Source organism: Algoriphagus sp. Y33 (assembly GCF_014838715.1).
Classification (GTDB): Bacteria; Bacteroidota; Bacteroidia; order Cytophagales; family Cyclobacteriaceae; genus Algoriphagus.
Genome location: NZ_CP061947.1, coordinates 5,887,126 through 5,944,796, shown reverse-complemented (window position 1 = coordinate 5,944,796; position 57,671 = coordinate 5,887,126). Strand labels below are relative to the sequence as shown.

Sequence of the window (57,671 nt, the reverse complement as noted above, 5' to 3'; positions counted from 1 at the left end):
ATCTCTTCGTATCCCTGAGCTAAAGCTTCATCCAAAAAGAAATTAATCAACGCCCGCTGCAGCCTTGCTCCCTTTCCTTTATACACAGGGAAACCGGCCCCCGTGATTTTCGCTCCTAGTTCAAAGTCAATAATGTCATATTTTTTGATCAAGTCCCAATGGGGAAGTTTATCCGCATGTAGTGAGGGGACCATCCCATTCTCCAACACCACTTCATTGTCTTCAGCAGATTTACCGGCAGGCACAGAAATATGGGGAACATTGGGGATCGTATAAAGCAAAGCCTTCAACTCTTCTTCAGCTTTAGAGTTTTGATCTTCCAGATCCTTGATCTGAAGCTTTAGCTCCGCTGTTTTCTCCCTAATCAGAACCGCTTCTTCTGCTTTTCCATCACGCATCAATACTCCAATCTGTTTCGAAATAGTATTGGATTCACTTTGTATCTGATCGCGCTCTGCCTGAGTGGATTTTCTCCGTTCATCCAGCTCAACTGCCTGATTTAGGACAGCTTCTGCATTTGCAAAATTTCTCTTTTGAAGGCCGGCAAGTACACTTGCGTAGTTTTCTCGAATTTGATTGACTAAAAGCATCTTAAAATCTTTGAAATTGAAGTTTCAAAGATAAGCATGTTAGCGGACAATGATGTCTCTACTCACACTTGAAAATGGCCCATCCAGCTCTTTTCCGTCCGTGCCAAGCAATCGCACTTTTACCATGTAGGTTCCCACGGGAAGATTTTCTATCCTGACCGGAGCCATGTGATCAACTTCATAGCTTAGATCATTTACCTCTATCGCCACCTTCAGTCCATCCAGTTTCATATCCCCTCCTATCACTAAAAAATCGACAGTAACCACTTCCCCAGCCTCATAGACCTGATCAGAATGGGGAAAATTCAGAGCAAGGTAAGGTTCCGCTGAGTAAGGGAAAGGCCGTGACTCACCAACCTGAAAGTCTCTATCCACATAATTTCCAAAGTTTTTTAGGGCAAGACCTTCCTCATCCACTAAGTACGCGACTACCCGATAACTCCCCACGGTTAGATCCCTTTGAAAAATTGGAGAATAAAATCCCACAGGATCACCGCCATTTAAAATATTGAAGAGCTTGAATTCTTTCGTTTCGTTCAAGTCAAAAGGGAAATTCTTCACATTGAATTCGAAGGGTACTTTTCCTGGCTTGAATACCTGGTTTCCCAAGGGTGTGTACAATTCAAGGATGGCATCGGGATATGCTGCCTGATCCTCATACTGGTAGAATTTGACTTTCGGGGCATCTGCCAAGGTGGTATCGATGGCGGGAGGCATTTCGATCACCTCCTCATTCAAGCGCTGTTTTTCGGAAGAACAAGCTGAGAAAACACAAATTAAAAAGAGTAATGTCAGGATTTTATTCATACAGCACGTAAATTGAGATTAAAGATATTCATTTTTAATGATTATCAGCAATGATGCCAGTAGTCCTAATTTCTTTGCTCACCAGGTCGGATGACCCGCCACAGCGAGGCAGGCCAAAGCGGAGTCAATGCTATTGTTGACCAAATCTAAGATGCTTTAGTCTCTTTAACTGGCAAAAAGCGGCTATATAAATTCAATTTTATGACTAACAGCAGGGGGGCAACACCCCAAAACTCCATGATTCCTATATCGCTCATCCTCTCAAGGCGAATTCTAATTAGTTTTACCTCTATAGTGACATAAAAGCGGATATACCTATTAATTTTAAAATTAAATTAGACCCCAAACTATAATACATCCAACCATGGAAATCCTATTTGATGAGATCCCAAGTTTAGATTTAGCAGATTTCATTTCCGGCACTCCCCCGAAAAAGGCAGCATTCGTACAGAAGCTGGGAGAAGCCTACCAAAACATTGGCTTTGTAGCCATCAAAAATCATGGTTTGTCACAAGATCTCCAAGATAGATTGTATGGGTCCATCAAGGATTTTTTCTCCTTATCTGACGATATCAAGACAAAGTACGAAAAACCTGAAATCGGATTTCAACGGGGATACACAGGAAAAGGGAAAGAACATGCCAAAGGCAGAAACACCGGTGATCTAAAGGAATTTTATCATGTAGGGCAGGAACTCAGCAGAATTCCCGATGCAGATCCCATCAAAAGTGAATACCCGCCAAACATCTGGCCTTCGGAGCTTCCTGAATTCCAAAACGATGCAAATGAAGCTTACCGTACGCTGGAAAGTGCAGGCAAGGCCATGCTTCAGGCTATTGCACTTTCCCTGGGGCTGGATGAATATTATTTCGAAGACAAAGTAGCACATGGCAACTCCATTCTAAGACAAATTCATTATTTCCCAATCGAAAATCCTGACCAAGTACCGGCTGATGCAGTAAGAGCTGCAGAGCATGGCGACATCAATTTGATTACTTTGTTGATGGGAGCCAGCGCAGACGGTCTTCAGGTCTTGAGAAAAGACGGGAAATGGATTCCGATCACCGCACTTCCTGACCAGCTGGTTGTAAACGTAGGCGATATGCTGGAGAGATTGACAAATAAAAAATTGAAGTCCACGATCCACCGCGTAGTGAACCCTCCTCGGGAGAAAATGAACACAAGCAGATACTCTATTCCCTTCTTTATGCATCCCCGTTCTGAAATGGATCTCACATGCTTGGAAAGCTGTATAGATGCCGATCATCCAAAACAATTTGAAGATGCTACTGCCGGAGAATTTCTGGAAGAGCGGCTCCGTGAACTAGGATTGAGAAAATAGGCGATGTCGGTAAAGCAAGTCCGATACTATCTATTTTTGAAAGACATTATTACGCTTTCCCTTACCGCATTTGGTGGTCCACAGGCATTCCTTGCCATGCTACTTGAGCGAATGGTGAAGAGAAGAGCCTATATTCAGGAAGATGAGCTCTGGGAGCTAAATGCACTTTGCAATATGCTTCCCGGCCCATCCTCCACCCAGTTAGTATGCGCGATTGCTTATCGGGCAGGAGGACCTAACCTCGCCTACCTTGCCCTTCTCGTCTGGATTTTGCCTGCTACACTCTTTATGATTTTGGCGGCCATGCTGATTCATTTTCTTCAGGAAAGTACCCCGGGAGCACTGGATTTTGCACGGTTTATTCAGCCAATGGCCATTGGGTTTATCATTTTTGCTGCACAAAAAATTATCGGTAAAACCATCAAAACTACCGAAGCTATGGTTCTGGTTTTGATTTCTGCATTTGTTTCATTTTTCTATAGTTCGCCCTACATCTTTCCTGTATTATTGATTATAGGAGGGTTAAGCACCTCTATCAAATACAAGCAACAACCTGAGCTGGAGAAGGATGCTCCGCTGAAAATCGAATGGGCCAACTTCTATCTTTGGGGTGGCGTGCTGGTGGGGGCAGCAGTGCTGGGTGGCATCACAAAGTACCAGCCGATCATTCTTTTCGAGAATTTCTATCGAAATGGGAGCTTGATTTTCGGTGGAGGACAAGTGCTTGTTCCCTATCTCTATACTGAGTTTGTAGACTTCAAACACTTCCTGAGTTCAGAAGAATTCCTTACCGGATATGCGATTTCCCAAGGTATTCCCGGTCCCACTTTCAGCATTTCGTCCTATGTGGGAGCCTTATCCATGAAAGAATTTGGGACTGCAGGTTTTTTCATAGGTGGATTTATAGCTGCGGCAGGAATTTTCCTTCCGGGAATTTTTCTCATCTTCTTCGTGATCAGATTTTGGGACCAGCTGAAGAAATATCGACCTGTAAGAGCTGCTTTGGAAGGGATTAACGCAGTATCCTGCGGAATGCTAATCGCAGCAGCGTATTTGCTCTTTGAACCCCTAGAGGCAAACGGAATGAATATTCTATTTATTCTAGCGACCTATGTATTACTCCAGTTTACCAAGATCTCTTCGCCTGTAATCATCGCCGGAGGTGTGATTCTAGGTATTATTTACAATAATTTGTTTTTATAAGACCTGGGAACATCTGTTTATTTCCCCAAAAGGAACAAGAATAGGCGTTTCTACGTTTTAAAATCTAAATTCATTCCCTATCTTTCATTCATGCACGCCTACGAATACATCAACAACCTGATTCCCCCACTGAAGCTTTCTGATAAGACAGGAATGGCATTGTCGTGGATGGAAGAAATCAGAACTGATGTACTTCCTGTTATAGACAAGGGGAATTTCCTGGGACTGATAAAGGAAGAGCAGATTTTCGAGCTAAACAACCCGGAAAGGTTGGTTGCAGACATAGAACTCGAGAATTCGGACTGCTGGGTGTTTTCGGACAAGCATATTTATGATGTACTGCGGGTGAGTTCAGAGCAAAACTCGAATATTGTAGCGGTTTTGGACAGAGAGTTAAACTACTTAGGCATAGTGACAATGGAGGATTCCATTGCTGCTTTTGCAGACAGTCTCTCAATCAAATCACAAGGAAGTGTGCTGATCCTTTCGCTTAGTATGACAGACTACAGTTTGGCAGAAATTTCCAGAATCATCGAATCTGAAAACACCAAAGTACTCAGCTCATTTATTACTACAGATCCTCTTGATGACAATAAGATCAAACTAACTTTGAAGTTGGATCAACCTGAACTCAGGCATATCAAGGCCACCCTGGAGCGGTTTGGTTATAAAATAATAGATCATTATCAGGAAGAAAGCGGAGTGAGTAGCGAGGAGGACAGAATCGGTAACTTGCTGAGATTTTTAGATATTTAGAACATGAAAGTCGCTCTTCATGGCTTGGCGCTGAAAGCAGAATTGTTTCCGGATGTTCAGTCACTATTCAACGAACTCACCAAACATCAATTCGAAATATTTGCCACCGAGCAATTTGACAGGCAATTGCGAATGCATCGCAATAAAGCGCTGAACTATTGGGTTCTGGAAAACAGGGAAGAAATGGCTTCTATGGATTTTGTCATATCCATAGGGGGAGACGGTACCTTGCTCGATGCGGTTTGCCAAGTGGGCGACCTCGAAGTCCCGATTCTGGGACTCAATACAGGAAGGCTTGGTTTTCTGGCTACGGTGGCTACGGAGAAAATATCCGAAGCTGTGGCAGACTTGGCCAACAATAATTACCAAGTAGAAACAAGGTCCCTAATCTCTGTTCTGAGTCAGCGCAAGCTTTTCAATGGACTGAATTTCGGATTAAATGAATTCACTATACACAAGCGTGACACATCATCGATGATCACTGTCCATACCTACATAGATGGAAAATACCTCAACAGCTATTGGGCAGATGGACTTATTGTCTCTACTCCCACCGGGAGTACGGGTTATTCACTGAGCTGCGGCGGGCCATTGATTTCTCCAGAGGCCAAAAGCCTGGTGATCACCCCCGTAAGCCCCCACAATCTAAACGTACGCCCCATCATTGTTTCGGATGAAAGCGAGATCAGTTTTGAAATAGAGGGACGGGCAGAAAAATTCTTAATATCTTTGGACTCTCGATCAACGTCAATTTCCTCGGAGGTGAAGCTTAGTGTGAAGAAAGAAAACTTTTCTGCAAAATTGGTAAAGTTGCCTCATTATCATTTCTTTGATACATTAAGACAAAAGCTCAACTGGGGTTTCGACATGAGAAACTGAACAAAAGCACCTAAGACTTTGCCAATTTGAGCTTAACAATTATTAACCCGCTAAATACTGTGATGCGTTTTTTAAACGTTAGGTACTTCATATCTTGCATCGTCTTGAAAAAGGTCAATTTTCAGATTTTCAACTACTTACTTTTGTGTTTACTGCTTTTCTTCGGAATTTCGGGAGAAATCCAAGCGCAAAAGTATGAGATAGGAGGGGGCTTAGGAGCTGCCGCCTATTCAGGCGATATAATCAGAAAAATAGATCCAGGCCAGTTAGGCCTTCAAGCTACGTTGTTTGGCAAGAGAAATTTTGACAATGTGTGGTCGCTAAGAGGAAGCGTGACCGGAGCATTTCTATATGGAGCAGATAGCATCAAGCCTATCGACAAAGTGGCACAGCTTAGAGATGCACGGTTTAGAGCCGGAGTATTGGAATTATCAGCGGTTATGGAATTTAATTTCCTAGACTACTTGGCCCCCAACTCCGAATTCCGATTTTCACCTTATGCATTCTTTGGTTTGGGCTACTCCTTAATTTTCGCAAAAGGGAATACGTTTCAATACAATGTTTCCTCAAAATATAATTTAGGGACTGTTGTTATTCCTTTCGGTGGAGGAATCAAATACCAACTGGATGAACGGTGGACATTGGCAGCTGAATTGGGTTTCAGGCCGACCTTTACAGACTACTTGGATAAAGTAGACAGTAAAGAGCCGTCGATCCCAAGGCATCAGGATCCAAACAACCCTGATGCGCCCTATGGAATTAACTATGGGAATGCCTATGACAAGGACTGGTACTACTTCCTAGGAGTTACGATTAGCTATACCCTGATGACTACCAAATGCTACGCATATTAATAAATCGAGCCCTTGGGCTAATATTCGGAAAAGAAATGGCATTTTTGTACCTCCAAAAAAACAAGAAACCAGAGACGGCTGGAATGAAGGAAGTATCTGACAACAATAACATCCCTAAGCATATTGCAATTATCATGGACGGCAACGGACGCTGGGCTACGAAAAAAGGTGCTATGCGGATATTTGGACACAAGAATGCCACGAAGGCAGTTCGGGAAGCCATTGAGGGCGCAGACAGTCTAGGCGTTAAATACCTTACTTTATTCTCGTTCTCAACAGAGAATTGGTCAAGGCCGAAAGCTGAAGTTGACGGACTAATGGAACTACTCGTGAAGACTATGTCGGATGAGATTCCCATGCTGATGAACGGCAACTTCAAATTGGAAAGTATAGGAGATGTGGAAAGCCTCCCTCCCTCAGCATATAATACACTGAAGAGAGTGAAGGAAATAACATCTAAAAATACCGGTCTCAAAGTGATCTTGGCATTAAGCTACAGCGGTCACTGGGAGCTCACTCAAGCAGCTAAGCACATTGCTCAAAAAGTCTCAGAAGGAAAATTGAACGTGGACGATATTACAGAAAAAGTAATGGCCGCGCATCTTGAAACAACCGACTATCCTGATCCAGAACTTATGGTCAGAACTAGCGGCGAATACAGGATTAGCAATTTTCTACTTTGGCAACTGGCCTATACGGAGATGTATTTCACCCCCGTATTATGGCCGGATTTTAGAAGAGAGCACCTCTTTGCTGCAGTTTCCGACTACCAATCACGGGAAAGGAGATTTGGCAAGACGGGTGAGCAAGTTAAATCTTAAGTAATTAATGAAAAAAAGTTTATTGATTCTGTTTTGTCTAGTTTGGGCAAGTTCAGCAATGGCGCAAATACGTTTGGGTCAAAGTCGCTATGCCGCAAGCAAGCCAATCGATATTTTGGAGCTGAATTACGCTAAGCCCCAAACCTATAGAATCGCAGAAATAAAAGCGGTGGGTCTTACTACGTTGGATGAAATCGCCATACTTTCCCTGTCGGGATTGAAGGTGGATGATAAAATCGAAGTGCCCGGAGATGCGATCTCCAATGCTCTGAAAAAATTATGGGGGCAAGGGATCATAGGAGATGTTAAAATCCTGGTGACCAAAATCGAGGGTGAAGATATTTCCCTGCTCTTGGATTTGACAGAGAGGCCAAGATTCTCCCGGGTGGAATTTACCGGAATGAACAAAACCCAGGAAGGGGAACTGCGCGACAAAGTAAATATCAGAGGGCGTGTGGTACGGGATGATGTGCTGAATAATGCCAAAAGAAATATCGAGAAATATTACTTGGACAAAGGATTCATGAATGCTGATGTGAAAATCAAGCAGGAAAGAGATACCACGTTACCCAATTCGGTCAAATTGATATTCGACGTAGAACAAAATTCAAAGGTCAAAATCAATGCCATTGAATTCTACGGCAACGAGGAACTCAACGACACCAAGCTTAAGAAGAAGCTTAAAAAAACCAAAGAGCATGCCAGAGTAAGCGTATTCAAGGACGTCTACTCCAGATTAACCGATGCAACAGCTGAAGATGTCAAAAACACAATCCTGTACACTGACTCAGCATCGAATGAAGACCTGCAATACTACATCAACAGGAATTTCAAACTGAACTTCTTCAACGGCTCCAAGTACATTCCAAAAGAATACAGGAATGACAAAGACAATGTGATTAACTTCTACCAAAGTAGAGGGTTCCGTGATGCAAAAATCGTTGCCGACTCCGTCTACAACTTTGCTCAGGATAAAATCAACATAGATATAGCACTGGAGGAAGGACGAAAGTACTATTACAGAAACATCACCTTCAGTGGAAACTATATACACCCTGACGAAGTCTTGCAAGCTTTGCTTGGCATTGAAAAAGGGGATGTATATGACAGAGAAAAGCTTGGCAAAAGACTAAACTACGATCCTGCAAAGGGTGATGATGTCAGTTCTTTGTATCAGAATAACGGTTACCTTTTCTTTGACATTGATCCTGTGGAAGTAAATGTGGCAGGAGATTCCATTGACTTGGAGATGAGGATATTTGAAGGCCCGCAAGTGACCGTAAACAGTGTCAATATCAAGGGAAACGAACGGACTTCAGACCACGTAGTTATGCGTGAAATCCGTATCCTTCCCGGGCAAAAATTCAACCGGGAACTTCTGGTACGGACAATCCGTGAACTTTCCACGTTGGGCTATTTCGACCCAGAAAAAATTGAGCCTGATTTGAGACCAAACTTTGAGGCCGCTACGGTAGATATCACTTTCAATCTAGAAGAAAGACCAAACGATCAGATCGAACTGTCAGGAGGTTGGGGTGGATTCTATGGTTTCGTAGGAACAGTAGGGCTTTCCTTCAACAACTTCTCGATCAAAAACATCAAGGATTTCTCCAAGTGGGATCCGCTGCCTGTGGGAGATGGACAGAAGCTTTCGCTAAGAGTACAGGCTAACGGCCGTTCCTTCCAGAACTATTCCGTATCTTTAACAGAGCCTTGGTTTGGTGGCAAAAAGCCAAATGCATTGAGTTTCTCGTTTAACCATTCTGTACAGCGTCAGGTGGATTTCTACAATCAGGCGAGTTTCGGAGATGAATTGGGATTCTTCAAAATCACAGGTTTAACTTTAGGCCTTGCCAAGCGTGTAACCTGGCCGGATGACAACTTTAGCATCAGTAACTCTCTTCAGTTTCAGATCTATGAATTTGATCGCTTTGGCACTTCATTTGGGCTAAGCTATCCTACAGGAACTTCAAACAGCCTTACCTGGAATACAACGATTGCCAGATACAATATTGACAATCCCACCTATCCAAGACGGGGTTCCAATATTATTTTATCCACAGCTTTCACTCCTCCCTATACCTCTTTAAACAAAAATATTGATTCAGAGTCTAGTGATCAAGACAAGTATAAGTGGCTGGAATACCACAAGTGGATGTTTGATGCATCTGTCTATACACCACTGTTTGGCTCTAACAAATTGGTAGCCAGTGCTAGGGCACACATGGGCTTTCTGGGTTCTTATGGCTCTAAACTAGGGCTTATTCCTCTGGAAAGATTTGTGTTGGGTGGTGACGGTATGACTATGAATAACTTTGCCTTGGGTCAGGAGATCATCGGTTTGCGTGGATATGAAAATCAATCCATTACACCAGGAGCTGCTACAAGAGGTCAAGAAGGCGCAGATCCTTATGGTGGGGTTGTCTATAATAAATATGTAATGGAAGTGAGGTACCTTGTATCACCAAATCCATCGGCGACAATCTTTCTACTGGGTTTTGCTGAAGCGGGTAACAACTGGGGCTCTTACAGCGACTTCAATCCTTATGATCTGAAAAAATCAGCAGGTATGGGGGCAAGGATTTTTATGCCTGCATTTGGTCTACTGGGAATTGACTGGGGTTATGGATTTGACGCTGTCCCCGGCTCCACACAGCGAAGTGGCTCACAATTCCACTTTACCATAGGGCAGCAGATAAGATAACTATGGATATGGCGCGGGGAATGGTTAATTTATGCAAAAATTAACATACGATGAATGTTGAAAAATCAACCCAATCTTAACTTCCCTAATTCATGAATAAATCACTGAAAATTGTATTTTTGCTACTCTTTGCGCTTCAATTGAGGCCTTTGATGGCTCAGAAGATCGGTTACATTGATTCAGAATATATTCTCAACAAGCATCCCGATTACAAAATCATACAGCAAGAGCTGGAAAACATCAGTGCTGAATGGAAGAAAGAGGCACAAAATTTGGATAAAAAGATCAAAGATCTTACTGTTCAGTTGAAGGCAGAGGAAGTACTTCTTACAGAAGAAATGTACCAGCAACGGCTGGAAGCAATTAAGTTGAAACAAAAAGAATCCCAAGAATTCAATAGCAGAATTTTTGGAATAGAGGGGCAATACTTCCAAAAACAAGCGGAATTGATGCAACCTCTGCAATCCAAGATCTATGATGCGATTGAAATTGTGACTCGAAGAAACAACCTGGGTATGCTATTTGATAAAGCAGCAGAACCATCAGCAATTATCTATACAGACCCCCGGCACGATTATTCGGAGTTTGTCTTGGAAGAATTGGGAATAGAAGAAAACAAATAAATAGAAACACAGAAATGATGAAAGTTAAAGTTATCCTTTCCGCAATAGCCTTGCTTTGCGTAGGATTCGCAGCTCAGGCGCAAGAAGTTAAGATTGGTTATACCAATGTGGAATTTATCATGGATTTGATGCCCGAGATGGAGCAGATAGCTGCCGACATTAAGGATTATGAAACACAGCTTCAGACTACCTTACAAATAAAAGGCGAGGACTTCCAGCGTCAGGTTCAAACGTTTGAGCAGGCATCCCAGACCATGACTGAAGAAGCGAGAGCAGCTAAGGTACAAGAATTGACGGCTCTTAGAGATAATCTTCAAAAAATGGAATCTGATACACAAATCAGCTATCAAAGGAAATTGGGAGAACTTCTTTCGCCGGTTCAGACTAAGGTGGTGAATGCCATCAATGCTGTAGCAGCAGAGAATAACTACACACATATCTTTGCTGAATCAGCCGGTCAGGCACCTATCTTACTTTACACCAAGGAAGAAGATAAATTCACTGAGCTGGTATTGGCAAAGCTGGGTTTAGAGATGCCGGCTGCGCCTGCAGGAAATTAATTAACCTCATAAATAAGAAAGCCGCTAGTTCACTATGATGGAATTAGCGGCTTTTTTTTCTCCCTTTACCGCCGAATACACAGAGGGTGGCACGGAAGTCGCAGTTTTTTTTTAATGACTTGGTTAAGAGGATCCCCCCTTTTAAAACAGGCACCGAACTCCTTATACTGACAATTCTACTTTCATTTGTTAGCCAGCTACTCCAGAAGCTGGATCTAGTTCGAACTTTCATCCGGAGTAGATACTTTATACTGTTAGGTTTTCTATTTTCAGTACCATGCCTAGGCGTAACCCCAAAGATGTAATCGTTAAAAGCCAAGAGGCTATCTTGGTGGATTTCCATGCAGACTGGTGTGGCCCCTGTCAGACGATGGATCCCATTATTGATGAGGTACTCAGGGAATTGGGGGGCAAAATCAAGTTACTAAAAATCAATATTGACAAAAGCCCTCAGCTTGCCCAACAATTTGCCGTACGTTCCATTCCCAATTACATCCTTTTCAAAAAAGGTAAAATTCTCTGGAGAAAAGGCGGTTTGATTACCAAGCGGGATCTGATGCATGGATTGAAAGGGTTTATTTAGAAACCATAAGATAGAAAGAGTTGACTTCTTTTTTAGAAACAGCTCTTTATGAAGTTAAAAGCACTGTAAATTAATATGATTATCCGCAATGATGCCAGTAGCATTATTTTCCTTGGTTTACTTACTGGAAGGTCCCTGCCCTGACGTCAGGCGGGGATGACGGGTGCCCCGACACAGCGAGACAGGCCCAAGTCACCTCAATGCTAAAGTTTACCCAATCCTATATCGCTTTTGTTTCTTTACTGGCAGAAAAGCGAATAGACATAAAATTAAATGTCCTAGAGGTTAGCAGGGACAGCCCTGCGTATTATCCTTTTATTAACTTTTTCTGATGGCGAATTCCAGTATCATGTCATCAAGTAAATTAGAGCTAAAAATAGCAAAAATGGAATTTAGCCCTTATAATTTCTTAAGTGTCCACAATCCCGAAGCTATAGGAAATTATGTGAACACAGTAGAATTTGAAAAGGGAGAGCTACTTTATCAGCCACCCCAGCGAATTACTCCAATCTACGAGATAGTAAAAGGAGTGGTGAAAATAGGCACCTATTCACCTATGGGAATGGAAGTTTGTTATGATATTCTCAGACCAGGTGAGTTCTTCGGGAACCTTAGATACTTGAATGGACAGTTTTCTGAATTTGCCAAATCCCTTTCCTCTATGATTGTCCGTGAATACGACAGTGAATTCTTTAAACGAATCACTGTATTTGAGCCTGAAATTTCGGAGTGGTTTAATATACAGGTAGTAAAAAGATGGAGCAGGGCAGAAGATAGATTGTGTGCTGTAAGAAGTCTCGATGCAGCAGCCAAAGTCAGGAGAATTTTACTTGATTTTCAAAACCATCTTGAAGATGCCTCGGGCAGATTAATCAATCTGCAGAAAATCATAACCCTACAGGATATTGCAGATCTCACCGGTCTCACCCGACAGACAGTAAGCAGAGTTCTAAAGGAAGAAGTGCTAGTGTAAGATTTTGTGGCTTACATCTCCCTTCGTTCTCTTTCACGGCAATCACAAAAAAACAGCACGGTGAATCTTGGGCGCACCCAAGATTCACCGTGCCATGACTTGTTATTTCGAGCATATTACTTTTTAATCCCTGGGTAAAGTGTACTTTCAGGTAGTTCTATAGATAGATTCAGTAGGTATTTCACCACAGCCGCTACATCTACCAATCCCATTTCCTGTATTTCAACATTTTCCCGGATTCCTGCTCCCCAAGCGATAAATCCCGTCTCTATTTCATCGAAATCAGGAAAATATCCGTGCGTTCCTCCCTTGGCCGCTTTCAGCACATCTCCGCTTGTAGCACCTGAAAAAGAAATCCCCTGAATAGGTGCCAATGCCAGAACGGCATTTGGGTCTGCACCGATTTTGTCCAATCCTTCACGATCTACTACTCTAAAGAGTCTTTTGATGTTTTCCGGCAGGTCAGCAAGTAGCTGATGCACTTTAGCTACTGTTTCTTGATCGTCTTTGTTCTTCAAGTGCAGAAAAGCCGAAGCTCCGCTGGTGTGAAACGCTGCCTTCCACTCTCCCCTATCATCTTTGGCTTCCATTAGTCCGGCATTGACCAACCAGATGTTTGGACTTAATGAGCTGTGTATATTTACAAAACCGTGGTCACCTGTGACGATAAAGGTGGTTTTATCTAATATCCCTGCTCTTTCTGCTGCTTCCAATATCTTGCCTATTGCTCTATCTGTGGCTGCAATAGACTTATAAACCATCGGCCCATCCCTTCCTTCACTATGCTGAAAATGATCTGTGGCAATTAAGTGCAAGGTAATCAGATTAGGCTTGTACGTCTCCAATACATAACCTGCCATATCACCGATGCGGTCTTCGCGGTTCAGATAGTCGCCGTTAAAAGTTTTTTCATTTAATTTTCCAAGGACATTGCGTTCCATTTCAGCCATCAATCCTTTTGGCGTCTCCATCTCACGCATGGGTTCTATCCTTCCATACCCCTCTAAGCTCCAATATTCAGGAATATTGTAGTCAATCGGCGCATTGACAGAAACCGGCCAAAGAAAACTTGCACTGCTCATTCCATCCTTGCGAACCGCATCCCATAGCGTAGGCACCTGAATCAGTTCGTATTCCCAATACCATCTTCCAGTCTGACCCTCAGGTTCGAAGGGAGCATTGTAATATATACCATGCTTGCCCGGTGTATGGCCTGTAATCACAGTAGTATGTGAAGGGTAAGTCACTGAAGGAAAAACTCCTGTGACCCCCAGTGATCTGGCACCTTCTTCAGCCATGGTTTTCAAGTTTGGTGCAGGCCATTTTTCTTCTAGATAAAAATCCGGTCTGAAGCCATCAATTGATATAAGCACCACATGCTCTGCAGGCTTTGAAGTTTGGGCTGTAGCCAGAAACTGACACGCTAAGATGAGCAAGAGGATAAGTGGGAAATCTATCCTTTTTGATAAAGTTGATTTATTCATATTTTCTGATTTTGTAGAAATAGCCCGCTAGCCTTGTAGTACAGCGGGCTATTGGGTGTTTTAGAAAAAGATTTTACCTGAAATCTGCATTTGGAAAGGAGTTCCTCCGGGAGCGGTCACTCCTACATTGGGATTCACTTCATATACATATGCTTTCTTTTCCGAGTCGAAATTCCTAATGGTCAATAAGTTTTGGTTGCCCAAAGTTTCGGTGGTTCCCCATTCTTTGTTCAACAGGTTGGCCACATTGAAAATATCCAGACCAACTTCCACTCCTGACTTTCGCCCTCCCGTAAAGTAAATTTTCTTGGCAGCACGTAGATCCCAATTACCGAAGTACCCATTTTCCCCTCCATTTCTTACGGCTACTTTCCCGAGGCTTTCCCGGATATAATCCTTCGCCAAATTATCCGGATTGGCCAGTACACTATTCATTCCCTCCACTATAGTCTCCGATAATCCCGAAGTAGATGGGTCAAATACAAAAGCAAGGTCATTGGAGTTGACAAAATCACCGTTTACGTTTCCGTTTACGCGTAGGGAATAACGTGTCCCGCCGATGCCGGAATAGCGGACACCCACCGTAAATCCTTTGAAAGTAGGCAGTGTACCATAAACAACGATTTTGGTTCTATACTGACCATTGGAATAGCTCATTGTCGATAAGTCCCTAGGATCATCTACTACCATCTGGCTAAGAGTAGCACTGTTTGCCACATTACCATTATAGGACGTATTGTCTTTACTGTCATTCCAAGTGTAGCTTGCAGTAATCTGTCCATCTTTGAAATAGCGATAAGTGCCATCCACTACTAGCGTGTAGGTATTGTTTTTCCCTTCACTGTTCAATTCCAATACACGACCAATCCGATCTGTTTTTCTTCCCTGAGTCCAGTCAGCATTACCATTTGACGTACTGATAGTTTCGGCAGGCACATATACCCCCCGGTTTCCTTCTTCCTCAAGCCGGAAGTAAGGTAGATCCGCCATGTTTCTATCCACATACATGTAGTTATTTCTGGCAATAGATGCAATGAAATTCACCCCTAAGCGCAATCGGTTATTGAAAACCCTATTGTACATCACATTCCCTTTATAAACTGTTGGAACCTTTAGGTCTTCGCTGTTCATATTGATGGTGGTCACAGTGGTGATCCCAGGCTGATTTAGCAAATCCACTCCGGGGGCCGTACCGGGATCATTTCTATACGACACAAAATCAGGCGTTGGGACATTTTCTCCTGTAATATCCACAGCAAAGATCTTCGTACCGTCAAATTGCAGGTTGTTGACATCCGAATAGTTGTTCAGTGCCGAACCAAAGACACCTGCTCCAAATCTTAAGATATCCTGTTGTTTTTCATTTATGTCCCAGGTAAACTGGAATCTTGGCTGGATCTGAAATCCTCCGGTTTTGACATCAGTTCTTAGTCCTAGCTCATCAAAAACAGTCTGATTGAAAGTAGGACTGTTTTTGTAGGTAGTGTAATCGCCTCTCAAGCCGACGATCAAGTTCATCCCCCTTCCCAGATCCGTATCAGCCTGAGCATAAATACCGCCACCAAAGATGCTTTGCTCCACAGTGGGATCTTCAGTTGCTACCTCACGGGCATACCTGTAAGGCTGCAGATTTTCAAAAGCATCCAGTCCGGTAAAATAAAACCTTCCATTAAATTCACTTGTAGCCAGTGAGTTTAGATTATTCAGAAGCAAGTCCGCTCCAAATGTATAGTTTGTCTTCCCTTTGTTAAAGTATAGGTTGTTGACAAGCTGGTAGACATTTGATTCAAATCGCTCAGGAAGATAACGCTGTCCTCCGAGCTGAATAGTGGTGTTTACATTTCTTCCATCAACAATTGATTCTACCCGCTGCACTATTGCTCTGGGTATATTGCTACTTGGTAATTGCCCGTTTGGCCTGCCATCATCCAAGGTATATAGGTATTGAAGTTTCAACTCATTTGTCAGCCTGTCATTTATTTCAGTTCTCAGGGAAGCCATCAAGCTATTTGCTGTAGAAAGGTGATCCCCGTAGACTTCATACAAGTTGACAGAACTGTTGTCTGACACCCCCTGACTATTCAGATCCCTGGAAAAATTGTTCCGGATAGTGAGCAAGTTGGCTTTGTTGATTTGGTAATCCAGTCGGGCAAATGCCGTGTGTGAATATCTTTTTTTATTGAAACTTCCGGTTTGCGGGGATTCCGCCACGCCATATTCGTCACGCGCTATCTGAAGGTATCGGTCCAATGATTCTTGGGAGAGATTGTATCGATTCTCATCCTCAGCAGTCCGGATATCGGCAATGTATAGCGGACGTGCATCCCGCTGACCATCATATGCAAGGAAAAAATGAAGCTTGTCCTTGATGATAGGCCCTCCCAAAGTAAAACCATACTGTTGGATTGAGAACTCGTCCTCTCTTTCATTTCCACGGGTATCATACTTGCTTGCAAGCCAATCAGCCCTATTAAAGAGAAAAGCAGACCCCTGTACTGTATTTGTACCGGTTTTGGTCACGGCACTTATGATACCCCCACCACTTCGCCCATTCGTCACATCATAATCATTGGTGACTACTTCAAATTCCCTGATGGCCTCCATGGAAATTGAGAAAGGGCCCCGGTTGGTAGAGCCGCTGGAAAGCGGGCTTCTGTTGGTCATCCCGTCAATGGTGTAGTTGGTAGATGAATACAGCTGCCCCAGAAGATTACTCCCATTGGAAACAGGCGACAAATCCACCAGAGAGTTGAAATTTCTTCCGTTCACAGGCAAAGTCGCCATATCCTTGGCCGTCACGGCGGTGGAGCTTCCAAACCTATTGATGCTATTGCTTAGTGAATTGGCAACTACACTTACTTCATTCAGGGATTGTGCTTCTTCACTCAGCTTTATATCAAGTCTGATATGTTCTCCCTGGCTGATTGCATATCCTGTGAATACTTTGGTGCCAAATCCCAAATAGGTACATGTCACTGAGTAGTCCGTGCCCAGAGGAAGTTGATTTACGATATAGTTTCCGGTCAGATTGGTAACTGCAGATGAGGTGAATCCTGTCAGTTCGTTTTTAATTAAAAGTGCGGCACCGATTAAGGGCTCACCACTTGTATCAGTTACTCTTCCCGAAATTGACGCATTGGTAGCCTGGGAATAACCTTGGGTGCTGAGTCCCAAAATCAGGAGCAGGAGAACTATTCCTGCTGATAAACGGGTAAAACTTTTTGAACTCATAGTATTTGGATAATGGTTTAATTTTATCCAAAACTAGATTTCAGCACCTGCATGAAATGTTAATATTTAACATCCGGAGAAGCGGTAACATAAAAATAAAGCAGGAAATATTGAGCTAATATTGGATACAGAGATGCTGGAGGTTAAAGGTTAACCTGTAGTGCAGGGAGAATTTAAATTGATTTGTCTCTAAAATTCTGTAGAAACAAAGCAATGCCGTAGGCATGGTGGATTAGTAGCCTAGGGTTTCATTTCAACCTAGGTTGAATAAGAAAACAAGCCCATTACCTCCTGCCTACAAATCCGGTGGGAAGCGAGAGCTAATGCAGGAGAATGGAAACCCTATAAAACTGACTACCGGTTCATCTTCTCCCTGTGGAAGAGCCAGCCGGAAATTCCCGTAGGGAAGAAGGAATAGGCAATCAATCCTGAAATAGGGTTGGTGATAAAGTTCTCAAAGGACCTACGCTTTGAGTGTTCTGTCTGGCAGATGTTTTTGAGTTCGTTCCCGAAGCAAGTTCGGGGCAGGCTGTTGACAGTCTCTATAACTGACCTTTTCTGGGCAGGATTTTATCCTTGCGTTCCATTAGCACTTTCTTCATCTTGTTGCAGATGCCGGTAATCAAATGAAGTCCGTCCGGAAACAACACTTGTGTTAATTGGCTTGAAATATAGCCCTCGTCTGCGTAGCGTTTTCCTTTTAAGGCTTTGATAAACGACTTGTTTTTCAAAGCCTCCCTCTCGTCAGTATTGCCTGGGGTAATGACGAGGTTGAGCAACTCTCTGTAAGTGATCACTTTATGTAGCTTAAAACCAAAGAAATACCCCATGGTGGACTTACCTACTTGCCCCAAGCCTTCAACTACTTTGTCCCTTTTTATGCGTTTGTTTTTGCATACGCATATCAGGAATCAACAGCGGATATACATATAAATTTAAGCGCGTAACTCACCCTACAATTTAAAGCTTGTCGGGGAGCAAATGTCTGTTAAAATGTAAGCTCGCTACTTCTTCCCTTTCGGCCTTAAAGGCCTACATTCTACATCTGCAACGAAGTAATTTGGATGGGTTTCTAATGTTTGGACAATCGTCTGAGCCACATCTTGGGGACGCATCATATGTTCATTGGCATTGGAACCTTCAATCTCATCGAAGAAATTGGTTTGGGTGGACCCTGGATAAATCGTAGAAACTTTAATCCCAAAATCACGAAGCTCCATATACATAGAATGGGAAATCCCGCGTACCGCATGCTTTGTCCCTACATACCCGGCAAAATTAGCCACTCCATTCAGTCCTGCGATAGATGCAACATTCAAAATATGGCCTTCATCAGCGGCTTTCATAGCCGGAACCAGTCTCTTACTCACGTAGAAAATCCCGTGTACATTGGTGTCAAACATTGCTTTCCAATCTTGGGAGGACATTTCTTCGAATTTGCCCGCAATTCCAAACCCCGCATTATTGACAAGTATTCTGATATCAGTTCCCAGTTTGCCCGTCGTTTCCAGAAATGCTTTCTCCACCGAATCTTCATCAGCAACATCACAGACGAAAAAATGGAAGTTTTCATGCTCAAAATCCGGAGCATTCCTCCCCCATCCTGCAACGACCGTTCCTTTTTCAAGTAACAATTTGACGACTTCCAGTCCTATTCCTTTACTGACACCGGTGACTACTGCCAGTTGATTATCGAGTTGCATAGCTTCTTGCTTGTTAGTTTTACTGTACAAAAGTTTTTTAGCCGAAATAGTTCTTTTATAAAAAGAGTTTGCTTCCAAATCCCTCCAAAAAGCTTGAGCATTGGCACATTTTTATAAATTTGGATTACATAATATAAACCACCGACTATGAAAAAACTTTTATTCCCCCTACTGCTGTGCCCCATGATCATGGGCACCGGAAATCTTTCAGCCCAAACAGAACTCCACAAGGCTATCGACACCAAGGCAAATTCCATTGAATCCAAAGTGATTGAATGGCGACGGGATATCCACATGCATCCTGAACTGGGAAACCAAGAGTTTCGTACGGCAAAGAAAGTCGCAGATCATCTGCGCTCCCTTGGCATAGAAGTCACCGAGCAGGTAGCGGTGACCGGTGTAATTGGTGTGTTGAAGGGCGGAAAACCCGGGCCGACCGTAGCACTCAGAGCTGATATGGATGCACTTCCTGTGACAGAGCGGAATGATTTGCCGTTCAAATCTGTAAATACTGCTACCTACAACGGTCAAGAAACAGGGGTAATGCACGCCTGTGGTCACGATTCACATGTAGCTATCCTCATGGGGGCGGCCGAAGTTCTCGCCGGGATGAAAGATGACTTGGAAGGAACTGTGAAATTTATTTTCCAACCGGCCGAAGAAGGAGTCTATGATGCAGAGATAGCAGGGGCGGAACTTATGGTGAAAGAAGGCATTATGGAGGATGTGGACGCTGTTTTTGGCTTGCATATCAATTCCCAAACAGAAGTAGGGAAGATTGGCTACAGATCCGGTCCCGTAATGGCAGCTGTGGATAACCTGGAAATAACCGTAAAAGGCGTACAAGCCCATGGTGCGTATCCGTGGTCGAGTGTGGATCCGATTGTGGCTAGTTCGCAAATCATCATGGGACTGCAAACTATTCTCTCTAGAAGTGTAAATGTCACGCAAAATCCTGCCGTGGTGACTATAGGAGCCATACATGGAGGAATCCGCCACAACATTATACCTGAAGAAGTCAAGTTGATCGGTACCGTGCGAACTTTTGGAGATGAGCAGCAGGAATTAGTACACAAGCGCATCACGGAGATCGTGACCAATATTGCCGAAAGTGCCGGAGCTACAGTAGATCTGAAGATCGAGAAACTATATCCATCCACTGTAAACCATCCCGATCTGACAAAAGAAATGCTGCCATCATTGGAAGCCGCAGCGGGCGCAGAAAACCTTATCTATCTCAACCCAGTGACTGGAGCAGAAGATTTCAGCTTTTTCCAGCGGGAAAAACCCGGTGTGTTCATTTTTCTCGGGGGAATGAAAAAAGGCGGTGACCCACTCACCACTCCTTCCCATCACACACCGGGCTTCTACATAGACGAAGGTGGGTTTGTACTTGGAATGCGAACCTTGAGCTACTTTGTGGTGGATTATATGGAACATAATAAGTAGCGAGTAGATAGATAGAAGTAGCTAGAAATTAAAAAACCCGATTCGTAATGAATCGGGTTTTTGCAATACTTATTGTTCCGGTTTAGGCTTACTTCCCCTTATTCTTCTGGTGCTTTGTCTTCAGTTGATTTCTATTGGTTTTGGCCTTGGAGTTTTTATTTCCACGCTTTTTCTCTTTCTCTTGCTGCTCTAAATGAGGATTTGGCTTTTTATGCTCCTTTTTCTCATGAAAAGCTCCCTTATAATCAGGATTGTCCCGTTGTAGCAGGCGATCAAGCTCACGCGCATAAGCTTGCTTTTCTTCATAAGGAGTAGCAGTCACATCCACCTCACCGGGTATTTCCGCCTCTTCTACTTTCATCCGGATGATCTCTTCGATCTTTTCGAAATGATAGGTTTCCGCAGGATTGACAAAACTGATTGCCTTGCCTTCTTGCTCCGCCCTACCCGTTCTACCTATCCTATGTACATAGTCCTCATAGATCAAAGGCACATCGAAGTTGATCACATGAGATACCATAGTCACATCCAATCCTCTGGATGCAACATCGGTGGCTACCAAAATACGTACATCCCCGCCTTTGAAATCCTCAATAGAATTAATACGGGTATTTTGTCCCTTATTCGCGTGAATCACACGCACCTCACCATAGCTACGATGACTTAGAAAGGCAAACACCTCTTCCGCATTTTTTCTTGATCGGGTAAAAATTATGGCTCTACTGAATTCCTCATTCTTAAATAAATGAGCCAGTAGACTCAGTTTCGTTTTGATATTTGGCACCAAATACTTCACCTGCCCGATCGTCTCAGCCGTGGTGGCTTGTGGAGTTACTTCCACCCGCTCCGGAAACTCCAGAAACTCTGCTGCAAATCTGTCTATACGCTCACCAAAAGTTGCGGAGAACAGCAAGTTTTGCCTCTTGATAGGGATGATTTCTAAAATAGATCTGATCTGTGGCATAAAGCCCATATCCATCATTTTGTCCGCTTCATCCAAAACCAAGGTTTTGATTTCCTTGGTCAATATTTTCCCTTTCCTATAGATATCAAGAAATCTTCCGGGTGTAGAAACGATAATATCAACTCCTTTTTCCAAAATTTCAATCTGAGTCTTTGGCCCCAAACCACCGTAGAGCGCCACCATTCTCAGATCGGTATGAGTTGCCATCTGCAGCACTACCTCTTCTATCTGCATCACCAGTTCACGAGTGGGCGCCAAAATCACAGCTCTGGCGTGGTCACCTTGCGCATATTTCACCTTCATTAGAAGCGGCAGTACATAGGCAGCAGTCTTCCCTGTGCCTGTCTGAGCAATTCCCAGCACATCGTGTCCGGCAAGCGCAAGTGGGATCGCCTTTTCCTGAATAGGCGTAGGATGAGTGTAACCCGCATCCGCCACTGCATTCAATAGCTGTCTATTTAGCTTAAATGCTTCAAAAGTTGAGGCCTCATTGCTCATGATTCGTTAATTTTGGTTGAACTAGTAAAATCCTAAAAGGAGTAAAGATGAAAAGTATTCTGATCACCGGTGCAAATATAGTCAATGAAGGCCGGATAAGTCCGGGCGATGTGTTGGTAGAAAATGGAAGAATCTCAAAATTAGGAGAAGATCTCAGTATGGAGAAGGCTGACATTCATATCGACGCTAAGGGAAAACATCTTTTCCCCGGAGTAATTGATGATCAGGTACATTTCAGAGAGCCTGGACTCACCCATAAAGCCGAGATATATACAGAAGCAAAAGCCGGGGTCGCTGGCGGTACCACATCCTATATGGAAATGCCTAACACAGTACCTCAAGCAACAACTGTGGAGCTCTTGGAACAAAAATATTCCAGAGCTTCTGAGGTTTCTTTGGCCAACTATTCTTTCTTCATGGGGGCTACAAACAGCAATCTGGACGAGATTATGAAAGTTGATTTCGATGAAGTATGCGGACTAAAGATTTTTCAGGGATCTTCCACAGGAAACATGGTAGTAGACAACATCGAATCCTTAGAAGAAATATTTAAACAGTGCAAAGCCATCATCGCCATCCACAGCGAAAATGACAACATCATCAAAGCGAATCTCGATGAGTTCAAATCTATCTATGGTGATCATATTCCTGTAAAATTCCATCCGAAAATCAGATCCGAAGAAGCCTGCTACGATGCATCCAGCCGAGCTGTGGCCATGGCAAAAAAACATGGCGCACGTCTTCATATTCTTCATATCAGTACGGCAAAAGAACTGGAACTTTTCACCAATACCATTCCGCTGGAAGAGAAAAAAGTAACTGCTGAAGCCTGCATCCACCACATGTGGTTTGCCGAGGAGGATTATGACACCAAAGGAAATCTTATCAAATGGAACCCTGCTGTAAAAACAGCTAAAGACAGGGAAGCAATTTTCAATGCAATGCTGGACGGCACCATCGATGTAGTCGCCACAGATCATGCCCCACATACGCTGGAGGAAAAAGACCAGGTTTACACCAAAGCCCCTTCCGGCGGGCCGCTTAATCAGCATAGTTTAGTCGCCATGCTTGACTTCTATCATCAGGGCAAAATCAGTTTGGAGAAAATTGCATTGAAAATGAGTCATAATGTAGCCATACTATTTAACATTAAGGACAGGGGATTTATCCGAGCCGGCTATTATGCAGATTTGGTATTGGTGGATCTAAATAATCCATGGAAAGTCTCCAAGGAAAATATTTTATCCAAATGTGGCTGGTCTCCTTTCGAGGGCCATGTCTTTAAGTCAAAAGTCACACACACAGTCGTTTCTGGACATCTAGCGTACGAAAACGGAGCATTCCACGAAGACAAGAAAGGTAAGCGCCTAAATTTTTCAAGAAAAATTTAGAAATCATCTTGCGCCAATTCAGCATAATTATTACTTTTGCAGACCATTTGGAAGAAACCTATCCAGATGACTAAATGGTGATTGTAGCTCAGCTGGTTAGAGCGCTGGTTTGTGGATCCAGAGGTCGCCGGTTCGAACCCGGTCTTTCACCCATCATCAGCCCCTCAATTCGAGGGGCTTTCTTATTTATAAAAGCCTCTATTGGCACAGCATTTGATAAAACCTGCCAGAACTAAACCAACTTCAGATGTTTACTTTGTTCAAAACTTCGCCAAAATTCCCTCAAGTGAAACCTATCAATATAAGGATGGCAAAAAACTACTTGATGAAATTTGAAGAATCGCTTAGAAATTTCGAAGAAATCCAAAAAGAAGCGATTCATTCCTGATTATTTCTACAAAATCAAAAGGTTATGGAAACATAACCTTTATTTTTTTCCATTTCATTTTTCTTGTCGGCGCAAAACTCTATTTTTAACGACATAGAATTTTTCCCGCATGAGTTATATCCATTTCGATAAAACACAACTAATCAATCTGAATTATTCTCTTGAAAGAGAGATCATCAGAACCAACCGTTCGGGTGCCTACACCAGCACTTCGATCATTTGTTGTAATACCCGCAAATACCATGGACTGCTGGTGGTCCCTCAACCACAAATTGACTCCCAAAGCCACGTCATGCTGTCTACCGTCCACGAAACGGTAATCCAACGTGGGGCAAGTTTTAATTTGGGCATCAGCAAATTCCCGGGTAATTATTCTCCAAGAGGGCATAAATATCTTGAAGATTTTGATTCTGAGCCCATTCCAAAATTAACATACCGTGTAGGAGGGGTTCTTTTGCAAAAAGAATTGATCTTGGATACCAACAGAGATCGTCTGATGATTAGATACACCTTATTAGACGCACACTCTCCTACTAAAATAAGGGTTCAGCCGTTCTTGGCATTCAGAGGGTATCACGACCTTTCTAAGGCAAATAACTATATAAACAAGAAATACAAAAAAGCTCCTAATGGAGCAGTCTTTCATCTTTACGAAGCTTACGACCCACTTTACCTGCAAGTCTCAAAAAAAGCAGATTTTGTACCTGCCCCTGATTGGTACTATAAGATTGAATACATCTTAGAGCGAGAGCGGGGATATGATTATCAGGAAGATTTGTACGTTCCCGGATATTTCGAATTTGACATTGAAAAGGGCGAGTCTGTCATATTTTCGGCAGGATTGACAGAAGCAGATCCGAAAACACGCCAAAGTGCCTTCGAGAAAGAGATCGCAAGAAGAATTCCCAGAAGCAATTTTGTGAACTGTCTCAAAAACTCAGCAGGACAATTTTTAAGGAAGCGTGACGGTGACACTAGAGTTATCGCAGGGTATCCATGGTTTGGCTGGTGGGGAAGAGACACTTTTGTAGCAGCTCCCGGCCTTACGCTTACCATGGGAGATTCCAAAACATTTCTCGACATCATGGACACTATGTCCAGGGATCTGAAAGGACCTCTATTCCCTAATGTCGGGAGTGGTGTGACCACCAATATGAATTCAATAGATGCCCCGCTTTGGTACTTCTGGGCGCTGCAACAATACATCATATATACCGGAGACAGCAAAACCATCAAAGAGCGATACCTCGAAAAAATGAAAGGGATCATCGATGGCTATCTCGAGGGGACAGCCTTCAACATCCATATTTTGGAGAATGGGCTGGTGTATGGCGGAGAAGACGGAAAAGCCCTTACCTGGATGGATGCGGTGACGCCTGACGGCCCCGTCACCCAGCGTAAAGGATGCCCTGTGGAAATACAGGCACTTTGGTATAATGCGTTATGCTTTTACCATGAGCTGACAGGCGATGAAGATGCCATAAAACATGCTTCAAAAATCAAAGAAACATTTGAGGCAGTGTTTTGGTCAGATGAATATGGCCATCTGGCAGATTACGTAGATGGTGAAGAGAAAAATTGGGCAATACGGCCAAACATGATTTTTGCGACTTCGTTACCATACGTAATGCTCAGCGACGACAAATGCGACCAGGTACTAGAGACTGCAAAATCAAAACTTCTAACTCCCCGTGGAATGCGCTCACTTTCCCCTGATGAACCCGGATATAAAGGCTACTATTTCGGAGATCAAATCAGCAGAGATGAAGCCTATCACAACGGTACTGTATGGGTTTGGCCATTGGGGCATTTTGTAGAAGGCTATATTAAACTCCATGGTAAGTCCGGAGAGAATTTTATCCAAAAAATCGTAAAGGGTTTTGACGGAGTAATGACACAATATGGAGTGGGGGCAGTGGCGGAAATATACGATGGAGATCCTCCCCATCGTCCTAAAGGAGCCATTTCTCAGGCTTGGAGTGTATCAGAATTGCTTAGAATGATGGATTTGGTCAAGAAGATATAAAAGACTTTTTATGAAGGTGCTAATGTTTGGGTGGGAATTTCCGCCACATATTTCAGGAGGTCTAGGAACGGCATGCTACGGCTTGGTCAAGGGTCTGGCTCATCACCATCAAGACATCATATTTGTGGTGCCTAAACTATGGGGCGATGAAGAACCGCTGGCAGATTTTGTCAATGCGAGCGACATCACTATAGATTACCGCGAAAAACGATTTAAGAAATTCTGGAAAAACCTTACTTACTTAGAAGTAAGTAGTTTTCTGGTTCCGTATCTGGGGCCGGAAGAATTTAGGAAATATACCGATTACGCTATTCATGACAGGACTGACGTAGATGAAAGCGTGTTCTCCACCAAATTTGAATTCAGCGGCAAATACGGAAAGGACCTGATGATGGAAGTTTCCCGCTATGCCCTCGTTGCAGCACACATTTCCAAAGCGAAAGAACATGACATTATCCATGCCCACGACTGGCTATCTTTCCCTGCGGGCATTGCAGCAAAGGAAATCAGCGGCAAGCCTATGATAGCTCATGTGCATGCTACTGAATTTGACCGCTCGGGCGAATCCGTCAATCAAGTAGTGTACGATATTGAAAGAGCGGGAATGCATGCCGCCGACCATATAGTGGCGGTAAGTCAACTGACCAAGAATATAATTGTCAAAAAATATGGTGTTCCTGCGGGGAAGATAACAGTACTGCACAACGCTGTTTTGGATGCAAGCATTATCAAATCCAGCTACCAAAAGAAAGTGCCGGAAAAGATCGTGACTTTCTTGGGAAGAATAACTTTTCAAAAAGGACCGGAATACTTTGTAGAAGCAGCTAAAAAAGTCATAGAAAGAGACCCCAATGTCCGTTTTGTAATGGCTGGAAACGGAGATTTATTAAATAGGATGATTGACCGGGTAGCAGAGCTACGGATGGGTACTAAGTTTCATTTCACAGGTTTTCTCAAAGGCGATGATGTGGATCACATGTATGCCATCTCAGATGTCTATGTGATGCCGTCTGTATCTGAGCCATTTGGCATTTCACCTCTAGAAGCTGTACGTCACAACACCCCTGTGATTATTTCCAAACAATCCGGAGTAGCAGAAGTCCTCAATAATGCGATCAAAATTGATTTTTGGGATATAGACTCAATGGCTGATGCGATTTTTGCATTGCTTCATTATGACGGTATTTCCAGGATGTTCAAAGAACTTGGAACTGAAGAATTAAAAAAATTAAAATGGGAGCATGTGGCTGAAAAGCTTGTCACTGTGTACCAACAAACATTACCACAGAAACCATGAGAACCATATGCTTTTACTTTCAGGTTCATCAGCCATACCGCCTGAAACCTTATCGTTTTTTTGATATCGGGGACGATCATCACTATTGGGACGATTTTTCCAATCGTAGCATCATGAGAAAAGTAGCACAAAAATGCTACCTCCCAATGAATGCCTTGCTACTGGAAATGATACATAAGTATAACGGAGCTTTTAAAGTGAGCTTTTCTATGTCGGGTGTTTTTCTCGACCAGCTAGAAGCCTACGCTCCCGATGTTCTGGAGAGTTTTCAAAAGCTAGTGGCAACAGGTCATTGTGAATTACTAAACGAAACCTATGCACATACGCTTGCAGCATTGAAGAGTAAGGAAGAATTTCAGAGCATGGTCAAAAAGCATCAGGAAAAAATAAAGAAACTCTTCAATGGCTACCAGCCTAAAGTGTTTAGAAATACCGAGTTAATCTATTCAGATCAGATCGGTGCTACAGTGGCAGAAATGGGTTTTGAGGCCATACTCACTGAAGGAGCAAAGCACATACTCGGATGGAAAAGCCCCAACTATGTGTACTGCAACAGCATTAACCCCAATCTAAAAGTATTACTGAAGAATTTCCAGCTTTCTGATGATATCGCTTTCCGATTTGGAAATAAAAGCTGGGATGACTATCCGCTTACTACGGATAAGTTCGTCAAATGGATCAACAACGTCCCCAAAGAAGAAGAAACTATAAATCTCTTTATGGATTATGAAACTTTCGGTGAGCACCAATGGGCAGAAACCGGTATTTTCGAATTTATGAAGTCACTCCCTGATGCGGTTTTCAGCCACACCAACTTCACATTCTCTACTCCTTCAGAAATTGCTTCCAAAATCTCGCCGGTAGGAAAAATCCATGTACCCATTCCCATCTCGTGGGCTGATGAAGAGCGGGATCTGACAGCTTGGCTAGGCAACGATCTGCAAGACGAGGCTTTTGATAGGTTGTATGAAATGGAAAAACTGGTGAAAGATATAGACGATGAAGATATTCAGCGGGACTGGACATATCTGCAAACAAGTGATCACTTTTACTATATGTGTACCAAATTCTTTTCTGATGGAGATATTCACGCTTATTTCAGTCCATACGAGTCCCCATATGAAGCATTTATTAACTACATGAATGTACTCAGTGACTTTATGATCAGGGTGAAGGAAAAATCCGTGATTCCTAAAGCTTAACTTACATCTCCATATTTTAATTTTAAGCAGAAAGACCGACGATTGTCGGTCTTTCTGCTTAAATAGCCCTATTTCCAGCTTAGAACATGTAACCGTGAACCTCCTTCTTGGACGGTTTGTAAAATATCATTCCATTTTCAGGGTCTGAATCGAACAGTGGCTCTTTATCATTCAATTCTATTTTTCCCGTGGCTTTACCACTCGCTTTGTCCACTCGAACCAGACCATTCCCCCCGCCCACATCTGTCAAAATAAAAGTATTTACTCCTCTGGATTTGGTTGCCTTGAATCTTTTTCCTGCCGCTTGAGCCATCCCATTCGCTAAGTTTGCATAAAAATCTGCCTGTCGCTTATAATCTTCTCCATACTTGTTGTAGCTCACATTGGAGTAGGTATTGTGATTTGCTCCCGCTGCTGCTGAAGATGCGGCAGTCATCGCCAATGCTGCCACCTGAATCGTACGCAAAGCTATCCTGCCTGCAAGTGATATTTTCGGAGAAGGCCAGTGATTTTGGTAGAGTACCCGGCCAGTTTCATCGAACCCCATCATATTTTGACTGGAAGAAAGAACAAAATTTGCCCCAGTATGCTCCAGATTATCAGGAGATTCTTTCTCTTGGAATTTGATATCATCTATAATGACTTTTTTACTTCCGCTGATCAAATCTACATGATATATTTTCCCGTCTGCGTAGAAAATCTCTCGGTCCATCCCAGGCTTGGCTCTTAAAATCGTCTCTCCTTTGATCATATTCTTGCCATCCCAGAGCGGTTTTCCATCAAAACCAAAAAGTCCGATAGACCCATCTCCATTCCGATACATAATTCCCGTTCCGGTCAATTGATCAATTTCAATTCCCTTGATTTTTTCAGACCACTTCTCTTCGCCCGTGTTCTTATCCAATACAGTGAGGTATTTGTCTTTTTCTCCCACAGCAATTCCGTGATTCCCGCCCATATCCACCACTACTCCATCTAATTTTTTGGCGGTCCACTTTACTTCTCCTGATTCCGCATCAAACAGCGTAAAGTTCTTCTCATCTGCCGCTATTACTCCATAGTACTCAGCATTGAGTATGGGAATGTCTTTAGAAGAAAGCTCCTTTTCCCATTTTACATTTCCTAAATTGAGATCCAGAGCAGTAAGCAATCCTCTACCTCCTTTTTTCTGGTAGATATAGCCTTCAGTCAGATCCAAATTCGCCCCAAAAGACTGGAATGAGTTCTTCTTATCCGCAACAGAGTAAGACCACAGGACTGTCCCCGTTTTCGCATCGATTTTTGACGCAATATCATCTGCCAGCAAAAAGAGATTACCATCCTGCGTGACCGTAGGCTCAAAATTAGAGCTCACCTGATCATTGCCCCACAGTTCATCTCCGGACTTCAGGTCAATCAATTTTGTCAATTGATGCGCCGGAGTACCTTGAGCCTTAATGTCGATCCAGTTTCCCGTGATCATCACAGCTTTTAGCTCAGGGATGTAGGCTGTCCCCCCATAATTAAATGTGGCTGTCTCCGAACCTAATGCTCTAAGTGAAGTGAGCACTTTTTGGGTTGGCATGCCTGCTTTGGCCGGTGACGTGACGACCTCTCCAGTGCGTATATTTAGTACAACGAAGTTTTTGACCAGCGCAAAGTCAGAATATTTCACCACCGCAAAATCCGATACAGTGGGATCTGAATCATCCGTTAACACGTGTATAAGCGCTTCAGTGTATTTCTGATTTTTGCCATCAGCACCTTTAATGGCTTTGGCGGAATTATACAGATCTTCGTTGGACCACAACAACTTGCCTGTGTTAGCGTCGACACCGTGCAGCCCCCAATCGGAACTTCCAATCAAGAGAATCTTATTAGGTGTGTACCTTGTCCACTCCACCCCTTTGTCCAGCGTCACTTTCCAAGCTGGTTCTTGTGCAAAACTTGAAGTCAAAGCAGTTAAAATCAGGACGAGGCTCAAGCAGGTTATTTTTTTTAATGAGTAGGGCTTTTTCATAATTAAAGAGATTTTACCCAAAATTATGAGATGGTCATGCCGTACACCATACGGCATCTGCCCTACATATTGGCAAAAAAAGGCTGTCTCTCCTATGAGACAGCCTCTATGCTTAGCTCATCGATTCTCAATAGCTCTCCTGCTCATTTGGAAAGTCCTTATTCTTCACATCTTTGATATATTGGCCAAAGGCATCCATCATAATTCCCTGTAGATCGGCATATTGCCTCAAAAATCTCGGCTTGAATTCCTGAGTGATTCCCAGCATATCATGCACGACCAGCACCTGACCATCCACACCGCCTCCTGCACCTATTCCGATAATTGGTATGGACACTGATTCGGCTACTTTCTTCGCCAGGTCCGCAGGAATTTTTTCCACCACTATTGCGAAGCATCCCAACTCTTCCAAAAGCTTTGCATCCTCCAAAAGCTTGGATGCTTCAGTATCTTCTTTAGCTCTCACAGTGTAAGTCCCAAACTTATAAATCGACTGGGGAGTCAATCCCAAGTGCCCCATTACAGGTACTCCAGCACTTAGTATCCTCGCTACGGATTCTTTGATCTCAGACCCACCCTCCACTTTTATAGCATGGGCGCCTGATTCTTTCATGATCCGGATAGTTGACCGCAAAGCCTCAGAGCTATTCCCCTGATAGCTACCAAAAGGGATATCAACTACCACGAAAGCTCTGCTCACCGCTCTTACTACAGAAGAGGCATGATAAATCATCTGATCCAACGTAATAGGCAAGGTAGTCTCATGACCCGCCATAACATTGGAAGCAGAATCTCCCACGAGAATAATATCGATCCCCGCTGCATCCACGATTTTGGCCATGGAATAATCATAGGCTGTGAGCATTGAGATCTTCTCACCACGGTCCTTCATCTCCTGAAGAATGTGCGTAGTGATTCTTTTTACGTTTGCAGAGGAATGTACTGACATAGTAATTAGTGTAGATAAACGAAGTAATTGTCTCCTGAGAAATCTACCTTGATATGTTCATTGAGCGTAGTGGAAAGTTCGAAACCCGTGTAATCCGGCCGAATCGGAAAAAGACCATGGCTGCGATTGACCAGCACTGCTATTTCCATTTTATATAGTTCTTCTTCCAAAAAAGGCTTCATCGCATACACCAACGTTTTTCCGGTGTTTAGCACATCGTCCACCAAAATCAGGGTTTTTCCCTGCAAATCTATTGCAGCGGAAAGCTGTACTTGCTCCGAAGCAACATGGACTTTATCCAAAATAACTTCGGTCAGCTCAATTGTAAGTGGAGAGATTGCTTTTAGCTCTGCAGCAAGAAGTTGGGCCAGGGTTCCTCCCATTCCGGAAATCCCCGCAAACACAACGCCTTTAGAGTTGAGATTTCTTTCGTAAATCTCATAAGCCATCCGGGTTATTTTCTTCTTTATCTGCTGGTGATTGAGTACTTCGCTCATGGTATTTTTCAAAAATGAAAATTAGGCCAATTCTACTTGGATTCAAAATCAAACAAACAGCTTATCTGTAGTCATCCTCCTCATTGAGGATATTCAAATAACTTTCGTAGCGATAAGGATGAATGAATCCTGCCTCTACCTTGTCGATCACTACACAGCCGGGTTCGTTCACATGCTGACAATTATTGTATTTGCACTGTCCCAGGTATTTTCTCATTTCCGGAAAATAATGGGAAAGTTCGTTATCCTCTATATCCAAAATCCCAAACTCCTTGATCCCCGGAGTATCGATGAGATCACCGCCGTTCTCTAAGGCAAAAAGTTCGGCGAAAGTAGTGGTATGCACCCCTTTGGAAGTAAATCCGGAAACCTCTTTGGTATGCTGAGCTGCTTCGGGAACCAGTGCATTGAGCAAGGTAGACTTCCCCACTCCAGAATGTCCCGAGATTAAAGTTGACTTACCGGCTAAGACCGAATTGAATTTATCCTTCAGATTCTCTTCTTTGAGGGCAGACACTTCAATTACCTGATATCCCAGAGGCTCATAGATCTTGTGAATATCCAATAGCCAATCCTCCGCCTTCTCTCCTGACATTTGATCCATTTTATTCACAACCAAGATTGCCGGAATCCGAAAGCTCTCTGTGCTGACCAAAAATCTATCTATAAATCCCAAGGATGTCCTCGGACTTTTCATTGTAATGACAAGAATCGCCTGATCGAGATTGCTGGCAATGATATGGGAAAAATGCTGCTTTCGGGTTGACTTTCGGATCACATAATTCTCTCTGGGTAAAATATCCGAAATCACTGCAGTCTCCTGATTTTCTTCTTTTGCCAATAACACCCAGTCCCCCACAGCAATTGGATTGGTCAACTTAAGGTCGTCCTGCTTAAACTTCCCCTTCAATCTTGAAGCAACGACTTCTCCGTCGGACTGCACCAAATACCAGCTCCCAGTGGATTTAATCACTCTTCCTTTCATATGCTTCTAATTTCTTTCAATGGCCATAAACTGTCCTGCGACGTAGGAAACGGGATGCCCGCCTGCACTACAGACAGGGAGTGTTGCATAGTTAAAAACCAAACCTCTTTATTGCACCTAATCATGCTCGATTTCATGCCTTAGAAGTCAACTTTTCCACCTTATTAATAATTTTCGCCGCTGCGCCTATATTCATTTTTACCCATTTTTGAGCCGAATCAGTACTTTGCCCATAAAAATCAGGCTGTTCCAATCTCTCAAAAACCACCCTCAAACTTTCTACATCACTGACCTCAAATCCACATCCATTCTCCTGACTTTCAGCTGATTCAGGGAATTTAGTTAATCTTCTTAATTTGCCAAAAATCACCGGGACACCGAAACCCAAGGGCTCCAAAATATTATGAAGTCCTTTGCCAAAAGCACCGCCCACATAGGCCACTCTGGCAAATTGATACAATGAACTTAGCATCCCAATATTATCAATAAAAAGTACATCTGGACAAAATTCCGGATCCCATTGAGAATACTTGGAAGTTTTCAGCGACAAATGTTCAGACCAACGGTTCATTGGCTCAGGATTCAAATCATGCGGCGCAATAATCCACCGGTAATCCCGATTGGCATTCATCAAGGGGATCAAGAGATCCATGTCCTCTTGCCATACAGATCCCGCTACTATAGTCGGCCTATCCCCTACCCATTTAACCAGTTCTGGAAACTCTTTATAGTTCTTTGCAGTTTCAGCCACTCGGTCAAAACGCGTGTCACCGGCAACACTCGCATTCGGATAGTCAACTGATTTCAGTAAGTCCAATGTAGCCTGATTTTGGGAAAAAATATAGTCGAATTGAAACAGAATGTTTCTAAAAAACCCATCTCTCCGGAAATAGATTTGATCCGGTCGGAAAGCCGCTGAAAAAAGGAAAAGCGGTATTTCTCTGGCTTTGACAGCCATTATATGGTGATACCAAAGATCATACTTGATAAAAAAAGTAAGGCTGGGGTTCAAAACAGTAACGAATTTTTCTGCTTGTTTTTTGCTGTCCAGAGGCATATAGGTGATAAAATCAACATTGGGTTGCGGCTTCTTGACCACGTTGTCAAAGCCTGATGGACTAAAAAAACTTACTGCAATTAAATAACTGGGACTCACCTGCTTCAATTCAGCAATGACAGGTTTTGCCTGCTCATATTCTCCTAAAGAAGCCACATGAAACCACGCCAACTCACCTGGGCTTTTGGATCTGAAACCTTCTAGTCTCTGAAATAGATTTTTTCTCCCAGCTAAGAAATGCCTAATTTTGGGGATAAACAGTCCTGCCAGGGGCAAAAGTATCCTGGCAAAAAATATCCCGATTCTATAAATCCATTTCATTCGTCAAAAGTAGCCATTTGACTGGAAATAGTTTTATTCACAATAATTTACACCTTGAAGGATTATTAGTAGTCAGTTTTATGCTTTTTGACAAAAAAAACACCAACTGTACCGTGCATTTCCCCATAGAATTTGCTACTTTACAAAGCCCTCGTTTTTTCAAGAAGCTAGTTAAGTTCAGAGTTAACGCAATATGATTAGAGTTTTATTTGTTTGTCTTGGCAATATCTGCAGGTCTCCCTTAGCTGAAGCTATTTTCAATAGCAAAGTAAAGCTAGCAGGCATGGAGTCACAATTCAAATGTGATAGTGCCGGGACTTCTGATTTTCACATTGGTGAACTGCCTGATGAACGGACAATAAAATGTGCTTCCAAATACAATCTCCCACTCTATCATCGAAGCAGGCAAGTAAACCGCACGGATTTTAGAGATTTTGAGTACATCTTGGCAATGGATGACAATAACCTACGAAATCTAAACAATCTAAAAGTACGATACGGCTTTGCTGACAAAGAAATCCACCTGATGCGGAATTTTGTGGCTGAGACTCAGGGGATGTCTGTTCCTGACCCGTACTATGGTGGAGAAGAAGGATTTGAGGAAATATATCAGATTTTGGATGAAGCTATCGATAGTTTTCTTACCCAGGTAAAAGCCACTCACCAGCTCTACGCCTAACCATAACAACCTCACATACAGTTATTTATACTGAATGGATTTTTAAAATCAGCAAGGTTTCTACGCCCATTTCCGTTACTTGTATATCTGAATCTTGTTGGAACGGCCTATCTTCCCTTAATTAAATGAATCTATCAATTGGTAAAATAGGCCGATTGCCAATATGCCTTAACTTAAGTTTAAAGCCACCTTCTCACCCGTTTTCACAGCCTCGAAAATTGCATCTATAATTTTCATATCTTTTACGCCCTCTTCACCATTTACAGGGACTTCAGGTTGTTTCCCCTCAAAAATAATTGCAGCCATCTCATCCATCTGTACAGTCTGATGAGTAACAATGGGTTCTGTCAGGGGACCGGCATGAGTCTGCCCCTCAATAGGCCCGTAGCCAGTGGAAGGCTGCATTTCTACCCAGCCATTACTGCCATTGAGATAAAATCTATCCAGATTATTCATGTTATAGGTGGAAAGACATGAAGCAATCACCCCATTAGGAAAGCCAAGTTGGAAGGTAATCGTCTCGTCTATTCCTTCTTTAAATTTTTCAGAATCGGTTTTCACCTCTTGAGCGGTCACCCATATCGGCTCTTCGCCTATCATATATCTTGCTCCGTTAATAGCATAAATCCCAATATCCATCATCGCTCCTCCACCTGAAAGTATCCGATCCAAGCGCCACTGAGTTGGGTCGCCGATCACAAAACCACATAAGCCCTGGAAGAATCGAATTTCTCCCAATTCTCCATCTTTACGCATCCTGATCACTTCCAGTGTATTCGGCTCAAAGTGCATACGATAACCTATCAGTAGATGAACGCCGGCTGTTTTACAAGCATCTACCATGGCCTGCCCATCTTCTGCACTGATAGCCATAGGCTTTTCACAGATAGCATGCTTCCCAGCTTTTGCCACCCGGATTACCTGATCTTTGTGCAAGGCATTGGGAGTGATTACGTATACGGCATCGATATCAGGATTATCTTTTATCGCATCGAAATTATCGTAATCGTAACAGTTCTTAGCAGGGATATTATAGGTTGATTTCCAATCTTCCACTTTGGAAGGAGTGCCGCTGATCACTCCAACAAGTTTTACACGATTACAATCTTGAATCGCTTCCGCGACTCTTGTACCATAGCTTCCCAAGCCCATAATGGCAACTCGAAGTACTTCGGAATCTTTGGAAACAATATTCATAGAATTTGTCATAGCTGAAAGAGGGTTAAAAGCAGGTACAGCCAATGCCATAGCTGACAGACTGGCCTTTTGCAAAAATAATCTTCTGGTTTTCATGATTTAGGTTTTTGAGTTCGGATAACCTGAAAATATTGATTTTTGTCCAAATACCCTCACCCATTCATAAATGACTTTTATAAAGCTTATTTTATCCTTCGGACGATCTGAACCGTATTCCTTGTGCTTTGCTCTAATAGCACCTCATAGCCTTCTAATAGCGTTGATATAGAATCATTTTTCGGATGAAGTACAGTGAGTAGCTCAAGTCCTTCGTTATACCTAATTTCAAAATGCCTATTAAGCTTTGAAAGCAGTTTCTCCAGCTTAAACAACTGGGAATCGATCACTATAGAGATGGAAATTGCAGAAGTCTGTAGCATATTCACGCGCAGCTTTAGTCCCTGCAATTGTTCATAAACTTGATGGATATGTTTCTCCTCAATAAAGGTGAAGTCTGTCACTTTAAAACTCACAAGGACCTGGTTCTTTTTCAAAATAAATGTGGGTACCTGTTCAGCCTTGGCCCGCGAATAGATTTTAGTCCCCGGCTCATCCGGATTGAGAAAAGACTTCACAAAAAGCGGGATGCCTGAATTTGCCAAGGGCTTAATTGTCTTGGGATGAATCACAGATGCACCGTAAAAAGTCATTTCTGCAGCTTGCCCGTAATCCAACTCAGCAAAAAGAGTGGTCCCTACAAAAATCTTCGGATCTGCATTCAGAACACCGGGAACATCTTTCCAGATGGTGACAGATCCTGCTTCAAGACTCGCAGCCAAAATCGCAGCGGTGAAATCTGAGCCCTCCCGTCCCAATGTAGTAGGTCTGCCTATATTATCAGCCCCGATAAACCCCTGAGTCAAAACGGGAAACTGTGTCAGCTTTGGCTTCAGTTGAGACTGGCAATTAGCACGGGTCCTCTCCCAATTTATCTTCGCAAAGCGGAAATCACTATCGGTACATATCAGCTCCCGGGCATCTTGCCAAAGAACAAGTAAATTTTGAGAGCATAAATACTCCATCACTATCCGTGAAGAAAGCAATTCACCAAAACCGATTATCCGGTCATAATACTCATCGTAGTTGTCCTTGGAAATAGGCTTTTCAAGCGCATGATGGAGTTGGATGAAATAATTCTCGATTTTCGGAAAAACCACATGTCCTTGCGGAAACAACGCCGTGCAAATATCTAAATGGAAGCTTTTTAAAATTGTACTATTCATAGAATAATCCCGATTCTCCAATTTGAGAGACAGAATATTCTCCAAGTGATTGGTGGTTTTCCCCATGGCTGAGACCACAATCACAAAATTATTTCGCAATCGATTACGGAGAATAACAGCCAAGTTTTGCACTGCAAACACATCTTTTACTGATGCCCCTCCAAATTTGTAAATTTGAGTTTTGGTCATTAAAATATTTGCTTATTTTTCAAGAGAATCAAACCACCAATTGAACTATTCCAATATATGAAAACTCTACCTTATCAGCCAGATCAAAGCGGTTTGGCCTACTCTGTAGGTACTACACTTGACCGCTTCATCAAACTCAAGCAAAGCGATTTCCCTTTTGCTTCAGGCGAACTTTCACAACTGCTGCGAGACATAGCACTAGCCGCTAAGATAGTAAATCGTGAAACTACACGTGCAGGACTATCGAACATCGGAGGAGCTTTCGGCCAAGTCAACATACAAGGCGAAGAGCAGCAAAAACTGGATGTCATAGCAAATATTCGATTTATGCGTGCCTTGAGTAAAGGTGGCGAAGTCTGTGCCATAGTTTCAGAAGAGGAAGATTCTGTCATTGATTTACAAAACAGTTCAGGCAAGTATGTAGTGGCCATTGACCCGCTTGACGGAAGCTCAAATATTGATGTCAACATCAGCATAGGGACGATTTTCTCTATTTACCGCAGAAGAACCCCTGTCGGAAGCCCTATTCAAACAGAAGATATCATGCAGGCAGGCACAGAGCAGGTTGCGGCAGGATATGTACTCTATGGCTCTTCCACTATGCTGGTGTACACTACATGCTTTGGGGTGAACGGCTTCACTTATGAGCAATCACTAGGTGAATTCTTCCTTTCCCATCCAAATATTCAGGCTCCAAAAAACGGGGAAATCTACTCCGTAAATGAAGGAACCCAAAAAGAGTGGGAAGAAGGAATCAAGGCTTATGTCAACGAATGCAAGGAAAGAAAATACGCAGCAAGATACATTGGCTCCCTTGTCGCTGATTTCCATAGAAACCTACTAAAAGGCGGAATCTACCTGTACCCTGCTACCAAAAAGAATCCTTCAGGAAAGCTTCGTTTGCTCTATGAGGCCAATGCATTGGCATTGATCGCAGAGCAAGCCGGCGCAATGGCTACAGATGGAACTCAACGAATTCTGGAGATCATACCGACGTCCCTTCACCAAAGAACCCCTCTATTGATTGGCTCTTCCGACATGGTAAAAGAAGCAGAATCAATGATGTCATCAGCTGTAGAAAAGCCCCTTCTATAAGCAGTAGGTGTAAAAAAAACACAGGAATCGTAAAATGTCGTTTATCTTGCATTCTCATTTATATGCTATGAAATCGAACATGGTCCCGTATCTACGAGATCACACGCTACGATGATTATTTCCCCCATGCAAGATTCCATCCGGCAGCTAAAAAACAATTATAAACAGATGAAAACTATCAATCGCTATTTGCCTATTGCCTTTCTGGCTGCTGGACTGTCTAGTTGGACTTCATGTTCTTCAAAAGAAGAAGTTAAAGTCGAGCCTATCGACGAGACCCATGCCATTCAAACTGAAAAGATGCCGGTCAACGTCGACACGCTCTATACAGAGTTTGATAACCCTTGGGGAATGACCTGGCTTACTGACGGCAGAATGCTGGTCACTGAGAAAAAAGGTGAAGTTCTGATTTTCAAAGACGATAAGTTTACAGGAGAGAAAATCCAGGGACTTCCAGAAGTTTGGACAGTAAACCAATCTGGACTTTTGGATATAGCAGCTCATCCTAATTTCGATGAAAATGGCTGGATCTATATATCCTATGGCAAACCGATGCCTGATAGCACTTCTTCTACTACTATCATGAGATTCAAATTGGAAGGCAACAATGCTGTCAATCAAGAAGAACTTATCCAGTCTCTGCCTGCTTGGAAAGGCGGTAGACATCTGGGAAGTCGAATCGTATTTGACAATGATGGTTATCTTTACTACTCCAGCGGAGAGCGTGGAGACACTCCTTCCAATGCCCAAGACTTAACTAATTCCCATGGAAAAATCCACCGAATTCATGACGACGGAAGAATCCCGACAGACAATCCATTTGTAGCTACGGAAGGGGCTATGCCTTCGATCTGGACTTTTGGCAACAGAAATCCCCAAGGAATGTATTTCGACAAGGAAAACAATAAGCTGTACGCTGCCGAACATGGCCCTCAAGGTGGTGATGAGTTGAACCTGATCGAAAAAGGCAAAAATTACGGCTGGCCGGTGATCACGTGGGGCATAGACTATGATGGAACCCCCATATCAGATATCCAGGAAAAAGAAGGAATGGAGCAACCTTTGACCTATTATGTTCCGTCCATTGCCACCTCAGGTATAACGATGGTAACTTCAGACAAGTATCCTGCATGGAAGGGCGATATACTAATTGGAGCACTGGCCAAAATGCACATCAATCGAGTGGACATGGATGGATCAAAAGCTTTATCCCAAGAGGTGATGCTTCAGGATATCGGTCGGGTACGCCAGGTTTCTCAAAGTCCGGACGGCTACATCTATGCAATCACCCAAGGCAGTGGATTGATGGTGAAATTGATTCCAATTATTAAATAAGTAAGTAAAAAACGCATAAAAAAATCCTCTTTTGAGCAGTTCAAAAGAGGATTTTTTATACGGATTTTTATTAAAGATCTACACGAAATCTACATCCACATTAAAGGGGTATTTCATCAGAAACTGTAGTGCGTCTTCAATTTCCAGATCTTCGAAGAGTACCCGATAAAGATTCTCAGTGATGGGTGCTCTCAGATCTGCGGTTTCCAAAAACGCTTTGATGATTCTTACTGTATTGATTCCCTCTGCTACCTCTTCCATATCACCGACTATAGTGTCCAGCGATTCTCCTTTGGCAAGCCTAAATCCTACCGTAAAATTCCTGGAATGAACTGAATTGCAGGTAGCAACCAAATCACCTATTCCTGCCAATCCCATGACAGACTTGATACTTCCACCAAGTGCATTACCCAAGTGAATCATCTCTACCATTCCCCTACTAATCAGTAGCCCTTTTGCATTTTCCCCCAATCCCAAACCTGCCAAAGCTCCTGAAGCGATCGCAATAATATTCTTCAACACACCACTGATCTCTACGCCGATAATATCGGAGTTTCCATAAACCTGAAATTTCTCAGATCTCAATAGGCTCTGTCCCTCCAGTATCACCTCATTGTATTTACTCGCGATCACTGTAGCGGCAGGCTGTCCCTGAGAAAGCTCTTTGGAGAGATTAGGCCCTGCCAAGCACCCTACCCGTACAGCGACAGTTTCCTGAAGAATCACTTCACTCATGGTCAAGATCTGACTACGTTTGATCCGCTTCACTGTTTCCAGCATTTCACCCGACTGTAGATTCAAGCAAAGCCCTTTCGTCCCATGAATGATCAAATGATATGGAAAAAGGAAAGGAGAGAAAGTTCTTACCACATCCTGAAAACCGGACGAGGGAACCATGAAAAACAGCACATCACAGCTTTTGGCAAGTTGTTCCGGGTCATTTGACGCGATTATATTCTTACTTAATTCTTTTCCTTGGGCTGTATGAACCGAATTAATTTCGTCCACCACTTCCTGCTTTCTTGCATACACCATCACTGGATTCTTGGCTGCAAGAATATTAGCTATTGCCGCACCAAAGCTCCCAACCCCGATCACGCCGATATACTTTGGTTTAGAAGAGTTTTTCGAATCCATATCCTGTTAATCTGTTGTGGTAATAGTAAAGCAGACTCATGTCGTCAGTACCTATATCGCCATTTTTATCTTGAATAATTGGCCGCTTGGCATGATACATCCCTACGTTGTCTATTCCCTGTTTGATTATTTCTTCCATATCACGTGAAAGGTGTGGTGCTGTATTGATTAGTTTCTGAGACTTGAGCTCGTTGATTTTATCCAGCACCAGCTGACAGTTCACTTTGAACTCCTCGTAAGAAATACTTATATCCTCTTCAGGAAGCCTTAGTAAATCAAACAGATCCAGCTTCTTGTTTTGCCTTTTGACAAGTTCAAATGCCACAAAAGCCACCAAATGAGAATTGAATACCCGGTTGATCTTGTGAAATTCCTCGACGATTCGCTTGCCCAGCATATTCGTATACTCTTCCTCACGCTGATTATCCACGGAAACCTTGCCATCGGAAATAAAATAATCCCGCGTATCAATTATACGCCCATGCTTATCCAAACTCCTTCCATCCACATCTACATAATTCCCAAGCACATCCATTGCCTTACCTACCGACACTGAGATATCAGAGCCTTTGGTGAAAAATTTGATCAGGAACTTTGAAATCTTGTATGAATTCGAAAACTCATCATTCTCCTTATAATATCTTTCTTGTCCCGTGATACTCAAGTGATCCCGGATCAAACCCGGAGCTTCCAGCACAAAGTGGTAGTTGATCGTCACAGGCACGATGAAAATTTTGCCCGAAATATCATTCAGCCCATTCTCAAAGTTTGCCCGCTGGGCTTCGATTGCGGTGCTCAGCAGCCCAAGTTTCAGCTTCGATTCGATCATCCCGCTACGGGATCTTGTACCTCCGGGAAAAAACAAACTATGACAGCCAAACTGAATAGCTTCCTTAGAATACGTCTTGAGCGTCTCCAAGTACATTAGGTTTTTCTTTCTTCTATCCACTTTATAAGCACCAAGTGAGTTCATAAAGTAGGCAAAAATGGAAATATTGAAGAGATTCAAACCTGCTCCATAGATAAACGGCGGCAATCCCAAAACGGAAATCACCCAACCAATCAAGATACTGTCAAGATTACTGAAATGCGTAGGCACCATCACCACCGTTCCTTTGGTAGCCAAGTCTCTCAACTGATCTGTTTCACCCGTAATCTGGATTTTATCCTGAAGTGTGTACTGATTACTGAAAATAGACTTAAAACCCTTGACACGAGCCGCATTCAACAGTCGTGAAAAGCCGTAAGTGACTACAGATCTGGTGAATTTATAATGCGTAGCCTTGAAATTACTTGCAATTTCTTCCGCATAGCGAGCTGTGATACTATTCAGTACTGCCTTATACTCCTGAAACCTCTTTACTTTACTTCGCGCTGACTCAGTGCTGATTTGCACCAGCGAAGATTTCACGCCACTCCAAAAAGAACCATCGTCATCCGGATCTACTACCCACGCATTCTGCTTTATCCGGAGTTTTTCACGATAAAGCGTGGTTTCTAACTCTTCCTTGAGAATGTCAGGATTATTGCCTGTGAGCTTGAGAATTCTATCCTCTGATAGATCAGCTACCTTTTTCACAAACTCCTTCCGCTCCCTCGCTAGCTTCACTACCGGCCATTCGTCTTTGCTGGGGTGAATCGGTTCGTACTTATGCTTAATGTATTTCTCCTCCAAGTGGCTGGTTTTTGTTAAAAATCTAATCAAAGATAGTGAAAAAGCCCTTTTCACTACGAATGATCATTCGGAAGAAAAAGCAGAAGGTTTGGATTTCGATTTCACAATGACAGCCACAACAGTTGAGGTAGCAATCCCCATAATTAAAGCTCCCACTACAGACATGATCATATAGCTTTGTAAATTAAAGTAGGAATCAGCTTCCTCCTGAGTCATCTCACCTGTACTCACAGAGTAATTAATAATATTGGTAAAATAATCAGGAGTAATAAATTCACTGGTGATGTATTGAGAAAATGGACTCAAAATCGCCACAATCAGAGTAATCACCAAACCTGCCATGAATCCCTGATAATAGTTAATCACGCCGTGATAGAAATTCTTTCTTTTATCCAGCAAAGCAAAAATATAGATCAAAACCGCAGGAATTGCTACCAAGCTAGGCACGGCGGCATGGTCTTCAATCTTCTCATTATGCCATCCCATAGATTTCTCCAAGAACACCCAAGCCAGCATCATTACTATAAAAATTAACACCCATTTGATTTCAATCTTAATATTTCTCATAGTTCCATGGGTTAGGAATGCAAAATCACTAATACAAAATTTCATTTGTTCACTAAGTGTTTTTTTAATGGTCATAACCTATCCCGCGACGAAGGAAACGGGGTGCCTGCCTGTCATCGGACGGACAATCTCACAATGTGGATAATCATCCCTCTGTATTTCGCTTGCATCGTCCTCGATTTATTAAAATCAACCTCATTTTCGATTGATTGCTACAGCTATGCTCCCAATCCCTTGTCAATGAGAGAAAGGGTATTATTTTTACGGCATCAAAGACCGGATGAAACCAGACCTTAAGCAAATACAAGTACCTATAGAGAGCGAAATGGCTCAGTTTGAGCTGAAATTTCGGGTCTCCATGAAAAGCAAGGTCAAGTTGCTCGACCACATTACCAATTACATTGTCAAGCGCAAAGGGAAGCAGATGCGTCCTATGTTTGTCTTCTTGACTGCGGGGGTATGTGGTGGGATAAACGACTCTACACATCGTGGTGCTGCTCTTATAGAATTGCTGCATACCGCCACCTTGGTACATGATGATGTCGTGGATGACGCCAACTACCGTCGTGGGTTTTTCTCGGTAAACGCCCTCTGGAAAAACAAAATCGCAGTACTTGTCGGGGACTACCTTCTATCCAGAGGCTTACTTTTAAGTGTGGACAACGGTGACTTCAAACTGCTCAAAATCGTATCCAATGCCGTAAAAGAGATGTCTGAAGGCGAACTTCTCCAAATCGCCAAAGCCAGAAAACTCGATATCACTGAGGAAGTCTATTACGATATCATCCGACAAAAAACCGCAAGCCTGATGGCCTCATGCTGTGCTGTGGGTGCATCCAGTACTGAAAGTAGCGACGAAACTATTGCCAAAATGCGGGAATTCGGCGAAAAAGTAGGAATGGCCTTCCAGATCAAAGATGACCTTTTTGACTATGGTGAAGATGAAATCGGCAAACCTGTCGGTATTGACATCAAAGAGAAGAAGATGACTCTTCCCCTTATTTTTGCGTTGCAACACGCTGACTGGCTAGAGAAAAAGAAAATCATCCATCTAATCCGCAATCGAAGCGAAGACAAGAAAGCTGTAAATCAAGTGATCAGCTTTGTAAAGAAAAGCGGAGGGCTGGAATATGCCAAAACCATCATGGACCGATTCTACATGGAAGCACTCGATATCCTGAAAACCTTCCCTGACTCAACTTACAAAACATCCTTAGAAGGACTCGTGAGCTACACTATCGAAAGAAAGAAGTAGAAATTTTTAGTATTTGTGTGCAGATAGGTAATTGATCTAAATCTCCTTGATTTACAGGTTGGAAGACCGAAGACGGGTGACTGTCAGAAGTAGCCTCAATGCTAGTGTTTAACATCAAATGAGCAGGGTTTCAATGTTTTTTTTATTGAATTTGCGAAATAAGCTAATCACTTTTTCTCGGCTTTAATCCTCCCAATGTATCTTATCTCATTCTTGATATCTTTTATAATATCATATGATACTATCAAGCAGGCCTTTTAATTTTCCAACGGTTTCTTAAAGTGACTTCAAATACCCCTTAAACTCTTCAAAATCATTCCCCATACTCTCCACCTTTTTCTTTCCATCCATAAAAGCAGCCAATCGCTCAGGTAGAGTCAATTTCAAATCCAGCGCTTTCTCTACTGTTTCCCTGAACTTGCCAGGATGTGCAGTCTCCAGAAATACCCCTTGGAAATTGGAGTTTTCTGCCATAAACTCTTTCAATCCTCTATAGCCCACAGCCCCATGCGGATCGAGCGTATAGCCAGATTCGTGGACTTGCTGCATTACTTCTACCGTTTCCTCATCTGTGTAAAAATATCCTTTTACATTATCTTTCAGATCTTGCTCATCTCCTCCGTAAAGAGCTAGCAGACGAGGGAAATTACTTGGATTGCCAACATCCATGCTGTTGCTAAGGGTTGCTATAGATGACATAGCCTGAAAATCAGCTCCATTCAAATAGTCAGGAACGACCTTGTTCACGTTAGTAGCAGCGACAAATTGCTCTATCGGCAGCCCCATTCTTTGGGCTAAAATACCGGCTGCTATATTCCCGAAATTCCCCGAAGGAACAGCGAAAGCTACTTTTCTATCGTTTTTAGGAAGTCTGGAAAAAGCATAGAAATAGTACAAGCATTGCGGAATCCATCTGGCCACATTAATAGAATTGGCAGAGGTAAGTAAAAGTTTTTCGTTTAACTCAGTATCCAAAAACGCCTCTTTTACCATCTTCTGACAATCGTCAAAAACGCCATCAACTTCCAGCGCAGTGATATTTTGCCCCAAGGTAGTAAACTGCTTTTCCTGAAGTTCACTTACTTTACCCTTCGGAAAAAGAATAATCACTTCCACTCCATCCACACCAAGAAATCCATTTGCGACAGCACTTCCTGTATCCCCGGAAGTGGCTACCAGCACACGTACTTTCCGATCGGATTTCTCCATCAACATACTCATCAATTTGGAACAAAAGCGTGCCCCAAAGTCCTTGAATGCCAGGGTAGACCCATGAAAAAGCTCCAAGCTATAGACATCTTCCTCCACCTGTACCAGGGGGGCATCGAAAGTCAAGGTATGGTCTACCAGTTCGTTGATCTGCGCTTCACTCAAAGCCGTCGAAAACAATGCGCCAATGACTTCATAGCCAATTTTCCGGAAAGTCATCTCAGGGAATTTGTCCAAAAGTTCTTGCGATAAAACCGGGATTTCTGTAGGCATGTAAAGCCCCTGATCCGGTGCCAATCCTTTTATCACAGCCTCCGCCAAACCTACTTGATGGTTGAAATTGTTCGTACTATAAAACTTCATATCCTTATTTTTCTTCGATGACGTAAGCGCCTTTGGTGTTGATTTCAGAGAAATAAACATCCACTCCCAATCCGATTTCTCGGTAGATTTCTTCTGCCGCCTTTGCTATTGCAATGGCCGTTTCTTTACCCTTCGATAGGGCAAAAAGTGTAGGTCCCGAACCGGAAATCCCCATTCCCAATGCTCCCGCCGCTTTCAAAGCTTCCCTTACCTCGTAGAATCCCGGAAGCAAGACAGCCCGGTAAGGTTCAGCGATCACATCCCTAAGCGATCTTGAAATTAATTCAAAATCCTCCTCATATAATCCTGCGATAAGACCCGCAACATTACCTGACTGAATCGTTGCATGCTTCATAGGAATCTGATCTCTCAAAACTGATCGGGAATCAGCCGTTTTAAGCTCGAAATGTGGGTGTACCAGTGTGCAGCAAAGACCACTTGGGACTGGAAGTTTGATCACATCCAGCGGATGGTAATCACGGATCAACACAAAACCTCCCAATAAGCTTGGTGCCACATTATCTGCATGACCTGCTCCGCAAGCGACTTTTTCGGCAGCTATCGCAAAAGGCAAGAGATCTTTCTTCTCAAAAGGCTCTCCAAGTAGCCTATTCGCCGCAGCCAAAGCCGCCACAGCACTTGCCGCGCTTGACCCCATCCCTGACCCTAATGGCAAACCTTTGGTCAGGTAAATATTCATCCCAACATTGGATTTCAATTCATCCAACATCGCCTGAATAGCCACTGCACAGGTGTTTTTCTCTGCATCAAGGGGGAGCTTACCCCCGTCTCCCGCTATAGAAACCACAACCAAGCCAGGTTCATCCTTGAGAACCAGTTCTACAGTATCACCCATCGCATCAATCGCAAATCCCAGAATATCAAATCCACAGGACACATTGGCGACGGTTGCTGGGGCAAAAGCTTTTACTGAGTGAAGCATTATTCCCTAGTGTAGTTACCGATACGAATCACATCTGCAAACACACCTGCAGCAGTCACATCTGCTCCAGCCCCAGGACCTCTGATGATCATTGGCCTATCATGGTATCGATCAGTTGTCAACAAAATCATATTGTCACTTCCTCCCAAACCACTAAACGGATGGGCAATAGGTAGTGACTTCAATCCGACTTTGGCTTTACCATCCTCTAAAGTCGCCATGAACCGCAGTTTCTCGCCTTTAGCCTCAGCGGTTTTTAGCATTTCGGCAAAGTCGCTGTCATGGGTCTTCAACACTTCAAAAAATTCGGAAACAGAACCTAAATCCTGACAATCCCCAGGTACCATGCTTTGGATTTCTATAGAATCAAACTCCAAATCCTGCTCTGCTTCCCGGCCTAAAATCAGAATCTTTCTTGCCACATCCATTCCGCTCAAATCATCCCTTGGATCCGGCTCAGTAAAGCCCAGTTCTTTTGCTTTTTTCACTACTTCGGAGAAAGGATCTCCTTTCTCGAGCTCAGAGAAAATATAATTCATAGATCCGGAAAGCACGGCTTCTATGCGGATTACCTTATCCCCACTAAGCATCAAATCCTGAAGGGTGTTGATCACCGGAAGTCCCGCCGCCACGTTGGTTTCATAAAGGAATTTCACGCCACGCTTCTTCGCCAACTTCTTCAAAGCCCTGTATTGCTCCATGGAGCCGGAGTTTGCTTTTTTATTCGGAGTGACTATGGCCACTTTTGCTTCCAGTATCTGAGTATAGAGCTCTGCCACATCCTGACTGGCGGTACAATCCACAAAGACCGAGTTGGAGAAATTCATCTCTTCCATCGTTCTGATGAACTTATTCAAGTCTGTTTTACTATCAGTATCACTCAGTTGATAAGGATTGCTGAGGTCAAATCCATCTTCATGGAATGCCATATATCGGCTGTTTGCCAAGCCGTGAATCTGTATATCCAGTTCATTGTCTCCACGCAGCTTTTGTTGTTGGTTTGCGATCATTTTGATCAAGGCCTGACCGATCAAGCCTGTTCCCACTAAAAACACGTGAAGCACTTTATTCTCAGAAAGGAAGAATGCTTCATGAAGGGCATTGAGTGCCTTTTGCAAATCAGGCTGAGGGATCACAGCCGAAATATTCAATTCCGAACTTCCCTGAGCAATCGCCGCTACGTTGATATTATTTCTTCCCAATGCACGGAACATCCGTCCGGAAGCCCCCGGGTTATGTTTCATATTTTCTCCCACTACAGCCACAGTCGCCAAATCATGAAGCAGTACAACTTCGTCCATTTCTCCTGACTTGATTTCGTAGAAAAACTCTTTTTCCACTGACTCCTTAGCCAAATAAGACTCCTGGGTCTTGATCGCTAAGCAAATGCTATGCTCTGAGGAAGCCTGAGAGATCAACAAAATATTGACTTTAGCTTCTGCCAAAGCTTTGAAAACACGGCTGGTACCTACCACTGAATCCAGCAACCCCGCTCCCTGCACTGTCACAATTGACACATTTGAGATAGAGCTTATACCTTTGATCAAAGCTCCCGGACTTACTTCCCCGTTGATCAGCGTCCCGGGATTCTCCGGTTCAAAAGTATTCTTAATATAAATCGGAATGCTTTTGCGCATCGCCGGCTGCATGGTGGCCGGAAAAATTACTTTTGCACCAAAATGCGAAAGCTCCATCGCCTCATTATAGCTCAGCTGAGGAATGGTAAATGCAGTATAAACCAACTTCGGATCTGAAGTCAACACACCCGAAACATCAGTCCAAATCTCTAGATTTTCCGCACCCAATGCTGCCGCAAAAATCGCAGCTGTATAGTCAGAACCCGATCTACCCAGCGTGGTGGTTTCTCCTTTCTCAGTGGATGCGATGAAACCGGTAATTACTTTGATTCCGTCGTGCTTCGCAAAATAATCTTTGATCAACCCATTGGTGACCTCGAAATCAACTTTTGCCTGCCCAAATCTATCGTTGGTACGTATTACGTCTCTGGCATCAAGAAATTGTGTCTTGAACCCATGCCCATGCATAGATTCCGCAAGGATAAAAGCAGCTAGTCTCTCTCCAAAACTTGCCACATAATCAAGTGTACGAACCGAATTTTCTTTGATGAGGTAGATGCCGTGGAAAAGATCCTCAAGCTCTTTGAACCTCACTTTTACAAAAGTCATGACAGTAGACTGACTCTGTACTGAGATAAGTTGACGGACAATAGTCAAGTGCTTTTCTTCCAGCGTCTGAAGCACCTCCCGGTAAGCCTCATCCCCTTCCCTGGCTAGCTGGGCAATCTTCAACAAACTTTCCGTAACTCCACCAAAAGCAGAAAAAACAATGGCTACTTCGTGTTCCTTGAGTTTGTCCTGAATGATGGAGAAAACTCGCTGAATATTTTCTGGGTTCGCTACGGATGAGCCACCGAACTTGAGGATTTTCATAAATATTACTTCTGAAATTAATTACTGGGAAATTAAAATAGACCTATAAAAGGCCCTGGGGGCGGGTACTTTATAAATTGCAACGGGATCACCCCGTAATCGTGGTACCAATCCATGTCGTCATAGAAAAAATGGTGCAGGCTCCCGCTTCCAAGGCTGGAAGTAGATTTAGGTCTGAAGAGATTTTTGCTGCAAATACCATAACTGGACAATTGACAGGACAATCTTACTGCCAAAATTTCTATTAGCCAAACAATCCATTAGAGTTTTTTGAGAAAAACCGAAATCCGGTTAGAAATTAAGCAACAATTCCCCAAAAAACTTAGAATTTGACATATATCGTTGTCTTAGCACTTGAAACACAAAATTGTATTTGGAACCAAATTACTTAAATTCGTTAAGCATTAAACCCATCAAAAAATGAGCACTTGCAAAACCCTACTCTTCGGACTTATTTTCTTGCTGTTCGCCGGCTGTGAAAGCACTAAATCCCTGAACCCTCTGAGTCTTCTCACCGGAAATAGCTGGGTACTCTCATCTCTTATGGGCAAAGGACTTGATATGAACCATTTCGTAGGCGGCATTCCATCTCTGAGCTTTTTAGACGATGGCAGATTGGCAGGATTTGCCGGCTGTAATAATTTCTCGGGAAACTTTTCAATTGAAGGATCACAGATCAACCTTGATCCCGGAGCAATGACCAAAAAAATGTGCCCCGGCTCGGGTGAGCAAGAATTCATTTCCACTTTAGCCAAAGTAGGTGATTTGAAAGTAACAAAAGACAAACTCACCCTACTCGATGGGGCCACCGAGTTGATGAGTTTCGTCCCTAAGAATGACTGAGTAAAATTTATTGCAATTCAGTAATCCGGATAGATTTTCCACGGAATTCTACCTGCTCATCCTTCTTAGCCCCTACCAAAATCTCACCTAAAGGAGAGTTTTTACTTAGCATAAAAAGCTTTTGCCCATCCACAGTTATTTGCCCTAAACTTACAGAAATCAAATATTTATCCTTGCCTACCTGCACCAAACTTCCTTCCTGGACAGACGAGGAGGGCTCTTTGATTGCCTGAAGCCTACACAGTTCATCAAATTCAAAATTGGCCTGTTTGAGCTGATTCTCCACAGTCATAAGATCACGGGACATCATTTCTCTCCCTGTTTCAAACTTATCCCCGGCACTACTTTTTGTGTCTTCCAAAATCCCATCATTGATAGCCTTTCGCTCAGTCTTCAATAGATTGATTTTTTCTTTTACCTGCGCGATCGCAGTCTGGTAAACTTTTTCTTTAAACGTATTCATAAATTATCAAGAGCAGCCGTCTTTTCGGCGAGTATCGATGATGTAAACAATTTTCCAGCCTTCGGCCATTTTTACTAATTGAAAGGAATTCACGCCACAATGGCTGAATTTATCATTGAAATAAAACTCATAGGGTGTCCAGACAGCAGCCAATTGTTCGTCAATTGTGATTAGATAGTCTGTTATTCTTTCGTCAATCACAGCTTCTTCCGGGAGACCTCCTATTCCTTTGACAAAATCAGCAACTGACCCTGCTTTTACCACGCCTGTTTCCCCTGAGGTTTCTATCGTCTGCATAATGGCATTTTCTGAGAAAACAGCCGCAATTTGATCCGGATCCTTAGCTCTCATTCCATAGAAAAGAGATTCAATTACAGCTTTTACCGCATCTTCATCGGACTGGGCAACCCCAGGAATTGCCACCATTAAAGCAAAAATGGCGGATAATAGATAGTGCTTGTTCATATGGATCAATTATACTTCACCATAAAGCTTGAAGGTCATATTCTGTAATGCATGTGTATTGACAGCATAATGCATAGCCTCTGCTATCTCATCAGCATTCACCCACTTACTAAAATCAGCCTCTGGCATTGATTTGCGATTGGGAGGAGTATCAATAATACTTGGAACAAATACGTGTGACCTGATCGGAGTATCTTTAGTCTCTTCCCCCACTATTTCAGCCAGAGAAATGATTAATTTTTTACTCAATGCGTATGCCAAAGTTTCTTTCGCATCTTTCATTTGTAGTGCAGGACGGGCACCTACAAATAGGAAAGTGCCTTTTCCCTGTTTTTTCATCACCGGCAAAAAGCCTTTTACCAGATGAAACGCTGAGAAAAAATTAAGATTGAACATTTTTTCCAGATCTGCCTGACTAGTTTCCGCTATTCCGCCCATCGCAAAACCGCCGACTAAAAACGCCAATGCATCCACATCCCCATATTGTAAGTGGTATTCTTTGATAAAATCAGCGACCGCTGCTTCATCCGTCACATCCACTTCATACGAGTCGTCAGCTTCCTCTACCTCGTGGTTTTTGCCTGGATGCAAAAGTGCAATGATATGATATCCCTCTCTCTTAAACTTCTCCACTACTGCTAAACCTAGATTTCCGCCTGCTCCTGTGATAATGATATTTCTGCTCATACTACTCCGAAATTCTTTCTGATATTTGTTAAAATTAGCCTTAATTTTTCAAAAACGACATGAATCAACTCAAAAGCATCATAAAGAACCAGGAAAACAAACGCCGAAGAAACTTCTTCTTTAAGCTGATTTTACTCCTGATTTTGATCGTGGGGCATGAATCAAACACATGGCTTTTGCCTGTTTTTGAGCGCTATACTATCCTTGCCAATGTTATCCGTGCGCTCATTTTCCTGATCAGCGGAAACCTTATTATCTCCCTCGCTCGCATCATTACACTTCAATTTTATCTCAAAAGAACTGAGGAATCCAGAGTGCAGCCAAATTTTATTGTCGGAATTGATCGTCTGGCTACTTTGTTCAACATGATAATCGTCTTGGTGGCTTTAATTTTACTTTTCGGAGTGGAACCTTTGAAATTTCTTACCAGCATCACTATAGTCGCCGCGGCAATTGCTCTGCTTACAAAGGATTACATCACTAATATAGTAAATGGATTGATTATCATGTTTTCGGACCAGTTGGAGATTGGCGATAAGATTTTGATTGGAAAAAACGTAGGGTTTATACGGGACATTACCTTAATCAATATGGTGCTCAAGAGTGAAACAGGTGAGATTATTATTGTGCCCAACACTCTAGCGCTGACTTCCGAAGTGGTGAACTACTCCAAGAATAATTCACATCAGATCATCCTCGATTCGGAAATCCCCTTTTATTCTGTGATCCAATTAAACGAGCTCGAAATGGAGCTGACTGAGTCCTTGAAAGCATTTTCCGACTACGTGTATGTGGATGGCGCACAGCTCAATATACTCGAAAGAAAGCCCGAAAGCATTATAATCCGCTACCAATTCCCGATCAAATCGGGAGAGAAAGTCATTGAGAAAAACGTCACTAAAACTATCAATCAAGCTTTAATCAACTGGTCTAATGAACATAGAAAAGCCTAATTACTTCGAACTGGTGTACCAAGTAGTACGATTAATCCCAAGCGGGAGAGTAACAAATTACGGTGCCATCGCCCATTATTTGGGAATAAAAAGTGGCGCAAGAATGGTAGGTTATGCCATGAACGCCGCCCATACGATGGATGACGTGCCAGCCCATCGCGTGGTAAACAGCCAAGGATTATTGACTGGAAAAAGCCATTTCTCCACCCCTACCGAGATGCAGGAACTGCTGGAAAAAGAAGGCATAAAAGTGGTGAAAGACAAAGTTCAGGATTTCGGGAAAGTCTTCTGGAATCCGGAGGTGGAGTTGGCTTTGTGATTATATTCTATAACATATTGACAGGAATAAAATCACCATGCGCTCCGATGGAAAGCTCCTTACTAGCCCACCCCCTTTTTCCACAGTCCAGCTGTCCCGATGGGATCATCAATTATATCAATTATATCAATTCTAAATCCTTAGGTGTAAAGGACTGATTGATTATAGCATTAAAGTGCTGCCGTTCCGTAGGAACAAATGGTCGGTAGAAAATAGGATCAACGCTAGATCAAGTCGTTCCATAGGAACGAGTGGTAAAAAATTATTTCTTCCTCAACAAATACAATCCAATAAACATAATCAAGCCATTTAGAATCAAGGCTTCGAAACCAAATTTATAGCCCCAAAACAGTTCTTCAGAATTCGAAGCTATGACAAAGGTCAATGTGGGGGCAAATACGGCCAGATAGGGCACAAATTTGTCCTGAATTTGCAATTTGGTAAACAGGCCAAAAGCATATAGTCCCAGCAAAGGTCCATACGTGTATCCCGCTATTACAAACACGGAATTAATTACACTCTGGTTATTGATCCAGTGAAAAGCCATAATCACCAAAAACATCACAAAGGTGAATGTTAGGTGGACATTCTTTCGAACAGACACGCGCTTTTCAGCTGGATATCTTTTTTCTATTTCAAGAAAATCAATGCAAAATGAGGTGGTAAGAGCTGTAAGGGTAGAATCCGCACTGGAATAAGCTGCAGCCGTGATGCCTAATACAAAAACAATCCCTGCAAATGGTGAGAAATATTGTGTGGCAAGCAATGGAAAAAGCTCATCTGTTTTGGATGGAATCTGCACACCTTGCGTTTCCGCATAGAGGTAAAGCAACACGCCCAAAGCCAAGAAAAGCAGGTTTACAAAAACCAGTATGGTCGTAAACCAGATCATATTCTTCTGGGCATCACCGATGTTTTTGCAGGTAAGATTCTTCTGCATCATATCCTGGTCCAGTCCGGTCATTACTATGGTAATAAATGCCCCAGAAACAAACTGCTTGAAGAAATTTGTACCGGCTTTCCAGTCCCAATTGAAAATCCGGGAGCGGGGATCATCGGAAACAGCTTTGAAATAATCGCTCACTCCGTCAAAGTTCAATTCATTTCCTACCATAATCACGCAAACCACCACGGCGGCTAGCATAAAGAACGTTTGTAGCGTATCCGTCCAAACTACCGTCTTGATACCTCCACGGTGAGTATAGAGCCAAATAAGCCCTACAGTAATAAGGACTGAAACCCAAAATGGAATGCCTAAGGAATCAAAAAGAATAAGCTGGAGTACACTTGCCACTAAAAAGACCCGGATAGATGAGCCTAAGGTTCTTGAAAGAATAAAGAAAAAAGCCCCTGTCTTATAGGACCAAAAGCCAAAGCGATCTTCCAGATAAGAGTATATCGAGACGAGATTCAATCGGTAATAAAGTGGCAGTAAGACCTTCGCTATAGTAAAATACCCCAGGGTGTAGCCTAAAACAACTTGGAAGTAAAAGAAGTTACTATTGCCTACTTCACCGGGAACAGAGATAAAAGTAACGCCTGAAAGCGAGGCTCCTATCATACCAAAAGCCACCAAAAACCACGGCGATTGTCGGTCTCCGGTGAAAAAGGTATCGGCGGAAACTTTGCGGGAAGTGAACCAGGAAATCAGAAATAGCAGTAAAAAATAACAACAGATTACCAGAAGGACTAGTTGGGAATTCATAAATCGTATCGATGTGGGTTCGCTAAGTTGTCCAATATTCTTAATTTTGCAAAATGAATCATTCAAACGAACCACTTCCGTATATAGAAGAGTCAGAAGTTCTGGTGGAGGATTTGATAGATATTGAATCGAATGACCTGATCGTGTACAATGATGAGTATAACACATTCGATCATGTGATCAAGATTCTCATGAAAGTCTGCAAGCACAGTATAGAGCAAGCAGAACAATGCACTATCACCATCCACTTCAAGGGAAAATGCGCGGTAAAAAAAGGGAGCATCACTGAGCTAAAACCTATGTGTGAGGCTATATTAGATGCCGGAATCCAAGCCGCAATAGTTTAAATCCACCCAGAATTGAATTTTCCTTCCAAACTGATAGAAGATGCTGTCACCGAAATATCCAGACTTCCTGGAATCGGCAAAAAGACAGCACTTCGACTTGCTCTTCATCTTCTCAAACAGCATGAAGCAAACACCGAGGCTTTGGCTTTGGCTATCACACGCATGCGTACTGAGATTCAGTACTGCAAAACCTGTCATAACATCTCAGATGCCGAAGAATGCAGTATTTGCTTGAGCCATCGTCGTGACTGTTCGGTTATCTGTGTGGTGGAAGACATCAGGGATGTGCTTGCAATAGAGAACACCAACCAGTTTCACGGCAAATACCATGTGCTTGGCGGAGTTATTTCCCCTATCCAAGGTATCGGCCCGGAAGAGCTGAAAATAGAATCTTTGCTGACCAGAGTAGAATCTGCCTCGCAAAGCGAACCTATTCAAGAAGTGATTTTGGCATTGAGCGCTACGATGGAAGGCGATACGACTTCTTTCTACTTGGCGAAAAGGCTAAAGGAAAAAGGTATCCGGGTAAGTTCAATCGCACGCGGCATACCGGTTGGTGGAGAATTGGAATTCACTGATGAAATAACCCTTGGCAGAAGCATCATGACTCGAATAAATTACGCTACTGAGTAAAATTTTCTTTGCACAGCAAAAACCTAGGTCTATATTTGCAAACTCAAATGGGGGATTAGCTCAGCTGGCTAGAGCGCTACACTGGCAGTGTAGAGGTCATCGGTTCGACTCCGTTATCCTCCACTTCAAAAGCTTCACAGAAATGTGAGGCTTTTTGTGTTTCATCAGAAACGTCATCCTGGTTATTACAGGGAGATCTGCCTAATATTGTTTAAATTCGCATGACTTAATTCCTGACAGGAAACCAACATGCGAAACCGAATTTTCACCCTTTTATTTTTTCTAATCACCATCAGTTCCTGCTCCTGCGAGCCTGAAAAAATTGCGAAATTTGCTTTCAAGGGAATGGAAGCGATGATGGGTAAAGGCTTCATGCCTTCTGATGAAATCCGTATGTTGGGAGATTTTCGGGGGATGAATGTAAACCTCAGTAAGTCAACATCGAACGACTCCACTACCTCTACGATTTACCTGAAACTAGAAAACGGTGATCCTCTACTTTTAGGAAATCAGCCCGAAGTTCTGGCAAGAAAATGTGCTGAACTTTACCTTCGCGATTTTGAAAAAGCCGAAGATTATCAACAAATTACCGTACAGTTTATCCAGACGGACCCAACTAATCCTGAGAATGTTGCCATGCAGGAGTATATGTTTGACACAAAAGATTTTTAACTTAACCTATTGTTTATGGAATTGCCAAATGAATACAAAAAACCACCTACTTCACTGGGGGAATGGGTAATCGTAGTGCTGGTCAAACGCCTTCCTTTGATCGGGCTCATCATGCTTATCGTATGGGCAACAGACAAAAACACCGATCCTGAAAAGGCAAATTGGGCCAAAGCAGAATTGATCGTCAAACTCATTATCTTCGCCGGCGTGATACTATTCATCGCTGTCATTGGCTTTGGTGTTTTTGCCAATTTTGCCGATGAAATAAACTGGTCTGACTTCGATTGATGAAATCGAGAATGCCCCAAGAATCACACAACCGGTATGAGTATAAGCCATGCGAGATTCCATATGACCATTGGAAATCAAATTATAAACAGATGAAAATAAAGGCTTTTTGCTCTGATATTGACGGGACACTCCTCAATTCAGTACGAGATCTATCTCCCCGCCTCAAAGCCGTGGTTGCTGATCTCCCCGCCGATTTCCCCGTGATCCTAGCAAGCTCCCGTATGCCCAATGCCATGCGCCATTTGCTTCATGACATGCATCGCTTTCCCCAACCTCTGATTAGTTACAACGGTGGCTATGTTTTGAGTGGCGATGGAGAAGTATTGGAAGATGTAAGCATTCCGGTGGATTTGGTGGCTAAAATTCTCCGTCTTACCCATAAAACCGACATACATGTCAGTTTGTATCAAGGCGAAAATTGGTATGAGGAAAAGGATGATTACTGGTCCCAGCGCGAAGTCCGGCATACCAAGGTTTCCTACACGTGGATGGCCGGACAGGAGGTACTGAATCTGTGGTCAAAGAATAATTCGGGAGCACATAAAGTCATGTGTATGGGGGAATCTCAGGAAATTGCCTGGCTGTTTGGGGAGCTTCATTCAGAACATTCTCTGGATATGCATCTCTACCGATCCAGCGACACGTATCTAGAGATTGCTCCTAGAGCCATTTCCAAAGCTACAGGGCTAAAGAAAATTTTAGATCATTATGATTTTGGAATGGAATCAGTGGTCGCTTTTGGCGACAACTACAACGACATCGATCTGCTACAGTCAGTCGGCTGGGGAGTTGCCGTGGACA

52 protein-coding genes and 2 tRNA genes (2 of these 54 only partly in view) are annotated in these 57,671 nt (G+C 42.9%); 30 read left to right on the top strand and 24 right to left on the bottom strand.

Translation table 11 applies throughout. The features are described 5' to 3' along the window. Together serS and ID165_RS24480 are read right to left on the bottom strand one after the other, a co-directional pair. Positions 1 to 590, bottom strand: partial view of a serine--tRNA ligase gene (gene serS, locus ID165_RS24485; protein WP_192348011.1) — the 5' end (the start) only. The gene continues 685 nt to the left of window position 1, outside the view; only the first 590 of its 1,275 coding nucleotides appear in the window; its start codon is at positions 588 to 590; its stop codon lies off the left edge, out of view. Positions 591 to 629: 39 nt separating this feature from the next. Further along, entirely contained in the window at positions 630 to 1,397 is a 768-nt protein-coding gene (locus ID165_RS24480) for a hypothetical protein (RefSeq protein ID WP_192348010.1), read from the bottom strand. A 364-nt stretch (positions 1,398 to 1,761) separates the two neighbouring features. Between ID165_RS24480 and ID165_RS24475 the strand changes: the two genes are divergently transcribed. The 11 genes from ID165_RS24475 (at position 1,762) to ID165_RS24425 (ending at position 12,695) form a co-directional block, all read left to right on the top strand. Next, positions 1,762 to 2,739 (top strand): isopenicillin N synthase family oxygenase, encoded by a 978-nt coding sequence (locus ID165_RS24475; RefSeq protein ID WP_192348009.1) that lies wholly within the window; start codon positions 1,762 to 1,764, stop codon positions 2,737 to 2,739. A 3-nt stretch (positions 2,740 to 2,742) separates the two neighbouring features. Further along, complete coding sequence (chrA, locus tag ID165_RS24470; RefSeq protein ID WP_192348008.1) at positions 2,743 to 3,942, top strand: chromate efflux transporter; 1,200 nt, start codon at positions 2,743 to 2,745, stop codon at positions 3,940 to 3,942. A gap of 90 nt (positions 3,943 to 4,032) precedes the next feature. Then, positions 4,033 to 4,698 carry a CBS domain-containing protein gene (locus ID165_RS24465; RefSeq protein WP_192348007.1) on the top strand — a complete coding sequence of 222 codons (666 nt, stop codon included), beginning with the start codon at positions 4,033 to 4,035 and terminating at the stop codon, positions 4,696 to 4,698. 3 nt (positions 4,699 to 4,701) lie between these two features. Beyond that, on the top strand, positions 4,702 to 5,577 hold the full coding sequence (locus ID165_RS24460; protein WP_192348006.1) for an NAD kinase: 876 nt from the start codon (positions 4,702 to 4,704) through the stop codon (positions 5,575 to 5,577). 104 nt (positions 5,578 to 5,681) lie between these two features. Continuing rightward, positions 5,682 to 6,431, top strand: a complete 750-nt coding sequence (locus ID165_RS24455; RefSeq protein WP_192348005.1) for a DUF6089 family protein — start codon at positions 5,682 to 5,684, stop codon at positions 6,429 to 6,431. A gap of 35 nt (positions 6,432 to 6,466) precedes the next feature. Continuing rightward, a complete protein-coding gene (locus tag ID165_RS24450; protein ID WP_192348004.1) occupies positions 6,467 to 7,252 on the top strand; it encodes an isoprenyl transferase in 786 nt (261 codons plus the stop codon). 7 nt (positions 7,253 to 7,259) lie between these two features. Then, positions 7,260 to 9,956 carry an outer membrane protein assembly factor gene (locus ID165_RS24445; RefSeq protein ID WP_192348003.1) on the top strand — a complete coding sequence of 899 codons (2,697 nt, stop codon included), beginning with the start codon at positions 7,260 to 7,262 and terminating at the stop codon, positions 9,954 to 9,956. Positions 9,957 to 10,048: 92 nt separating this feature from the next. Beyond that, positions 10,049 to 10,579 carry an OmpH family outer membrane protein gene (locus tag ID165_RS24440; protein WP_192348002.1) on the top strand — a complete coding sequence of 177 codons (531 nt, stop codon included), beginning with the start codon at positions 10,049 to 10,051 and terminating at the stop codon, positions 10,577 to 10,579. 14 nt (positions 10,580 to 10,593) lie between these two features. After that, entirely contained in the window at positions 10,594 to 11,139 is a 546-nt protein-coding gene (locus ID165_RS24435) for an OmpH family outer membrane protein (RefSeq protein WP_192348001.1), read from the top strand. A 277-nt stretch (positions 11,140 to 11,416) separates the two neighbouring features. Continuing rightward, positions 11,417 to 11,722 (top strand): co-chaperone YbbN, encoded by a 306-nt coding sequence (locus ID165_RS24430; RefSeq protein WP_192348000.1) that lies wholly within the window; start codon positions 11,417 to 11,419, stop codon positions 11,720 to 11,722. Between the two features lie 349 nt (positions 11,723 to 12,071). Beyond that, positions 12,072 to 12,695, top strand: coding sequence for a Crp/Fnr family transcriptional regulator (locus ID165_RS24425; RefSeq protein WP_192347999.1), 624 nt, complete (start codon positions 12,072 to 12,074; stop codon positions 12,693 to 12,695). 116 nt (positions 12,696 to 12,811) lie between these two features. Here the strand turns inward: ID165_RS24425 and ID165_RS24420 are convergent, their stop codons facing one another. The 4 genes from ID165_RS24420 to ID165_RS24405 all read right to left on the bottom strand — a co-directional run bounded on the left by ID165_RS24420 (position 12,812) and on the right by ID165_RS24405 (position 19,143). Then, complete coding sequence (locus ID165_RS24420; protein WP_192347998.1) at positions 12,812 to 14,179, bottom strand: alkaline phosphatase family protein; 1,368 nt, start codon at positions 14,177 to 14,179, stop codon at positions 12,812 to 12,814. A gap of 60 nt (positions 14,180 to 14,239) precedes the next feature. Further along, entirely contained in the window at positions 14,240 to 17,410 is a 3,171-nt protein-coding gene (locus ID165_RS24415; RefSeq protein ID WP_192347997.1) for a TonB-dependent receptor, read from the bottom strand. A gap of 542 nt (positions 17,411 to 17,952) precedes the next feature. Continuing rightward, a complete protein-coding gene (locus ID165_RS24410; RefSeq protein ID WP_255505093.1) occupies positions 17,953 to 18,264 on the bottom strand; it encodes a transposase in 312 nt (103 codons plus the stop codon). 150 nt (positions 18,265 to 18,414) lie between these two features. Then, on the bottom strand, positions 18,415 to 19,143 hold the full coding sequence (locus ID165_RS24405) for an SDR family oxidoreductase (RefSeq protein WP_370539717.1): 729 nt from the start codon (positions 19,141 to 19,143) through the stop codon (positions 18,415 to 18,417). A 117-nt stretch (positions 19,144 to 19,260) separates the two neighbouring features. On the opposite strand from ID165_RS24405, the gene ID165_RS24400 reads away from it, so the two are divergent. Beyond that, positions 19,261 to 20,562 (top strand): amidohydrolase, encoded by a 1,302-nt coding sequence (locus ID165_RS24400; RefSeq protein WP_192347996.1) that lies wholly within the window; start codon positions 19,261 to 19,263, stop codon positions 20,560 to 20,562. A gap of 88 nt (positions 20,563 to 20,650) precedes the next feature. Here ID165_RS24400 and ID165_RS24395 read toward each other — a convergent pair whose 3' ends face one another. After that, positions 20,651 to 22,024 carry a DEAD/DEAH box helicase gene (locus tag ID165_RS24395; RefSeq protein WP_192347995.1) on the bottom strand — a complete coding sequence of 458 codons (1,374 nt, stop codon included), beginning with the start codon at positions 22,022 to 22,024 and terminating at the stop codon, positions 20,651 to 20,653. A 47-nt stretch (positions 22,025 to 22,071) separates the two neighbouring features. Between ID165_RS24395 and ID165_RS24390 the strand changes: the two genes are divergently transcribed. The 5 genes from ID165_RS24390 to ID165_RS24370 all read left to right on the top strand — a co-directional run bounded on the left by ID165_RS24390 (position 22,072) and on the right by ID165_RS24370 (position 28,328). Beyond that, positions 22,072 to 23,415, top strand: coding sequence for a dihydroorotase (locus ID165_RS24390; protein ID WP_192347994.1), 1,344 nt, complete (start codon positions 22,072 to 22,074; stop codon positions 23,413 to 23,415). A gap of 76 nt (positions 23,416 to 23,491) precedes the next feature. Further along, positions 23,492 to 23,567: transfer RNA gene (locus ID165_RS24385), tRNA-His, on the top strand. A 345-nt stretch (positions 23,568 to 23,912) separates the two neighbouring features. Beyond that, positions 23,913 to 25,829, top strand: coding sequence for an amylo-alpha-1,6-glucosidase (locus ID165_RS24380; protein ID WP_192347993.1), 1,917 nt, complete (start codon positions 23,913 to 23,915; stop codon positions 25,827 to 25,829). A 10-nt stretch (positions 25,830 to 25,839) separates the two neighbouring features. Then, positions 25,840 to 27,126, top strand: coding sequence for a glycosyltransferase family 4 protein (locus ID165_RS24375; RefSeq protein WP_192347992.1), 1,287 nt, complete (start codon positions 25,840 to 25,842; stop codon positions 27,124 to 27,126). Next, positions 27,123 to 28,328, top strand: a complete 1,206-nt coding sequence (locus ID165_RS24370; RefSeq protein WP_192347991.1) for a glycoside hydrolase family 57 protein — start codon at positions 27,123 to 27,125, stop codon at positions 28,326 to 28,328. The genes ID165_RS24375 and ID165_RS24370 overlap by 4 nt, the downstream gene beginning before the upstream one ends. A 79-nt stretch (positions 28,329 to 28,407) precedes the next feature. Here the strand turns inward: ID165_RS24370 and ID165_RS24365 are convergent, their stop codons facing one another. The 5 genes from ID165_RS24365 to ID165_RS24345 all read right to left on the bottom strand — a co-directional run bounded on the left by ID165_RS24365 (position 28,408) and on the right by ID165_RS24345 (position 34,136). After that, entirely contained in the window at positions 28,408 to 30,327 is a 1,920-nt protein-coding gene (locus ID165_RS24365) for a PQQ-binding-like beta-propeller repeat protein (RefSeq protein ID WP_192347990.1), read from the bottom strand. Between the two features lie 127 nt (positions 30,328 to 30,454). Then, positions 30,455 to 31,276 carry a 3-methyl-2-oxobutanoate hydroxymethyltransferase gene (gene panB, locus ID165_RS24360; protein ID WP_192347989.1) on the bottom strand — a complete coding sequence of 274 codons (822 nt, stop codon included), beginning with the start codon at positions 31,274 to 31,276 and terminating at the stop codon, positions 30,455 to 30,457. A 5-nt stretch (positions 31,277 to 31,281) separates the two neighbouring features. Beyond that, positions 31,282 to 31,773, bottom strand: a complete 492-nt coding sequence (locus tag ID165_RS24355) for a phosphoribosyltransferase family protein (protein ID WP_192347988.1) — start codon at positions 31,771 to 31,773, stop codon at positions 31,282 to 31,284. Between the two features lie 61 nt (positions 31,774 to 31,834). After that, positions 31,835 to 32,758 carry a ribosome small subunit-dependent GTPase A gene (rsgA, locus tag ID165_RS24350; protein ID WP_192347987.1) on the bottom strand — a complete coding sequence of 308 codons (924 nt, stop codon included), beginning with the start codon at positions 32,756 to 32,758 and terminating at the stop codon, positions 31,835 to 31,837. A 133-nt stretch (positions 32,759 to 32,891) separates the two neighbouring features. Then, positions 32,892 to 34,136 carry a 3-deoxy-D-manno-octulosonic acid transferase gene (locus ID165_RS24345; RefSeq protein ID WP_192347986.1) on the bottom strand — a complete coding sequence of 415 codons (1,245 nt, stop codon included), beginning with the start codon at positions 34,134 to 34,136 and terminating at the stop codon, positions 32,892 to 32,894. Positions 34,137 to 34,329: 193 nt separating this feature from the next. Between ID165_RS24345 and ID165_RS24340 the strand changes: the two genes are divergently transcribed. Then, positions 34,330 to 34,815 (top strand): low molecular weight protein-tyrosine-phosphatase, encoded by a 486-nt coding sequence (locus ID165_RS24340; protein ID WP_192347985.1) that lies wholly within the window; start codon positions 34,330 to 34,332, stop codon positions 34,813 to 34,815. 168 nt (positions 34,816 to 34,983) lie between these two features. On the opposite strand, the gene ID165_RS24335 is transcribed toward ID165_RS24340, so the two are convergent. Then, positions 34,984 to 36,108 carry a Gfo/Idh/MocA family protein gene (locus ID165_RS24335; RefSeq protein ID WP_192347984.1) on the bottom strand — a complete coding sequence of 375 codons (1,125 nt, stop codon included), beginning with the start codon at positions 36,106 to 36,108 and terminating at the stop codon, positions 34,984 to 34,986. A gap of 86 nt (positions 36,109 to 36,194) precedes the next feature. Then, on the bottom strand, positions 36,195 to 37,463 hold the full coding sequence (locus tag ID165_RS24330; RefSeq protein WP_192347983.1) for an aspartate kinase: 1,269 nt from the start codon (positions 37,461 to 37,463) through the stop codon (positions 36,195 to 36,197). Positions 37,464 to 37,520: 57 nt separating this feature from the next. Between ID165_RS24330 and fbp the strand changes: the two genes are divergently transcribed. Beyond that, positions 37,521 to 38,558 (top strand): class 1 fructose-bisphosphatase, encoded by a 1,038-nt coding sequence (fbp, locus tag ID165_RS24325; RefSeq protein WP_192347982.1) that lies wholly within the window; start codon positions 37,521 to 37,523, stop codon positions 38,556 to 38,558. 168 nt (positions 38,559 to 38,726) lie between these two features. Next, a complete protein-coding gene (locus ID165_RS24320; protein WP_192347981.1) occupies positions 38,727 to 39,893 on the top strand; it encodes a PQQ-dependent sugar dehydrogenase in 1,167 nt (388 codons plus the stop codon). Positions 39,894 to 39,971: 78 nt separating this feature from the next. Here ID165_RS24320 and ID165_RS24315 read toward each other — a convergent pair whose 3' ends face one another. The 3 genes from ID165_RS24315 to ID165_RS24305 all read right to left on the bottom strand — a co-directional run bounded on the left by ID165_RS24315 (position 39,972) and on the right by ID165_RS24305 (position 43,272). After that, the gene (locus ID165_RS24315) at positions 39,972 to 41,030 is read right to left on the bottom strand and encodes an NAD(P)H-dependent glycerol-3-phosphate dehydrogenase (RefSeq protein WP_192347980.1); all 1,059 of its coding nucleotides are present in this window, start codon (positions 41,028 to 41,030) and stop codon (positions 39,972 to 39,974) included. Beyond that, the gene (locus tag ID165_RS24310) at positions 41,008 to 42,705 is read right to left on the bottom strand and encodes a 1-acyl-sn-glycerol-3-phosphate acyltransferase (protein ID WP_192347979.1); all 1,698 of its coding nucleotides are present in this window, start codon (positions 42,703 to 42,705) and stop codon (positions 41,008 to 41,010) included. The genes ID165_RS24315 and ID165_RS24310 overlap by 23 nt, the downstream gene beginning before the upstream one ends. Before the next feature lie 63 nt (positions 42,706 to 42,768). Beyond that, complete coding sequence (locus ID165_RS24305; protein ID WP_192347978.1) at positions 42,769 to 43,272, bottom strand: DUF4199 domain-containing protein; 504 nt, start codon at positions 43,270 to 43,272, stop codon at positions 42,769 to 42,771. Positions 43,273 to 43,552: 280 nt separating this feature from the next. Between ID165_RS24305 and ID165_RS24300 the strand changes: the two genes are divergently transcribed. Continuing rightward, positions 43,553 to 44,527, top strand: a complete 975-nt coding sequence (locus ID165_RS24300; protein WP_192347977.1) for a polyprenyl synthetase family protein — start codon at positions 43,553 to 43,555, stop codon at positions 44,525 to 44,527. 276 nt (positions 44,528 to 44,803) lie between these two features. On the opposite strand, the gene thrC is transcribed toward ID165_RS24300, so the two are convergent. Genes thrC through thrA form a run of 3 tightly spaced genes read right to left on the bottom strand, consistent with a single transcriptional unit; the run spans position 44,804 to position 49,492 of the window. Next, a complete protein-coding gene (gene thrC / locus ID165_RS24295) occupies positions 44,804 to 46,099 on the bottom strand; it encodes a threonine synthase (protein ID WP_192347976.1) in 1,296 nt (431 codons plus the stop codon). Between the two features lie 4 nt (positions 46,100 to 46,103). Then, positions 46,104 to 47,042 carry a homoserine kinase gene (locus ID165_RS24290; protein WP_192347975.1) on the bottom strand — a complete coding sequence of 313 codons (939 nt, stop codon included), beginning with the start codon at positions 47,040 to 47,042 and terminating at the stop codon, positions 46,104 to 46,106. Further along, positions 47,042 to 49,492 carry a bifunctional aspartate kinase/homoserine dehydrogenase I gene (gene thrA / locus ID165_RS24285; protein WP_192347974.1) on the bottom strand — a complete coding sequence of 817 codons (2,451 nt, stop codon included), beginning with the start codon at positions 49,490 to 49,492 and terminating at the stop codon, positions 47,042 to 47,044. Before thrA ends, ID165_RS24290 begins: the two co-directional genes overlap by 1 nt. Positions 49,493 to 49,912: 420 nt before the next feature. On the opposite strand from thrA, the gene ID165_RS24280 reads away from it, so the two are divergent. Beyond that, positions 49,913 to 50,335, top strand: a complete 423-nt coding sequence (locus ID165_RS24280; RefSeq protein ID WP_192347973.1) for an META domain-containing protein — start codon at positions 49,913 to 49,915, stop codon at positions 50,333 to 50,335. Between the two features lie 7 nt (positions 50,336 to 50,342). Here the strand turns inward: ID165_RS24280 and ID165_RS24275 are convergent, their stop codons facing one another. From ID165_RS24275 to ID165_RS24265, 3 genes are read right to left on the bottom strand one after another with little or no spacing between them, the layout of a single operon-like run. Further along, positions 50,343 to 50,798 (bottom strand): hypothetical protein, encoded by a 456-nt coding sequence (locus tag ID165_RS24275; RefSeq protein ID WP_192347972.1) that lies wholly within the window; start codon positions 50,796 to 50,798, stop codon positions 50,343 to 50,345. A gap of 6 nt (positions 50,799 to 50,804) precedes the next feature. After that, positions 50,805 to 51,263 (bottom strand): nuclear transport factor 2 family protein, encoded by a 459-nt coding sequence (locus ID165_RS24270; protein WP_225586889.1) that lies wholly within the window; start codon positions 51,261 to 51,263, stop codon positions 50,805 to 50,807. Positions 51,264 to 51,272: 9 nt separating this feature from the next. Further along, positions 51,273 to 51,950, bottom strand: coding sequence for an SDR family NAD(P)-dependent oxidoreductase (locus tag ID165_RS24265; protein WP_192347971.1), 678 nt, complete (start codon positions 51,948 to 51,950; stop codon positions 51,273 to 51,275). 59 nt (positions 51,951 to 52,009) lie between these two features. On the opposite strand from ID165_RS24265, the gene ID165_RS24260 reads away from it, so the two are divergent. Both ID165_RS24260 and ID165_RS24255 read left to right on the top strand, forming a co-directional pair. Further along, a complete protein-coding gene (locus ID165_RS24260; RefSeq protein ID WP_192347970.1) occupies positions 52,010 to 52,903 on the top strand; it encodes a mechanosensitive ion channel family protein in 894 nt (297 codons plus the stop codon). Continuing rightward, entirely contained in the window at positions 52,884 to 53,222 is a 339-nt protein-coding gene (locus ID165_RS24255) for an MGMT family protein (protein WP_192347969.1), read from the top strand. Before ID165_RS24260 ends, ID165_RS24255 begins: the two co-directional genes overlap by 20 nt. 262 nt (positions 53,223 to 53,484) lie before the next feature. Here the strand turns inward: ID165_RS24255 and ID165_RS24250 are convergent, their stop codons facing one another. Next, positions 53,485 to 54,927, bottom strand: a complete 1,443-nt coding sequence (locus ID165_RS24250; protein ID WP_192347968.1) for a sodium:solute symporter — start codon at positions 54,925 to 54,927, stop codon at positions 53,485 to 53,487. Positions 54,928 to 54,980: 53 nt separating this feature from the next. Between ID165_RS24250 and ID165_RS24245 the strand changes: the two genes are divergently transcribed. The 6 genes from ID165_RS24245 to ID165_RS24220 form a co-directional block, all read left to right on the top strand. Further along, on the top strand, positions 54,981 to 55,274 hold the full coding sequence (locus ID165_RS24245) for an ATP-dependent Clp protease adaptor ClpS (protein ID WP_192347967.1): 294 nt from the start codon (positions 54,981 to 54,983) through the stop codon (positions 55,272 to 55,274). 12 nt (positions 55,275 to 55,286) lie between these two features. Next, entirely contained in the window at positions 55,287 to 55,907 is a 621-nt protein-coding gene (recR, locus tag ID165_RS24240) for a recombination mediator RecR (protein WP_192347966.1), read from the top strand. A gap of 49 nt (positions 55,908 to 55,956) precedes the next feature. Then, a tRNA-Ala gene (locus ID165_RS24235) sits at positions 55,957 to 56,030 on the top strand. A 126-nt stretch (positions 56,031 to 56,156) separates the two neighbouring features. Further along, complete coding sequence (locus ID165_RS24230; protein WP_192347965.1) at positions 56,157 to 56,579, top strand: hypothetical protein; 423 nt, start codon at positions 56,157 to 56,159, stop codon at positions 56,577 to 56,579. Between the two features lie 15 nt (positions 56,580 to 56,594). Beyond that, the gene (locus ID165_RS24225) at positions 56,595 to 56,867 is read left to right on the top strand and encodes a hypothetical protein (RefSeq protein ID WP_192347964.1); all 273 of its coding nucleotides are present in this window, start codon (positions 56,595 to 56,597) and stop codon (positions 56,865 to 56,867) included. Positions 56,868 to 56,959: 92 nt separating this feature from the next. Next, positions 56,960 to 57,671: the 5' portion of a Cof-type HAD-IIB family hydrolase gene (locus tag ID165_RS24220; RefSeq protein WP_192347963.1), read on the top strand. It continues 116 nt past the right edge of the window; 712 of the gene's 828 nt are visible here — the first part of the coding sequence; the start codon lies at positions 56,960 to 56,962; its stop codon lies beyond the right edge, outside the window.

Coding starts and splice junctions, on each gene's coding strand:
- ID165_RS24480 (WP_192348010.1), bottom strand. CDS start 1,397: ATGAATAAAATCCTGACATTACTCTTTTTAATTTGTGTTTTCTCAGCT.
- ID165_RS24475 (WP_192348009.1), top strand. CDS start 1,762: ATGGAAATCCTATTTGATGAGATCCCAAGTTTAGATTTAGCAGATTTC.
- chrA (WP_192348008.1), top strand. CDS start 2,743: ATGTCGGTAAAGCAAGTCCGATACTATCTATTTTTGAAAGACATTATT.
- ID165_RS24465 (WP_192348007.1), top strand. CDS start 4,033: ATGCACGCCTACGAATACATCAACAACCTGATTCCCCCACTGAAGCTT.
- ID165_RS24460 (WP_192348006.1), top strand. CDS start 4,702: ATGAAAGTCGCTCTTCATGGCTTGGCGCTGAAAGCAGAATTGTTTCCG.
- ID165_RS24450 (WP_192348004.1), top strand. CDS start 6,467: ATGGCATTTTTGTACCTCCAAAAAAACAAGAAACCAGAGACGGCTGGA.
- ID165_RS24445 (WP_192348003.1), top strand. CDS start 7,260: ATGAAAAAAAGTTTATTGATTCTGTTTTGTCTAGTTTGGGCAAGTTCA.
- ID165_RS24440 (WP_192348002.1), top strand. CDS start 10,049: ATGAATAAATCACTGAAAATTGTATTTTTGCTACTCTTTGCGCTTCAA.
- ID165_RS24435 (WP_192348001.1), top strand. CDS start 10,594: ATGATGAAAGTTAAAGTTATCCTTTCCGCAATAGCCTTGCTTTGCGTA.
- ID165_RS24430 (WP_192348000.1), top strand. CDS start 11,417: ATGCCTAGGCGTAACCCCAAAGATGTAATCGTTAAAAGCCAAGAGGCT.
- ID165_RS24425 (WP_192347999.1), top strand. CDS start 12,072: ATGTCATCAAGTAAATTAGAGCTAAAAATAGCAAAAATGGAATTTAGC.
- ID165_RS24420 (WP_192347998.1), bottom strand. CDS start 14,179: ATGAATAAATCAACTTTATCAAAAAGGATAGATTTCCCACTTATCCTC.
- ID165_RS24415 (WP_192347997.1), bottom strand. CDS start 17,410: ATGAGTTCAAAAAGTTTTACCCGTTTATCAGCAGGAATAGTTCTCCTG.
- ID165_RS24400 (WP_192347996.1), top strand. CDS start 19,261: ATGAAAAAACTTTTATTCCCCCTACTGCTGTGCCCCATGATCATGGGC.
- ID165_RS24395 (WP_192347995.1), bottom strand. CDS start 22,024: ATGAGCAATGAGGCCTCAACTTTTGAAGCATTTAAGCTAAATAGACAG.
- ID165_RS24390 (WP_192347994.1), top strand. CDS start 22,072: ATGAAAAGTATTCTGATCACCGGTGCAAATATAGTCAATGAAGGCCGG.
- ID165_RS24380 (WP_192347993.1), top strand. CDS start 23,913: ATGAGTTATATCCATTTCGATAAAACACAACTAATCAATCTGAATTAT.
- ID165_RS24375 (WP_192347992.1), top strand. CDS start 25,840: ATGAAGGTGCTAATGTTTGGGTGGGAATTTCCGCCACATATTTCAGGA.
- ID165_RS24370 (WP_192347991.1), top strand. CDS start 27,123: ATGAGAACCATATGCTTTTACTTTCAGGTTCATCAGCCATACCGCCTG.
- ID165_RS24365 (WP_192347990.1), bottom strand. CDS start 30,327: ATGAAAAAGCCCTACTCATTAAAAAAAATAACCTGCTTGAGCCTCGTC.
- panB (WP_192347989.1), bottom strand. CDS start 31,276: ATGTCAGTACATTCCTCTGCAAACGTAAAAAGAATCACTACGCACATT.
- ID165_RS24355 (WP_192347988.1), bottom strand. CDS start 31,773: ATGAGCGAAGTACTCAATCACCAGCAGATAAAGAAGAAAATAACCCGG.
- rsgA (WP_192347987.1), bottom strand. CDS start 32,758: ATGAAAGGAAGAGTGATTAAATCCACTGGGAGCTGGTATTTGGTGCAG.
- ID165_RS24345 (WP_192347986.1), bottom strand. CDS start 34,136: ATGAAATGGATTTATAGAATCGGGATATTTTTTGCCAGGATACTTTTG.
- ID165_RS24340 (WP_192347985.1), top strand. CDS start 34,330: ATGATTAGAGTTTTATTTGTTTGTCTTGGCAATATCTGCAGGTCTCCC.
- ID165_RS24335 (WP_192347984.1), bottom strand. CDS start 36,108: ATGAAAACCAGAAGATTATTTTTGCAAAAGGCCAGTCTGTCAGCTATG.
- ID165_RS24330 (WP_192347983.1), bottom strand. CDS start 37,463: ATGACCAAAACTCAAATTTACAAATTTGGAGGGGCATCAGTAAAAGAT.
- fbp (WP_192347982.1), top strand. CDS start 37,521: ATGAAAACTCTACCTTATCAGCCAGATCAAAGCGGTTTGGCCTACTCT.
- ID165_RS24320 (WP_192347981.1), top strand. CDS start 38,727: ATGAAAACTATCAATCGCTATTTGCCTATTGCCTTTCTGGCTGCTGGA.
- ID165_RS24315 (WP_192347980.1), bottom strand. CDS start 41,030: ATGGATTCGAAAAACTCTTCTAAACCAAAGTATATCGGCGTGATCGGG.
- ID165_RS24305 (WP_192347978.1), bottom strand. CDS start 43,272: ATGAGAAATATTAAGATTGAAATCAAATGGGTGTTAATTTTTATAGTA.
- ID165_RS24300 (WP_192347977.1), top strand. CDS start 43,553: ATGAAACCAGACCTTAAGCAAATACAAGTACCTATAGAGAGCGAAATG.
- thrC (WP_192347976.1), bottom strand. CDS start 46,099: ATGAAGTTTTATAGTACGAACAATTTCAACCATCAAGTAGGTTTGGCG.
- ID165_RS24290 (WP_192347975.1), bottom strand. CDS start 47,042: ATGCTTCACTCAGTAAAAGCTTTTGCCCCAGCAACCGTCGCCAATGTG.
- thrA (WP_192347974.1), bottom strand. CDS start 49,492: ATGAAAATCCTCAAGTTCGGTGGCTCATCCGTAGCGAACCCAGAAAAT.
- ID165_RS24280 (WP_192347973.1), top strand. CDS start 49,913: ATGAGCACTTGCAAAACCCTACTCTTCGGACTTATTTTCTTGCTGTTC.
- ID165_RS24275 (WP_192347972.1), bottom strand. CDS start 50,798: ATGAATACGTTTAAAGAAAAAGTTTACCAGACTGCGATCGCGCAGGTA.
- ID165_RS24270 (WP_225586889.1), bottom strand. CDS start 51,263: ATGAACAAGCACTATCTATTATCCGCCATTTTTGCTTTAATGGTGGCA.
- ID165_RS24265 (WP_192347971.1), bottom strand. CDS start 51,950: ATGAGCAGAAATATCATTATCACAGGAGCAGGCGGAAATCTAGGTTTA.
- ID165_RS24260 (WP_192347970.1), top strand. CDS start 52,010: ATGAATCAACTCAAAAGCATCATAAAGAACCAGGAAAACAAACGCCGA.
- ID165_RS24255 (WP_192347969.1), top strand. CDS start 52,884: ATGAACATAGAAAAGCCTAATTACTTCGAACTGGTGTACCAAGTAGTA.
- ID165_RS24250 (WP_192347968.1), bottom strand. CDS start 54,927: ATGAATTCCCAACTAGTCCTTCTGGTAATCTGTTGTTATTTTTTACTG.
- ID165_RS24245 (WP_192347967.1), top strand. CDS start 54,981: ATGAATCATTCAAACGAACCACTTCCGTATATAGAAGAGTCAGAAGTT.
- ID165_RS24230 (WP_192347965.1), top strand. CDS start 56,157: ATGCGAAACCGAATTTTCACCCTTTTATTTTTTCTAATCACCATCAGT.
- ID165_RS24225 (WP_192347964.1), top strand. CDS start 56,595: ATGGAATTGCCAAATGAATACAAAAAACCACCTACTTCACTGGGGGAA.